General features: G+C 59.3%; 49 protein-coding genes and 2 pseudogenes (1 of these 51 running past the window's edge). 35 read left to right on the top strand and 16 right to left on the bottom strand.

From position 1 onward, the window contains the following. From AS026_RS03570 to AS026_RS03625, 13 genes are all read left to right on the top strand, one after another. Positions 1–7, top strand: the end of a protein-coding gene (locus AS026_RS03570; protein ID WP_007539704.1) for a carbohydrate kinase family protein. The gene continues 986 nt to the left of window position 1, outside the view; the window shows 7 of its 993 coding nt (coding positions 987–993); the start codon falls outside the window, past its left edge; the stop codon is at positions 5–7. Between the two features lie 212 nt (positions 8–219). Then, positions 220–1,062: a sugar phosphate isomerase/epimerase family protein gene (locus AS026_RS03575; RefSeq protein WP_100248116.1), complete on the top strand. Its 843-nt coding sequence runs from the start codon at positions 220–222 to the stop codon at positions 1,060–1,062. After that, a complete protein-coding gene (locus AS026_RS03580) occupies positions 1,062–1,883 on the top strand; it encodes a PIG-L deacetylase family protein (RefSeq protein WP_007539700.1) in 822 nt (273 codons plus the stop codon). The genes AS026_RS03575 and AS026_RS03580 overlap by 1 nt, the downstream gene beginning before the upstream one ends. Beyond that, positions 1,876–2,985 (top strand): Gfo/Idh/MocA family protein, encoded by a 1,110-nt coding sequence (locus tag AS026_RS03585; protein WP_007539698.1) that lies wholly within the window; start codon positions 1,876–1,878, stop codon positions 2,983–2,985. Before AS026_RS03580 ends, AS026_RS03585 begins: the two co-directional genes overlap by 8 nt. Before the next feature lie 19 nt (positions 2,986–3,004). After that, on the top strand, positions 3,005–3,874 hold the full coding sequence (locus AS026_RS03590; RefSeq protein WP_157224565.1) for an alpha/beta fold hydrolase: 870 nt from the start codon (positions 3,005–3,007) through the stop codon (positions 3,872–3,874). A 96-nt stretch (positions 3,875–3,970) separates the two neighbouring features. Next, positions 3,971–4,774, top strand: coding sequence for a BtpA/SgcQ family protein (locus AS026_RS03595; RefSeq protein WP_007539694.1), 804 nt, complete (start codon positions 3,971–3,973; stop codon positions 4,772–4,774). Between the two features lie 157 nt (positions 4,775–4,931). Further along, positions 4,932–5,660, top strand: coding sequence for an SDR family oxidoreductase (locus AS026_RS03600; RefSeq protein WP_007539692.1), 729 nt, complete (start codon positions 4,932–4,934; stop codon positions 5,658–5,660). A gap of 769 nt (positions 5,661–6,429) precedes the next feature. Beyond that, positions 6,430–7,719 carry an ABC transporter substrate-binding protein gene (locus AS026_RS03605; protein WP_007539690.1) on the top strand — a complete coding sequence of 430 codons (1,290 nt, stop codon included), beginning with the start codon at positions 6,430–6,432 and terminating at the stop codon, positions 7,717–7,719. A 20-nt stretch (positions 7,720–7,739) separates the two neighbouring features. Beyond that, positions 7,740–8,642, top strand: coding sequence for a carbohydrate ABC transporter permease (locus AS026_RS03610; RefSeq protein ID WP_007539688.1), 903 nt, complete (start codon positions 7,740–7,742; stop codon positions 8,640–8,642). Continuing rightward, positions 8,639–9,487, top strand: a complete 849-nt coding sequence (locus AS026_RS03615) for a carbohydrate ABC transporter permease (RefSeq protein WP_007539685.1) — start codon at positions 8,639–8,641, stop codon at positions 9,485–9,487. The genes AS026_RS03610 and AS026_RS03615 overlap by 4 nt, the downstream gene beginning before the upstream one ends. Before the next feature lie 3 nt (positions 9,488–9,490). Continuing rightward, positions 9,491–10,555 carry an ABC transporter ATP-binding protein gene (locus AS026_RS03620; RefSeq protein WP_007539684.1) on the top strand — a complete coding sequence of 355 codons (1,065 nt, stop codon included), beginning with the start codon at positions 9,491–9,493 and terminating at the stop codon, positions 10,553–10,555. 70 nt (positions 10,556–10,625) lie between these two features. Further along, positions 10,626–10,913 (top strand): MFS transporter, encoded by a 288-nt coding sequence (locus AS026_RS39165; RefSeq protein WP_028747006.1) that lies wholly within the window; start codon positions 10,626–10,628, stop codon positions 10,911–10,913. A 407-nt stretch (positions 10,914–11,320) separates the two neighbouring features. Next, positions 11,321–11,524 carry a hypothetical protein gene (locus tag AS026_RS03625; protein WP_062368635.1) on the top strand — a complete coding sequence of 68 codons (204 nt, stop codon included), beginning with the start codon at positions 11,321–11,323 and terminating at the stop codon, positions 11,522–11,524. A gap of 536 nt (positions 11,525–12,060) precedes the next feature. Here AS026_RS03625 and AS026_RS03630 read toward each other — a convergent pair. The 4 genes and pseudogenes from AS026_RS03630 to AS026_RS03635 all read right to left on the bottom strand — a co-directional run bounded on the left by AS026_RS03630 (position 12,061) and on the right by AS026_RS03635 (position 14,830). After that, positions 12,061–12,732 (bottom strand): calcium-binding protein, encoded by a 672-nt coding sequence (locus tag AS026_RS03630; RefSeq protein WP_007539680.1) that lies wholly within the window; start codon positions 12,730–12,732, stop codon positions 12,061–12,063. Then, a complete protein-coding gene (locus tag AS026_RS44130) occupies positions 12,729–12,869 on the bottom strand; it encodes a hypothetical protein (protein WP_328285769.1) in 141 nt (46 codons plus the stop codon). Before AS026_RS44130 ends, AS026_RS03630 begins: the two co-directional genes overlap by 4 nt. A gap of 684 nt (positions 12,870–13,553) precedes the next feature. After that, positions 13,554–13,819: pseudogene (locus tag AS026_RS39175) on the bottom strand (transposase); the annotation flags it as partial. A 291-nt stretch (positions 13,820–14,110) separates the two neighbouring features. Next, positions 14,111–14,830: a hypothetical protein gene (locus AS026_RS03635; protein WP_007539676.1), complete on the bottom strand. Its 720-nt coding sequence runs from the start codon at positions 14,828–14,830 to the stop codon at positions 14,111–14,113. Positions 14,831–15,275: 445 nt separating this feature from the next. On the opposite strand from AS026_RS03635, the gene glmS reads away from it, so the two are divergent. The 5 genes from glmS (at position 15,276) to AS026_RS42970 (ending at position 22,415) form a co-directional block, all read left to right on the top strand. Further along, the gene (glmS, locus tag AS026_RS03640) at positions 15,276–17,102 is read left to right on the top strand and encodes a glutamine--fructose-6-phosphate transaminase (isomerizing) (protein WP_007539674.1); all 1,827 of its coding nucleotides are present in this window, start codon (positions 15,276–15,278) and stop codon (positions 17,100–17,102) included. A 71-nt stretch (positions 17,103–17,173) separates the two neighbouring features. Further along, positions 17,174–17,704, top strand: a complete 531-nt coding sequence (gene msuE / locus AS026_RS03645) for an FMN reductase (RefSeq protein WP_007539672.1) — start codon at positions 17,174–17,176, stop codon at positions 17,702–17,704. 273 nt (positions 17,705–17,977) lie between these two features. Then, positions 17,978–19,051, top strand: coding sequence for an efflux RND transporter periplasmic adaptor subunit (locus tag AS026_RS03650; RefSeq protein WP_007539669.1), 1,074 nt, complete (start codon positions 17,978–17,980; stop codon positions 19,049–19,051). Then, the gene (locus AS026_RS03655) at positions 19,051–22,221 is read left to right on the top strand and encodes an efflux RND transporter permease subunit (RefSeq protein WP_028747008.1); all 3,171 of its coding nucleotides are present in this window, start codon (positions 19,051–19,053) and stop codon (positions 22,219–22,221) included. The genes AS026_RS03650 and AS026_RS03655 overlap by 1 nt, the downstream gene beginning before the upstream one ends. Further along, the gene (locus AS026_RS42970; protein ID WP_081593648.1) at positions 22,170–22,415 is read left to right on the top strand and encodes a type II toxin-antitoxin system RelE/ParE family toxin; all 246 of its coding nucleotides are present in this window, start codon (positions 22,170–22,172) and stop codon (positions 22,413–22,415) included. Before AS026_RS03655 ends, AS026_RS42970 begins: the two co-directional genes overlap by 52 nt. 48 nt (positions 22,416–22,463) lie before the next feature. Here AS026_RS42970 and AS026_RS44395 read toward each other — a convergent pair whose 3' ends face one another. The 3 genes and pseudogenes from AS026_RS44395 to AS026_RS39195 all read right to left on the bottom strand — a co-directional run. Further along, on the bottom strand, positions 22,464–22,613 hold the full coding sequence (locus AS026_RS44395) for a hypothetical protein (protein ID WP_412770328.1): 150 nt from the start codon (positions 22,611–22,613) through the stop codon (positions 22,464–22,466). Positions 22,614–22,636: 23 nt separating this feature from the next. After that, positions 22,637–22,936, bottom strand: coding sequence for a hypothetical protein (locus AS026_RS03665; protein WP_028747009.1), 300 nt, complete (start codon positions 22,934–22,936; stop codon positions 22,637–22,639). 315 nt (positions 22,937–23,251) lie between these two features. Further along, positions 23,252–23,483 (bottom strand): annotated as a pseudogene (locus AS026_RS39195) (IS110 family transposase); the annotation flags it as partial. A 290-nt stretch (positions 23,484–23,773) separates the two neighbouring features. Here AS026_RS39195 and AS026_RS03670 point away from each other — a divergent pair. The 8 genes from AS026_RS03670 (at position 23,774) to pmtA (ending at position 31,554) form a co-directional block, all read left to right on the top strand. After that, the gene (locus AS026_RS03670; protein ID WP_007539659.1) at positions 23,774–24,595 is read left to right on the top strand and encodes a MurR/RpiR family transcriptional regulator; all 822 of its coding nucleotides are present in this window, start codon (positions 23,774–23,776) and stop codon (positions 24,593–24,595) included. A 346-nt stretch (positions 24,596–24,941) separates the two neighbouring features. Beyond that, entirely contained in the window at positions 24,942–26,090 is a 1,149-nt protein-coding gene (locus tag AS026_RS03675) for an ABC transporter ATP-binding protein (RefSeq protein ID WP_007539657.1), read from the top strand. Further along, entirely contained in the window at positions 26,091–27,041 is a 951-nt protein-coding gene (locus tag AS026_RS03680; RefSeq protein ID WP_007539655.1) for a carbohydrate ABC transporter permease, read from the top strand. Then, positions 27,038–27,871 carry a carbohydrate ABC transporter permease gene (locus AS026_RS03685; RefSeq protein ID WP_007539654.1) on the top strand — a complete coding sequence of 278 codons (834 nt, stop codon included), beginning with the start codon at positions 27,038–27,040 and terminating at the stop codon, positions 27,869–27,871. The genes AS026_RS03680 and AS026_RS03685 overlap by 4 nt, the downstream gene beginning before the upstream one ends. A 45-nt stretch (positions 27,872–27,916) precedes the next feature. Next, positions 27,917–29,173 (top strand): ABC transporter substrate-binding protein, encoded by a 1,257-nt coding sequence (locus AS026_RS03690; protein WP_028747010.1) that lies wholly within the window; start codon positions 27,917–27,919, stop codon positions 29,171–29,173. A 57-nt stretch (positions 29,174–29,230) separates the two neighbouring features. After that, entirely contained in the window at positions 29,231–30,040 is an 810-nt protein-coding gene (locus tag AS026_RS03695) for a phosphodiesterase (protein ID WP_007539652.1), read from the top strand. Beyond that, the gene (locus AS026_RS03700) at positions 30,037–30,732 is read left to right on the top strand and encodes an HAD family hydrolase (RefSeq protein ID WP_007539651.1); all 696 of its coding nucleotides are present in this window, start codon (positions 30,037–30,039) and stop codon (positions 30,730–30,732) included. The genes AS026_RS03695 and AS026_RS03700 overlap by 4 nt, the downstream gene beginning before the upstream one ends. A 231-nt stretch (positions 30,733–30,963) precedes the next feature. Beyond that, positions 30,964–31,554: a phospholipid N-methyltransferase PmtA gene (gene pmtA / locus AS026_RS03705; RefSeq protein ID WP_007539650.1), complete on the top strand. Its 591-nt coding sequence runs from the start codon at positions 30,964–30,966 to the stop codon at positions 31,552–31,554. A 264-nt stretch (positions 31,555–31,818) separates the two neighbouring features. Here the strand turns inward: pmtA and AS026_RS03710 are convergent, their stop codons facing one another. Further along, positions 31,819–32,022, bottom strand: coding sequence for a cold-shock protein (locus AS026_RS03710; RefSeq protein ID WP_007539649.1), 204 nt, complete (start codon positions 32,020–32,022; stop codon positions 31,819–31,821). Between the two features lie 690 nt (positions 32,023–32,712). After that, positions 32,713–33,012, bottom strand: coding sequence for a hypothetical protein (locus AS026_RS03715; protein ID WP_007539648.1), 300 nt, complete (start codon positions 33,010–33,012; stop codon positions 32,713–32,715). A 351-nt stretch (positions 33,013–33,363) separates the two neighbouring features. Here AS026_RS03715 and AS026_RS42215 point away from each other — a divergent pair, with 351 nt between their 5' ends. From AS026_RS42215 to AS026_RS03750, 6 genes are all read left to right on the top strand, one after another. Further along, a complete protein-coding gene (locus AS026_RS42215; protein ID WP_007539647.1) occupies positions 33,364–33,534 on the top strand; it encodes a hypothetical protein in 171 nt (56 codons plus the stop codon). A 137-nt stretch (positions 33,535–33,671) separates the two neighbouring features. Next, the gene (locus AS026_RS03730; protein ID WP_007539646.1) at positions 33,672–34,853 is read left to right on the top strand and encodes a DUF3991 and toprim domain-containing protein; all 1,182 of its coding nucleotides are present in this window, start codon (positions 33,672–33,674) and stop codon (positions 34,851–34,853) included. Positions 34,854–34,915: 62 nt separating this feature from the next. Next, positions 34,916–35,152, top strand: coding sequence for a hypothetical protein (locus tag AS026_RS03735; RefSeq protein WP_051177341.1), 237 nt, complete (start codon positions 34,916–34,918; stop codon positions 35,150–35,152). Positions 35,153–35,205: 53 nt separating this feature from the next. Further along, entirely contained in the window at positions 35,206–35,424 is a 219-nt protein-coding gene (locus AS026_RS42975; protein WP_007539644.1) for a hypothetical protein, read from the top strand. A gap of 555 nt (positions 35,425–35,979) precedes the next feature. Further along, positions 35,980–36,567 (top strand): hypothetical protein, encoded by a 588-nt coding sequence (locus tag AS026_RS03745; RefSeq protein ID WP_007539642.1) that lies wholly within the window; start codon positions 35,980–35,982, stop codon positions 36,565–36,567. 302 nt (positions 36,568–36,869) lie between these two features. Further along, entirely contained in the window at positions 36,870–37,793 is a 924-nt protein-coding gene (locus AS026_RS03750; RefSeq protein WP_007539640.1) for an ArdC family protein, read from the top strand. A 7-nt stretch (positions 37,794–37,800) separates the two neighbouring features. On the opposite strand, the gene AS026_RS42625 is transcribed toward AS026_RS03750, so the two are convergent. Beyond that, positions 37,801–37,977 carry a hypothetical protein gene (locus AS026_RS42625; protein WP_202902590.1) on the bottom strand — a complete coding sequence of 59 codons (177 nt, stop codon included), beginning with the start codon at positions 37,975–37,977 and terminating at the stop codon, positions 37,801–37,803. Between the two features lie 441 nt (positions 37,978–38,418). Between AS026_RS42625 and AS026_RS03755 the strand changes: the two genes are divergently transcribed. Next, on the top strand, positions 38,419–38,730 hold the full coding sequence (locus AS026_RS03755; protein ID WP_007539638.1) for a DUF736 domain-containing protein: 312 nt from the start codon (positions 38,419–38,421) through the stop codon (positions 38,728–38,730). Positions 38,731–39,027: 297 nt separating this feature from the next. Here AS026_RS03755 and AS026_RS41935 read toward each other — a convergent pair whose 3' ends face one another. The 3 genes from AS026_RS41935 to AS026_RS44140 form a co-directional block, all read right to left on the bottom strand. Next, positions 39,028–39,345, bottom strand: coding sequence for a hypothetical protein (locus AS026_RS41935; RefSeq protein WP_007539635.1), 318 nt, complete (start codon positions 39,343–39,345; stop codon positions 39,028–39,030). A 206-nt stretch (positions 39,346–39,551) separates the two neighbouring features. After that, entirely contained in the window at positions 39,552–39,809 is a 258-nt protein-coding gene (locus AS026_RS03765; protein ID WP_037075330.1) for a WGR domain-containing protein, read from the bottom strand. A gap of 735 nt (positions 39,810–40,544) precedes the next feature. After that, positions 40,545–40,772, bottom strand: a complete 228-nt coding sequence (locus AS026_RS44140; RefSeq protein ID WP_328285770.1) for a thermonuclease family protein — start codon at positions 40,770–40,772, stop codon at positions 40,545–40,547. 605 nt (positions 40,773–41,377) lie between these two features. On the opposite strand from AS026_RS44140, the gene AS026_RS03775 reads away from it, so the two are divergent. After that, positions 41,378–41,605, top strand: coding sequence for a hypothetical protein (locus tag AS026_RS03775; RefSeq protein WP_028747014.1), 228 nt, complete (start codon positions 41,378–41,380; stop codon positions 41,603–41,605). 6 nt (positions 41,606–41,611) lie between these two features. Here the strand turns inward: AS026_RS03775 and traG are convergent, their stop codons facing one another. The 3 genes from traG to traC are packed head-to-tail and all read right to left on the bottom strand — an operon-like array spanning position 41,612 to position 44,043. Beyond that, positions 41,612–43,534 carry a Ti-type conjugative transfer system protein TraG gene (gene traG / locus AS026_RS03780; RefSeq protein WP_062368636.1) on the bottom strand — a complete coding sequence of 641 codons (1,923 nt, stop codon included), beginning with the start codon at positions 43,532–43,534 and terminating at the stop codon, positions 41,612–41,614. Beyond that, positions 43,527–43,742, bottom strand: a complete 216-nt coding sequence (gene traD / locus AS026_RS03785) for a type IV conjugative transfer system coupling protein TraD (RefSeq protein ID WP_028749705.1) — start codon at positions 43,740–43,742, stop codon at positions 43,527–43,529. The genes traG and traD overlap by 8 nt, the downstream gene beginning before the upstream one ends. A gap of 4 nt (positions 43,743–43,746) precedes the next feature. Beyond that, positions 43,747–44,043, bottom strand: a complete 297-nt coding sequence (gene traC / locus AS026_RS03790) for a conjugal transfer protein TraC (RefSeq protein ID WP_028749704.1) — start codon at positions 44,041–44,043, stop codon at positions 43,747–43,749. A 257-nt stretch (positions 44,044–44,300) separates the two neighbouring features. Here traC and traA point away from each other — a divergent pair. Further along, a partial coding sequence (gene traA, locus AS026_RS03795) for a Ti-type conjugative transfer relaxase TraA (protein ID WP_063805895.1) occupies positions 44,301–45,928 on the top strand: 1,628 nt, incomplete at its 3' end.

A 45,928-nucleotide genomic window follows, 5' to 3' on the forward strand; every position in this document is an offset into this window, starting at 1 on the left:
GTTGTAGGATCCCTAACGCGGGCTGTACCAGCAGCTCGCCCTCCCGGGGGGATGGCGCGTCACCCGGCTCGCCATCCCTCTTCGCAAACATCGAAATATTGAACCTAGCAGGGTGACCCGAAACTTGAACACCGCCTTGACTCACCAAGCATGGTTATCGGCTGCCGCTCATCGCATCGGACGACGCCTACGGGCACCTTTAGAAAATGGACTGACAAATTGATCCACCTTGGAATCTTCGCCAAAACCTTCGATCGCAAGACAAGCGCCAGTCTTGCCGATGCAATCGCGCTTGCCGGCTATGAGTGCACGCAGTTCAACATGGCGAGCATAGGCCTCGATACCTTGCCGTCGGTCGTGGACGATGGTCACCTCGAAACCGTGCGGCGTGACTTCGCCGCGAGCAACGTGACCATTCCGGTTATCTCTGGCACCTACAATATGATCGCCCCCAACCCGAAGGTTGTCGAAGAAGGAAGACAGGGTTTCCGCGTGCTCGCCGAAGCAAGCAAAGCACTTGGCTACTCGACGATCACCCTTTGCACCGGGACCCGCCATGCCATGGACAAATGGAAAATTCATCCCGACAACGCCGGTGAAGAAGCTTGGAGCGCGTTCCGCGGCGAACTCGACCGGCTGATCGAAATTGCCGAGGCGCACGATGTTGTCCTTGGTGTTGAACCTGAGCCATCGAATGTCATTTCCTCGCCGACGAGTGCGCGGCGCCTCCTCGACGAAGTTGGGAGCAACCGCGTCAAGATCGTGTTCGACCCTTTCAACCTCGTTGAATGGAGCAAACGCGATTATGCGTCCGACACCCTGCTTCGGGCCTACGATCTCCTGGCAGATTCGACGTCTATCATTCATGCACAGGATATGCGCATCGACGGCAGGCCTTGCGCGCCCGGGACAGGCTTCATCGACTTTCCCAGGCTCCTCAACCTGTTTGTCCGAGGCGGCTTCTCGGGTCCAGTCATCGCCCATGGTTTCGATGAGAGCGAAGCCGCGTCGACCGCCGCATTTCTCTCCGATCTTCTTCCGTCAAAGGAGCCGGTCCGCTGATGGGAAAGGGCGCCACGCGTCACCTCTTTCTGTCGCCGCATCTCGACGATGCGCCATTCAGCTGTGCCGGGCTTATCAGAAAGCTGACGAGCGGTGGCGACGACGTCATTACCTCGACCTTCATCACCGCCGACGCCATTGGCGCGCTTACGCCACTCGCGCGCCGGTTTCATGGCGTCTGGAACCGCGGCGACCGTCCCTACGCGATCCGCCGGCAGGAGGATCGGCAGGCCGCAAATTTCCTTCGAGCGCGGTGCCGTCATGAGGGGTTTCCGGATGCGATCTACCGCACGGATGACAATGGGCAGCCGATATACAGCGATATTCCGCAGCTATTTGCCGGACTGAAGCTCGCCGACCAAAAACATGTCGAGGCGGCCAAAGCCAGGCTTGGCCAGATCATCGCTGAGGAACGTCCCGACATTGTTTATGCGCCGATTGGTATCGGCCGTCATGCAGATCATCTCATGGTGGTTGCGGCGGCCAAAGATGTCTGCCTCGGCCGTCAGACGCTCAGGCTTTACGAGGAATTCCCTTATCTGCTCGGGGAATTCCCGGCCGAACACCCGATAACAGTCGAACGCGGCCTCGAGCTCTCGGGTTGGCAACAGTCAGTCCCTGAATTCATCGACGTGGAGCTTGCGGCTCGGATCGAGGCCGCGCTGCTCTATCCGAGCCAGATCTCCGAAATCTTCGGCAACGATGCTGGTCTCGTCGAAGCGATGCGACGACATGCCGAGCGATACGAAGCGCGCTCCGGCAGGGAGAGACTGTGGACACCAGGATACCCAGCACCTTTTGAAGGAGGGTTTGATGCCTGACGATCGTGACAATGAAAGCGCACTTCGCGTTCTCGCGGTCGGGCTTGGCCATATGGGCATTTCGCACGCTGCGGCTATCACTCGCATCGACGGCTTTGAACTGGTCGGCATTTGCAGCCGCTCGGTGCTTTCCATGGAAGTGCCACCTGCCTTGTCATCCGTCGATCGCTTCAATGATTTCGACGAGGCCCTGAAAGGGCTTAAGCCAGACGCGGTCATCATCAGTACTTATCCCGACACCCATGCCGATTTCGCGATCAAGGCAATGCGGGCCGGAGCCCATGTCTTCGTGGAAAAGCCGATGGCGCGGAGTGTTCAAGAGGGTGAACACATGGTCGCCGTCGCCAAGGAAACACAGCGCACTCTCTATATCGGCTACATTCTGCGCGTCCATCCCTCGTGGCGCGAGCTCATTAGGCGCGGCAAAGAACTCGGCAAACCGCTGGTCATGCGGATGAACATCAATCAGCAATCAATTGGGCATTCCTGGACCTGGCATAAAAACCTGATGAAGTCCCTGCCCCCGCTGGTCGACTGCGGCGTGCACTATATCGACGTTATGTGCGAACTGACGGGAGCCAAGCCCGTTCGCGTCCATGGCATCGGCGCGCGGCTCACAGATGAGATCGCCGAGGACCAGTACAATTATGGTCAGTTGCAGGTGGCCTTCGATGATGGCTCGATCGGCTGGTACGAGGTCGGCTGGGGCCCGATGATGAGCGAAGTGGCCTACTTCGTGAAAGACATCGTCGGGCCAAAAGGTGCGGTCAGTATCACGATGAGTGAACAGGGTGACGCCGCCAATGAAGGGGCATCGACGACCGCGTCTTCGGACATCCTGAACCATGTGAAAACGAGCGCGCTGCGGATCCACCATTCTGCGCTCAATCCGGACAATTCCCTGAAACACGCCGACGAAATCATCAGGATGGCCGACGAGCCTGATCATGACGCACTTTGCGAACTTGAGCAGCGCGCGTTTCTCGGCGCCATCCGAACAGGCGCGATCGACACGCCGGACCTCACAGCTGCGGTGGACAGTCTCCGGGTCGTTCTTGCCGCCGACGAGAGTATCCGCACCCGGCGTCACATCGACCTCTAGGCAGAGAAGGTTGCCCGACTTGACGAACGATAGTTTCATCCGATCTCTCAGCGGTGCATCCCTGAATGTCGTCAGTCGCGGCAATCATGGGCTCCCCGTGTTGTTCCAGCACGGCCTCGGCGGTGACGCGCACCAGGTAGCGCGCATTTTCCCCGACGATGAACGGTTCGCTCTGACCACGATCGAATGCGCCGGGCATGGTGGCTCGTCCTGCCCGCAGCCGCGGGCCTTTTCGATAGAGGCCTTCTATCAGGACATGGAAGCATACTCAGCTGGGCGGTTCCCGCACGGCTTTGTTGTGGGCGGCATCTCGATGGGCGCGGCGCTTGCGCTTGCGCTTGCGATCCGGAACCCTTCGCGTGTGCACGGCCTGATCCTGGTGCGCCCCGCATGGTTTCTGGACAAATCTCCTGACAATCTCGAGCCGATCCGGGCAGTCGGCGAATTGCTGCGGAGATACCCGCGCAAGAAGGCTCTCGAGATCTTTGTTTCGAGCGATCTTGCGGCTCGGATAAGGCGATCAAGCCCAGACAACTACAGCACGTTGACCGATTACCTCGGAGAACACCAGCCTGAATGGCTTGGGAAACTGCTGTCGGACATCGCAGGAGACGGTGTGGAATTGTCTACCGAGCAACTTGCGGCCATCAAGGTTCCGACGCTCGTCATCGGCGTCGACGCGGACGACATCCATCCCTTCACGCTCGCCGAGAAACTCCATCGGTTGATCCCTGGCTCCCGGTTTGAAAAGGCGCCGCGGAAAGACGACGTTCACGCCAAACCCAGCTACGCCGAGCGGACAGCCGAGCTCATCCTAGGGTTTCTTGGCGAGATCGAAGAGCCAACGCCAGACAGGCGCGACAGCACCGCGGCCCTGACGAGAAATTAGCGTTGAACTGAATTCCTGCGGGGGCGGCCCGTTCGGCAGACACGACTCGTCATTTTACTGAAGACCATCAATCAGCAACACAAAGAGGAAAATCCGATGCAATGGCTCAAAGAAATCTTCCACGTTGATAAACCAATCATCGCCATGTGCCACCTCCAGGCACTGCCTGGCGATCCGGCCTACGATACGGCCGGGGGCATGAAAATGGTTATCGACAAAGCTCTTGCCGACCTTACGCACCTTCAGGACGGTGGCGTCGATGCGGTCATGTTCTCAAACGAATTCAGCCTTCCCTATCTGACGAAAGTGCGCCCGGAGACCACTGCCGCCATGGCGCGTGTGATTGGCGAGGTGATGCCATCGATCACGATCCCGTTTGGCGTCAACGTCCTTTGGGACCCCATCGCCTCGATCGATCTGGCCGCCGCGACCGGTGCACTGTTCATCCGCGAAATCATCAGCGGCGTCTATGCGAGTGATTTCGGCCTTTGGAATACCAATGTCGGCGATACCATACGCCACAAGATGCGTCTCGCCCCGGACTTGAAGTTGCTTTACAACATTGTTCCCGAGGCCGCCTCCTATCTCGGCAACCGAAACATCGTCGATATTGCAAAGTCCACGGTGTTCAACAATCGTCCGGACGCGCTTTGTGTCTCAGGTCTGACCGCTGGCGCCGAAACCGATACGCAGATCTTGTCGAGCGTCAAAGCCGCAGTTCCCGGTACCGTCGTGCTGTGCAACACCGGTTGCAGGCTCGAGAACGTGGAGCGCCAGCTATCGGTCTCCGATGGCGCGGTTGTAGGATCCACGTTCAAGATTGATGGTGTGTTCGAAAACGCCGTCGATCCGGCCCGTGTGAAGGCGTTCATGGATAAGGTGAAGTCAATTCGACATTAGGCCCCGGTCCCCGGTTTGAATGCACCCCGGGCTTGGGTCCCTACGCTCTCCCCTTGATCGGGTGAGCGAACCTGGGTCGACGCTTAGCGGTGACATGCAGGGGGCTCGCTCTTTTGCATGTTGCCGACCACAAGTTCCATCATTCTGGAGGATTGAGATGGTTTACCCCTTGAAAGACAAAGTCGCTCTGATCACTGGAGCAAGCTCCGGCATCGGACTGGCGACAGCGCGTGCATTGGCTGCGCAGGGCGCTCAGCTTGCCCTGACCGCTCGCCTGGACACTGAGTATTCGAAGCTCGTTGAAGAGTTTTCGGGCCGGGCCTCGATCGTGGCCGCCGACCTGTGTGAAGACGGAATGGTCGAAAAGGTGGTCGACGATCACCTTAGGACTTTTGGCCGAATTGATGTTTTAGTGGCCAGCGCCGGGATGTTCCATCAGGGCTATGTACCGGACGATGATCCCGAAATATGGGACAGACTTATCGGACTGAACGTCAACAGCGTCTTTCGGACAATCCGCCGCGTGCTCCCAAGCATGGTGGCACAACAGGCCGGTGATATTGTCGCACTTAGCTCCGTTTCAGGACATACGGCGATCCACCACGAGCCAGTTTACAGTGCGTCGAAGCACGCCATTCAGGCTTTCATACACGGCCTGCGCCGGCAAGTTGGGCAGCAAAACATTCGTGTGGGGGCTGTTGCTCCAGGTATCGTTTTGACAAAACTTACGGGCTACACGGACGAAGAACAAATAGCAGAAAAGGTCCGACTGGGTGAAGGCGTGCGAGCAGAAGACGTCGCTGACGCGATTACGTTCATGTTGTCGCGCCCTCGACACGTCACCATTCGCGACATGGTGCTGCTCCCGAGCAACCAGCCGATCTGACATTCGCCACGTCGAATGTGTGCTGTACGAATACTAGCCCTCCAGCTAATCACCGCAAACGACAAGACGTCTTCCTCGGGGGGCAGTTGGGGGGCGGATCACGCACCGCGTGCGCTCAGGGCGCGGAAACGAATACCTTGTCTTTCGAGTATGGTGCATGTTGAGACCGGCTGCACGATCTCGTGCAACAGTTATGACAACCTGCAGCAGATCGGCACATCATCCTCTTTTGGATCGCCTGGCAATCTTGTTCGCCGCTGGCATAACTATTCCCCGACGAGAGGCGTTCGAGGGGCCAAACTCACGGCGATGGCCAGCCGGCATACGAGAATCGTTGACCCGGTGTTTGCTTCCCGCGAGCGGAGCTTATCAAAGTATATCGGACGTTACGCGACCTACGGCATTTCGGCTAAATGTCCCTAGTCTGATCTAGGTCCACGCGCTCGCAGTAACGCCAAGCATGAAGGTCCTACATCCATCAATCCATTTGTGCGAGTGCGCGCGTAGATAAGATCCTATAAAGTTGCATCGCACGATATCGCGCATTTTTAGACTTGACTGCACGCGAACGTGCATATCATATGTTGGCAACTGGGGAGGCCAGTGATGGTGGAGCGGAGCATGAAACTGTCCAGGAGAGTCTGTGGGCTGTCACTGCCTGCGCGTAAGGTGTTCAGTCAGCCTTAGGGCGCGCTCAATACCAAAAGATTCTCTTCACCAAAAGATTCTCTTCCCGGCCCGAAATTCAACAAGAAAAGGGGTTCAACCAATGCAATCGATCATTTCTCGTCGTCACCTTCTGAAGACTACCGGAGCCGCTGTTGCTGCGGCGACGGCCAGTAGTCTTTTCGGCCGCTACGCGCAGGCGCAAGACGCCGAACTGTCTGTGTTCGGCCCGCTACCGCCAGATCCCGCTCCTCCCGGAGCGGCGAAGTTTGCTGAGGCGGCATTCGAAGCGTGGAAAGCGGCAAATGCGACGTCCGTAAACTATGAGATGCTGGCGTGGCCGCAACTTCATGACCGCATGGCAACTGCCTTCGCATCGGGATCCGCACCTTGGGATATCATGTACATGTGCGCGTGGGTCCCCGAGTTCGAAAGCTTCCTCTATCCTTTCGTCGACGATCTCCCGGCCGAATTGATCGCCGACCTTCCGGAGTCCAGTTTTAAGACGGTCACGTGGAAGGGCAAGCGCTATGGAACCGTCTTCACGCTCTCGCTGCTCAATCTCTTCTATAACAAAGAGCATCTTGAACAGGCGGGTATCAAGGAGCCCCCAAAAAATTGGGACGACTTCAAGCGATTTACGAAAGAGTTGACCCGCGACGGACGTTTTGGCTACGTCTCGAACTATGCGGAGGCGGCCGGCATCGGCGGGGCCGCGAGCTACTGGATGGCATTTCTGCAGCAGGCTGGCGGTACGATGTACGGCGAAGACGGCATGCCGGTCTTTAAAGGTGATGCCGGCGTCGATGCTCTCCAGATGATGCTCGATCTGAAGGCGGCCGGAACCGAGCCGGGTTCGATCTCCTACGCCGGGATCAATGACGCCACCAACGTCTTCTCATCCGGTCGCGCGTCGATGATGATGAACTGGCCATTTATGTGGGCGACGGCGCAGGATCCCAAACAGTCGAACATCGTCGGAAAGATGGGCGCTACGATACTTCCTGCGGGCCCTGCAGGTTCCGCCTCGATCGACGGCACGGACGCCTGGACGATTAGCAATGCCAGCCAACATCCTGACAAGGCCCGAAAGCTGGTTGAGTTCTTTATGTCAAAAGAAATTCAGAAGCGTCAGGCACTCGATACCGGGTGGTTGCCGTCTCGACTGTCTGTCCTGGGTGATCCGGAGGTCCAGGCGGCACTGCCGATCGCAAAGGTGGTGCTTGAGCAGGCGCAACACCCCTATGAGAGTTTTGTCACGCCAGACTTTACCGAGGTAACGCAGGCGATTGGCACTGAAGTTCAGAAGGCGCTGCAAGGACAGAAGACGGCTATGGAGGCCATTGCTGAAGCGCACGATCTGGTGACGGCGATCGTCAAACGTCGCGGATGATGTCCCCAGAGGTGATATAGATGGCCACAACATTCGAGAAACGCCGACAGATGGTCGGCGTTGTTCTTATCGCGCCTGCACTAATCGTCATAGCCGGGATCCTTGGTTATCCGATCGTAAGGTCGGCATTGCTCGCGCTCCATGACGTCAAGCTCAGAGCCGGCAAACTCGATCAGGTCTGGGTTGGACTGGCGAACTTTAGGCAGATGTTTTCTGACCAAGGTCTGCAGCACGCCGCATTAAACACGCTTTACTTTTCCGCAATGGAGGTCATCCTCGTTGTCGGGATCGGTTTGGGCGTTGCGCTGCTTTTGAACCAGCCACAGGGCAGAAGTGGGTTTCTAAAGATATTGCTTGTTGTCCCTTGGGCAATCGCCCCGGTGGCCAACGCCGTGCTGTGGAAGTGGATTCTCAACTCCAACTACGGGGTTTTGAATGCCCTGCTAAAGACACTTGGGCTGATTGATGGCTACCAGGTCTGGCTGGGGACGCCGTTCAGTGCATTGAATTTCCTGCTTCTCGTCGACGTATGGAAGTCTATACCTTTTGTCACACTCCTGATGCTGGCGGGTCTCCAGCGGGTGCCTGTCGCCCTGCACAAGGCAGCGTACATGGATGGCGCAAACAGCTTCCAAAGCTTTCGCTATATCACACTGCCAGCCATCAAGGACGCTATCGGGATTGCAGTGATCCTCCAGACGATCTGGTCGCTACGGGTATTTGACATCATTTTCGTTCTCACGCGTGGGGGCCCCGCTGACGGAACAGTGCTTCTGAATTTCCTGGCCTACCGGGTCACGTTCAATTTCCTTGATATCGGCTACGGCGCGGCAATCGCGAACGTCATCTTCATCCTGACGTTCATGCTTGCCATTGGCTATCTGTGGCTCCTCAAACCCAAGCCCACGGCAGGTGCAAAATGAGCTTTCAGGCCTATCGCAACGGCGGGCCAGTCAAAAGGGTCGCTGTCTATTTCGGGTTGACGGTGTTTGTTGTCTGGTCAATTGCACCGATCGTATGGCTTATTGTGTCGAGCCTGCTGGAACAAAGTGCGTTGATCGCCCAGCCACCGGATCTTTCGCCATCCAACTTTACGGTCGACAACTTCGTCACCGTGGCGGCATCTGCAGCTGCGCTCGGGCGTGGCGTGGTAAACTCGCTCATCGTCTCGCTGTTCTCCACGGCACTCGCCCTGGCTTTGGGAGCACCGGCAGCCTACGCGCTCGCTCGCCTGTCCGTTCCCTTTTCGAATGCGCTCGGGTTTATCATTCTTGCAACACAGATGCTGCCGGGGATCGCGATTGCAATACCGCTGTTTCTGATCATCAGCTATTTGGGCCTGATCGACAGCGTGCTGACCTTGGGCGTCGTTTATCTGTCGTTCAACCTCCCGATCGTCATCTGGATTTTGCGCGGATTTTTCCTCAGCATTCCCGTCGGGATCGAAAAGGCAGCAGCCGTCGACGGCGCGGGTGTACTGCGAACGTTCTGGTACATCATCTTGCCGATTTCGATCCCCCCTATGGGAGCAGCCGCCGTGTTCGCGTTCATTGAGGCGTGGAACGAATTCTTCTTCGCTTTGATACTGACACGACAGAGCGCGCAAACAGTGCCGCTCGCGATCGCCCAGTTTGCGGGACAATATCAAACAGTGTTCGGGCAGATGATGGCGGCTGCCGTGATCAGCGTCGCGCCCGTCATCGTGATCGCAACAATCTTCCGGGACCAGATCATCCGCGGTTTCGCCGACGGCATGATGAAAGGATAGACAGTGACTGACGTAAGGTTGAAAGAGGTTTCCAAACGCTTCGGTAGCTTCCAAGTCTGCCACAATATCGATCTTGATATAAAGGCAGGCGAATTCATCACGCTTCTGGGCTCGTCCGGTTGCGGCAAAACCACCACCCTCAACATGGTCGCGGGCCTTGAAGACAGCACCTCCGGTGACATTCTGATTGGCGGAAGACGTGTCAATGACTTGTCGCCGGTCGAGCGCGACGTGGCGATGGTGTTCCAGAACTATGCGCTCTATCCGCATATGACAGTTGCGCAGAATATCGGGTTTACGCTGAAGATGCGCGGCGTCGCCGCATCAGTGATCCGGGAGAAGGTCCAGAAACTTGCAGCCTCTCTGGAACTCGACCATGTACTTGAGAGATTTCCAGCGCAGCTCTCCGGGGGGCAGCAACAAAGAGTAGCGATCGGCCGCGCCCTCATTCGAGAGCCGCGTATCTTCTTGTTCGATGAGCCATTCTCGAACCTTGATGCTTCGCTCCGAGTAAAGATGCGCACGGAAGTCAAGCAACTACATGTGCAGCAGAACGTGACTTCGATTTTCGTGACCCATGACCAGGAAGAGGCGATGTCGATATCGGACAGGATCGCCGTCATGTATCGCGGGCGCGTTGAGCAGTTTGGCACCCCCGAGGAAATCTATGCACGACCGGCCACCCGTTACGTCGCTTCGTTTATCGGGAGCCCGCAGATCGAGCTCCTCGATGGGGTTTTAGCCGAAGCAAACGGATCTATGTTCATTCGTGCCGGCGAGCAGACGCTTCCGGTGAACGTTGCTCCACGCAATTTCAAGGTCGGCAGACCAGTGGAGTTCGGCGTTCGGCCGGAGCACGTTCGCCTCGGTGAAACCGGACTTGAAGGCCGGGTGCATATGCTTCAGCCGGTCGGGCCGGCGACCCATGTAAACATCGATACAGCGGCTGGCAAGTTCACTGCAAGCGTGCCGGGCTTCCTCCAGGCTAAAACAGGTGATGCAGTCAAAATCGATATTCAGGCGCCGCATGTGCATGTATTCGACAAGGAAACAGGTGTTCGACTTTGAAGGTCCGTTAGTTATAGATGGCGGTGGTGTCTGCGTTTCCTCGTTAACAGGAGGCCACCGGTTCTGCCCTATGTATACGCAGGCAACCGGTTGCCGCATCGGATCGTGCCGCACGCACGACTGGCCACCCCGGCGAGATCTTCGAAAGGCTTCCCGTTGGACGGAAACGTTCCGCACGCCAACGTCGATGGATTTCCTGCGTCTGCATCATCGTCGCTCACCGTCCGATCAGGAGGTCATCCAGCTTATCTCCGCTTTGCATATCAGTGACAAGCCTCCGGAAATCAATCGTGTGATTGTGGGCATGACAGGCGCCCGACGGATCGGAGCTAACGCGCCTTTCGCGTTCGTGAGGTGATCTTGCGATGATGCCAGCTATCGAGCAGCATCAACGGTTCTATAATGGAACCAGCCGGAAACGAAATCTCACCGCCATTCGGACCCCGGAGAATAGCCGAAAGTCCAACGTGGCTCCTGGCCTGGGAGGGGCATCAACGCCTGCCATTAGGTTCACTCGGCTGTTGTCGATCCCTGCTCGACGACGGCCGTTTCCCTCTCGGCTTTCTATACCGGTCGTGCCGCAGCTCGGCTTAGCGCCCATCCTCCTCGCCGGCCACGGGGTAAATCTCTAGTGGCCATTCTTCATCCCAACGCTTCGCGCGCCATAGCGAAAGTCATGAACATGCGCAGCCGCGGTCGAGAGCGAGGCCACGTGGTAGCGGCGCGAGACCTCCATGAATTCTTATAAATTGCTTGGAGAGGATGATGGCGAACACATTGCCCCTTTGCCCCCTGCAAATGAACTCGCTTCGGCGGCTGAAACAGGGCCGCACGCTTGAAGAGGTTGCCATAATCGAGGGCCGAAGTATCGGTGACATAGAGCGTTGTTTGGCCGATGCATTGGTGCTGCTCGGCGTGGCGTCGATCGAGGAAGCCATTCTCAAGATCGAACACGCTCAATCGGAGTAAGCATAATGATGCAGCTCCTAACCTGCTAAGGCTCCTGCATCACCTGCAAGAGGCTTGAACCTGCCAACGTTCGGAGGCTAATCAAACGTTCGTTCGAGGCAACTCACAGTATTGCCGTGACCGCCTGGGATTCTCAGTTGCGGCCGGAGCCACTTGCTGGCAGCCCCGGCGATGACGCATGGCTACTGGCCCGCCCCGCTTTGATCAAACGCGACCGCCTCCCCACGGCAACGTGACATCGCCTATGCACCGGCCGCTGGACGATTACGAGAACCTCAATGGTGCCATGTGCCGCAAGGAAGCCCGTACCCTGTCGCAGTCATTGACGCTGCGACAGGTGCGTCGGCTGCTGAAGCGGATACGAGCTGGAGGCGCAGCGTCAACCCGGCACAAGGCGATAGGCCGACCGTCGAACACCGGATCATGCAAAGGATTTTCGCGGCCTAACCGCGGTTTCCCGACGCGGGAACCTGAACAAGCGGAAGCGACGCAGCAACTGGAGGCTTGGCGCGCGAACCCGCCCAAGCATCCTGCGATCAGACAAAGGTGAAGTCGGAGGGGGTAAGGTGCATGTTAGCCAGGTCTGAGACGCTACCTACTTCCGACAAGTGGGCGAAGACATCCACGTGATTAGGCGAAGTAACATACGCTAAATCGACGGTCCTGGTATCGGCGTTGTGGTAGACGATGATGTCGCCGGCGCTCTCTCCGGATATAGCGCTCGTTGCGTCAGACCCGCTGGCGAAACTCTGGTCTGTGATTACCACGACGTGTTCACCGCTCGCACCCGAGGCCTTGCCCTCATAGAAGGTATCAACGGTGGAACCCGCCTGAAGGTCGGCGTGATTGATAAAGTTCGCACCACTATTATCGTTGCCCAATCCCTTCACATCGAAAGCGAAAGTATCTTGAGCCGGGTTAAAATCCAGGATCGTCGATACCGGTTCCGGGATTGGCCCAAAATAAAGCCCCGGCTCTGGAGTGCCCGGCGTCGGATTGTGGAACTGGAAAACGAACGTGTCGGAGCCTTCGCCTCCTGCCAACGAATCCCTACCGTCCCCCACGAAGAGTGTGTCATTGCCTCTTCCACCATCGATATAGTCGTCGTCGTGACTAATGATGCGCGGCTGGTCGTGCCCATTGTCGCCGGAGAGAATGTCGTTACCGTCATCGCCATGGATTTGATCGCCGCCCGGACCACCGATCACATGGTCGTCCCCCCTCCACTGAACACGCGGTCGGCGCCCGCACGAGCGTAGATCTTGTCATCGCCACCTTTGCCAACGATCATATCGTTACCATTGCTGCCCTCGATGATATCATTGGATTCTGTTCCCAAATACATGCTTCTAAAGCTCCTAATGTTACTAGGTTTGGTTATTACGGGACTCCCTATAACCGCGACCACCCACTCTGTGAAATTCTCTGTTTGAATACAAAGCATCGACGGAACGGATGATTAAGCGCACATCAAGAACAACGTTGGCCTCCCGTGGTGCCGATTAAAAAGCTCGATCCGATTCTACGGCTGGTTCTCAAATCGGGTTTGTCACGTTGGCACGATTTGTGGTCAGGTCGTGAATTGGCTCTTTGAATGCGAATGATTGTTAAGCGTCTTTTGCTCCACGCCCGGTTACTGTCTTTCCGAGGCCGTTAAGTGTGCGGCCGGGCACCCACTGGTCGACTGACAAGGTTACGGCAAATCACCGTCCGTCACTGGGACATCGGGGACTGTATTGATGGGGTTGTCTTCTCTGTTCGGCGTGGTGAGGTCAAACACCTTCTGACTGTCCGTAGCTACGGTTATTGATGTCTTCGCAGTATCGCGCTTCTCTCCGGGATCCACTGTGCGGCCCTCACACTATGGGACCAGAAGAATGAGGCGGAACAATTTAATCGGCGACCTGATCGCAAAAAACGACCGTACTAAACAACCACGCGAACTCACCATCCGTCGTCCTGCGAAGGACATCTTTCCACCGGCGGCGAAATCTTCTTGTCTCCTTTTTCTCGTTACCCTGATTGCTAACTACGCAGCAACAGGCAGCCTCTCCTGTGTCCAGCAGAATTCGGTTCCGTCACTCCACAATGCAATGCATGATCACCGCAAGCCGTCGGGCCAAGGCTACAACCGCCTTTTGCCTACCGCGGCGTTTGGCGATATTCATCGCCCACGCTTTTTAGCCACGACAATTTCTTAATGGTTACAAGCAGGACTTGCGCTGCTTCGTACAGCAGGGATCGCATCATCGCGTCACCGCAACAAGATACCCGCCCGCCCCGTTTGCTTTCACCAACTCGTTCAGTCTCGGCGCTATTATGGACGCGTCGAACGGCGGCTGGCTTTGGGTCGCCAGGTTGATGAGAGTGAGGTCGCCGCAAGGTTCAAGAACGGTCCTTTTACGAAGACCGAGAAGGAGCGAACCAACGTCAAGCGCCCATCGACAACACCGAATAGGACCGACCCCTGCAAGCTCGCCGGGTACAAACGCCCCCGACGAGCTTCGGCAACGGCGACGCTGTCTTACGGTCGATCGAAAATACCGTCCCGGGCGCTGCGCTTTTGGTCGTAGCGCTAATGGGCAGCTAGTGGGCAAGCAGAGGTGGAGCAGGGAAGTCCAGTACATTGCTCGTATAGCTTTCGACCAGCGCACTGAACGGAGTGCCGTCCTGAAGCTTCAGCACTGCATGATGTTCGAGAAGAAAGGGCGGTAGTACAAGAGATGATCCCGTTGCGGGTGTCGGTAGCTCCTTTTCTACGTCCCATCCTTCTGGAAGAGGGGACCACAGCAAATTGGAAGATAGATTTGTGCGGGTGAAATTAAGAGATTGGACGGCTCTGCCAAAGGCGACGTCGCTCGTATTCAACGCTTTATTCATGTCCATTGTCAGCCTTGCCGGAACATACCAATTGTCGGCCTCAGAAAGGACGCGATTGCCGCAAACGAGGCGGACATGTCGGTAGGCGATGGGCTCGTCGGGGCCGACCGCCAGAAGTTCTCGGATGCGGCTATCGACGGGCTTGTCTCGGCCGCGAACCCGCTGTGCAACGATCTTAGAACCTAGCGGTGCGAGCTTGTGTCCGGCACACCAGCGATCGAGCGTCAAAGTGGCGCTAGCATTACTCAGGAGATTTGCATTCAAGGTCTGCAGAATCGCAAGTGCCTCAATCCGTGCCGTTGGCGTGTTAGGCCATTGCACCGTGGTGAACGAATCCTGCGCCGATATGCTATGCGCGGCCAGCATGATCGCAGCAGCAGGTGCAAATGCGATAACCCGTATAAACTTCCAACAGTAAATTGACACGAAAAGTCATCCTTTGTGGCGAGTTTGATGAGCGTTGAGACGATTTTTATTGCCAGGGAGGCTTTCCCACAAGCCCCGCTCGAAGGGGACTCCTAGAACGCGGTGTGAGCGGACGCTAGGATGATGGGGGCCGCCTCGGACATAAACCGGCCGGTTTCCAAAGGCAGGAGTAACGTCCGTCATAATGCCTCAGCAGCCATCACTGGTGCCATGACAATCCATGACGTAAATGGGTGCGATCCAAAGAATCGATTTTTCCAATAAGTCGAGTGCCGTTAGAACGCGTTGAATTTTACTTAGCGCGACAACATGACGGTTTTGCCACGAAGTTCCGACGGAATTTTAGCTGTCATGGCGATCAAAGACTGATTGTAGCTTCGCTCACTCCAGACTGACGGGACTAGGTGAGCGCGTTGTGGCCGATATGCGAAAACGCGGAGAGTGTATGTGCGGGATTGTGGGTATTGTCGGCCATCATCCGGTTTCGGACCGGCTGATAGACGCATTGAAACGCCTTGAATATCGTGGCTACGATTCGGCGGGCGTCGCGACGATCGACGGTGGAGCGCTCCATCGCCGGCGCTGTGAGGGCAAGCTCTTCAATCTTGAGGCAAAGCTGAAAGAACAGCCTCTGGCGGGCACAATCGGCATTGCCCATACGCGCTGGGCAACCCATGGCGCGCCGACGGAACGCAATGCCCACCCCCATTTTAGCGACGGCATCGCGGTCGTCCACAATGGGATAATCGAGAATTTCACCGAATTGAAGGATGAGCTGACCGCGGCCGGCGCCGAGTTCCAAACCGACACCGACACGGAGGTCATCGCGCATCTCGTGGCAAGACTTCGCCGGGACGGCATGGGCCGGCGCGAAGCTATGCATGCGATGCTGAAGCGCGTCCGAGGCGCTTACTCGCTGGCTCTGCTTTTCGAGGAAGACCCTTCGACTATCATGGCTGCCCGTAATGGCCCGCCGCTCGCGATCGGTCACGGAAGCGGCGAAATGTTCCTCGGGTCGGACGCGATTGCGCTGGCGCCCTTAACCAACGAGATCACCTACCTGATCGACGGAGATTGGGCGGTCATCGACAAGACTGGCGTCCGTATCTTCGATATCGACGGCGAGGTCACCACCCGACCGCGGCAGATCTCGCTGGTGACGGCCCCTATGATCGACAAGGGCAACTATCGCCATTTCATGGAGAAGGAAATTTACGACCAGCCGGAGGCCATCTCCGATACCCTCAGCCATTACATCAACTTCAGCGACAATAAGGTAGTCGCGGTTTGGCGCGACACGGTCTTCGCCAACGTGCAAAGCTTGGCGATCTCCGCCTGCGGCACTGCGTACTTTGCCGGGCTGATCGGCAAATACTGGTTCGAGCACTACGCACGTCTGCCGGTCGAAATCGATGTCGCGTCAGAATTTCGGTACCGCGAAATCCCGTTCTCGCCACAGGTGGCAGCTCTCTTCATCTCACAATCGGGCGAGACGGCCGATACACTTGCTTGCCTACGCTATTGCAAGGAGCACGGCTTGAAGACCGGTGCAGTCGTCAACGCGCCCGAATCGACGATAGCACGGGAGTCCGACACTGTGTTCCCGATCTTCGCCGGTCCTGAGATTGGCGTTGCGTCTACGAAGGCCTTTACATGCCAGCTCGCCGTTTTGGCTGCGCTCGCGGTTGCTGCTGGCAGGGCGCGTGGCACCCTTACGGAGAAGGAGGAACAGACACTGGTCGGCCGGCTTGCCGAGGTGCCGCGCGTCATGGGGCAGGTGCTCAACAGCATCCGACCAAGGATCGAGCTTCTGTCGCGTGAATTGGCAAAGTGCCGCGCCGTACTCTATCTTGGCCGCGGCACGAGCTTCCCTTTGGCCATGGAAGGCGCCCTGAAATTAAAGGAGATTTCCTATATTCACGCGCAAGGTTATGCTGCCGGCGAACTGAAACACGGTCCGATTGCTCTCATCGACGAGAACATGCCGGTTGTCGTGATCGCACCGCACGACCGCTTTTTCGATAAGACCGTTTCCAACATGCAGGAGGTTGCGGCCCGCGGCGGACGGATCATCTTGATCACCGATGAGAAGGGCGCTAGCGCCTTGAAGCTCGACACGATGCAAACAATCGTTCTTCCAAATGTGGACGAGATCATAGCGCCGATGATCTTCTCGCTGCCGATCCAATTGCTCGCCTATCATACCGCCGTGTTTGCGGGCACTGACGTCGATCAGCCGCGCAACCTGGCGAAATCAGTCACCGTCGAATAGGCCGTGGTTTCCGTAAGGGACGAATGACAGAGTGTAGATGACTTATATCTGCTGAGCATTTGGAGATCGACATGCCGCAAACGAAGATAATTGGCTTCTCGGGCAACATAACACGACCGTCCACGACGCGCACATTCGTCGACCATATCGTCGGGCAATTGGCAATCAAAACGCAAGCGGTGGCGCAGTCCTTCGATGTCGATGACCTTGGACCTTCACTGTTGAAAGCCAAACGGATAGACGACCTCAGCGCTAAAGCGCGCGGGGTCGTAGACCAGATGCTAGAGGCAGACGTCCTGGTCGTAGGCTCACCCACCTACAAGGGCAGTTACACCGGCCTATTCAAGCACTATTTCGATTTGCTCGATCCAACATCGCTGAGGGGCAAGCCTATCATCATCGCTGCGACGGGCGGGGGCGAGCGTCATTCGCTTGTCGTCGAGCATCAGTTGCGTCCTCTGTTCGGGTTCTTTGAAGCGCTTGCGATGCCGACCGCAATCTATGCCACGCGTAATGACTTCGCCCACGGAGAGGTGATTTCCGAGACCATCCGCATGCGTGTAGGCCGGGCTGTCGAGGAAGCAGCATACGCAATAGGATGAGCAGACTCAGCAAACGGCGGCGCAACAGGCACTATTGTCCCACGCGAACCTTACGATGCGATTTAGCCGTATTCACCGCCTCGCAGCCGACGAAAAACTGCTGCCTTGGATGGCGCAATAGCCCGACATCACTGGTGTCCCGCTAAGATGTTTTGAATAGTTGAGTTTTGTCACCTTCGAGACCGTCAGGCATTTCAACTTTGCACCACAACAGCCGACATTTTTGACGCCACGGTTGAGCGCGGACACCCGTGAACTGCGAGGAATTGCCATTTGAGAAAACCGTGTATTCTATTCGCTGCCGTTCTTGTCTGTGCAGCACTCCAGTTTCCCTCCGCTAATAGCATGGCTGAACAGGCGGCCGCGCCTGCTCTGACCGTTTCTCTGACGGCGCCGGCAATACGGGACTGGCTGGAAACCGTTCCCGCGAGCGGCTGGCTGAAACCGTGGCAGGAAGCAATCATTGCGTCCGAAACGAGCGGCCTGCGCATCACCGACGTCCTGGTCGATGTCGGCTCGGTGGTCACGAAAGGGCAGACGCTGGCCCGGCTTTCGCAGGACAGCGTGCTGGCAGACCTTCGCAAACAGGAGGCGGCTGTCGTCATCGCCAAGGCAAAGCTGACAAAGGCCAAGGCAAATGCGGATCGTGCACGCCAGCTTCGTTCATCCGGCGCTCTTTCCGACGAGAAGATCACCGAATATTTCGCCGACGAGCAGACGGCGACGGCAAACCTGGCATCCGAGGAGGCCGCGCTCGACAGCGAAAAGATCAAGTTTGCGCAGACGACCATCACCGCCGCCGACGATGGCCTCATAACCTCGCGTTCGGGCGATCTCGGCGAAGTAGTCTCCACCGGCACCGAGCTCTTCCGCATGGTGCGCCAGCAGCGTGTCGAATGGCAGGCGGAAGTATCGGCGCGTTATCTGCCGCGGATTTCGGAGGGTTTGAGCGTTGCGATCAACGGACCGGACGGTCACGCCATTTCCGGCAAGGTGCGGCTGGTCGGCCCCTCGGTCAGCACCGACACCAGCCGTGCGATCGTCTATGTTGCGCTTCCGTCCGAGGTTCGTCCGCGCACCGGCCTTTATGTCACTGGCAATATCGAGCTGCAGACCACACCGGCGCTCACCGTCCCCGAGACGGCGATCGTGTTCCGGGATGGCATCAGCTACGTCTTCACCGCCGGCGAGGACAAGCGGGTGCGACGGGTCCGCGTGGAAACCGGCCGCCGCAACGATGGCGAGGTCGAAATCATCTCCGGCATCGACCGGTCGGCAAAGGTCGTCACGTCGGGCGGTGCATTTCTGTCGGACAATGACCTCGTGAAAATTGCGGAGAAAAACTGATGAATTTCTCCGCCTTCTCGATCCGCAATCCCATACCAGCGATATTGCTGTTTGTGATGTTTGGATTTGGCGGGCTTTGGGCATTCAAACAGCTGGCGGTTCAGTACTTTCCGGACATGGACCTTCCGACCATCAGCGTTACCGCCACGCTCGATGGGGCTGCGCCGACGCAGCTCGAGACGGAGGTTGCCCGCACCATCGAGAATAGCCTCACCTCCTTGAGCCATCTCGATCATATTCTCACAACGATTACCGATGGCACCGTCTCGACCAAGGTATCCTTCAAGCTGCAGAAAGACAGCGAAACGGCCCTCAATGAGGTCCGCAATGCCGTTGATAGCGTCAAGGCCGATCTCCCGGCACAGATGGCGACGCCGATCGTTACGAAGGCCACCGTCCAAAGCTCCGCAGTTGTCACCTATGCCGTCCGCTCGACCGCTCTCAACGAGACCGAACTGTCCTGGTTTGTCGATAACGATCTGACCAAGGCGCTGCTATCGGTCCCGGGCGTCGGCCAGGTCAACCGCATCGGCGGGATCGATCGCGAGATCCACGTCGATCTCGATCCTTCGACGATGTCGTCGTTCGGCGTCACCGCCGCGACCGTATCAGCGCAGTTGAAGGCCGTGCAAGGCGACAAGTCCGGCGGGCTCGGCGAGATCGGCGGCACGCGTCAGACATTGCGCACGCTCGGCGCCGTAGAGTCGGTCGAGGCCCTGAGGGAGCTCACTATACCGCTCGCTAACGGGCAGCAGGCCCGGCTCGACGACATCGCCTCGGTCGAGGACAGCTTCGCCGAGCGCTCCTCGATGGCCTATCTCGACGGTAAGCCGGTGATCGCCGTCGAAATCAAGCGTTCGAACGGGTTTTCCGATAGCAGTGTTTCGGCTGACGTTGACACGGCAATGAAAAATTTTGCAGCGGCGCATTCGAATGTGCAGATCCATGCAGTCTACAGCCTGATCGGATCAATTCTCGGCAATTATGACGGCTCGATGCACATGTTGTATGAGGGGGCCATCCTGGCGATTGTGGTCGTCTGGCTCTTCCTTCGGGACTGGCGCGCGACGATCCTGTCTGCTGTGGCACTGCCCTTGTCGGTCATCCCGACCTTCCTGTTCATGTATCTCGCCGGCTTTAGCCTGAACGTCGTCACCTTGCTGGCGCTGTCGCTGGTGGTCGGAATTCTCGTCGACGACGCGATCGTCGAGATCGAGAACATCGCCCGCCACCTGCAGATGGGCAAGCGGCCCCTCGATGCTGCAATGGAAGCCGCCAACGAACTCGGGCTCGCCGTCATCGCCACCACCTTCACGCTGGTCGCGGTCTTCCTACCGACGGCGTTCATGAGCGGCATACCAGGCCTCCTATTTCGTCAGTTCGGCATCACCGCCGCTGTTGCCGTCGTTGCCTCGCTTGTCGTTGCCCGTCTGCTCACCCCCATGATGGCCGCCTATTTCATGAAGGCTCATCCGTCGGAGCAGAAGGATGGCCGATTTATGCGCGCCTATATGGCGATGGCCAAGGCTGCCCTCAATCACAGGAAGACAACAGTGGCCGTGACTGCCGTCGTCGTTGCGCTTTCGCTTTCCGTTATCCCTCTCTTAAGAACGGGATACCTGCCGGCCGCTGACGACTCGCGGACGCAGATCACGCTCACCCTGCAGCCCGGCGCCACTGTCGAGCAAACCGACGCCGTAACCAGGAAGGCCGCAGATATTCTCAGTGAGTTTCCCGACGTGACGCATGTGTTTGCTGCTGTCGGCTCGGCATCCTCAGGCGGTGGTGCGACGGTCGCAAGGAGCAGTGTCGGGTCTGCCGCGATCGTCGCCACGCTGACGCCGATTGATGGGCGCGACCGCAAGCAGTCGGAGATCGAAAACGATATTCGGCAGGCGCTTTCCGTCCTCCCCGGAGTGCGTGTGGCGGTCGGTATCGGCTACGGTACCAAGCTCGAGTTCACTCTGGCCAGCGACGATGCCAATGCGCTCGATTGCGCCAGCACGGCGCTCGAGGAGCAGCTTCGGACGCTACAGGGCATCGGCGCCGTGACATCGACGGCGGCGAGGCAAGCGCCGGAAATCCAGATCACGCCCGATTTTGCCCGCGCAGCAGCGCTTGGCGTGACGTCGAATGCGATCGCCAGCGCCGTGCGTGTGGCGACGAACGGAGAATATTCTTCCGACTTGCCGAAGCTCAACCTGCCGCAGCGGCAGATACCGATCGTCGTTCGCTTCTCGCCAGAGGCGCGCACCAATCTCGACGACATTAAGAACATGCGCGTGGCCGGCACCAACGGCAATGTCGATCTCGGATCGATTGCCGATATCCGCATCGGCGGCAGTCCTTCGGAAATCGACCGTATCGACCGCATGCGCAATGTCACCGTTTCCGTCGAACTCAACGGCCGCATTCTGGGCGACGTCAACCGCGAGGCGAAGGCGCTGCCGGCTCTCCAGCATCTGCCGCCGGGCGTTACGCTGGTGGAACACGGCGAGCTTCAGCGCAGCTCCGAGCTGTTCCAGAGCTTCGCGCTTGCGATGGCAATCGGTGTGTTCTGCATCTATGCGGTGCTCGTCCTGCTGTTCCAAGATTTCCTGCAGCCGCTCACGCTTCTGATGGCCCTGCCGCTCTCGCTCGGCGGCGCGCTGGTGCCGCTGGTGGTGACGGGGACCAGCTTCTCGATGCCTGCCGTCATAGGCCTTCTCATGCTGATGGGCGTGGTAACGAAGAACTCCATCCTTCTCATCGAATACGCGATCATGTCACGTCGCCGAGGCATGTCCCGGTTCGAGGCGCTCCTCGATGCCTGCCATAAGCGCGCGCGACCGATCGTCATGACCACCCTTGCCATGGCCGCGGGCATGCTGCCGGCTGCGCTCAGCCTGATGGGCGGAGATTCGAGTTTCCGGCAGCCGATGGCGATCGTGGTGATCGGCGGCGTGATGATATCAACGCTGCTCAGCCTCATCATTATCCCGGTCATCTTCACCTTCGTCGATGACCTGCAAAATTTGCTCAAATCGTTCGGTCGCCGAGCGCTTCGACGCCACGCGACCTGCGGGCGAGAGACGGAGTTCAGTAATTTGCCAGGCGATCTCGGCGGCGATGCGGGGAAATCCCTAGAAATGGCTTCATCTCAGCACAAGGTCATCGAACCCACACCTTGATCGGGACTGCAGGCGTTTTTGACGTATGCTTTTCTTTGTCGATCAATCCCACATTGCCGCCAACCCGCGAATGGCATGTGTTCAGAATTCATCCGTTCAAGGCCCATCTTATCGTCTACCGTGTCGAGGAGGACGGAGCAATTTTCGTGATCCTAATACGCCATGGACATGAAGACTGGGCCGGCGAGAAATGAAACCCCGAATTTCCGCCGAGAACCAGCTTCTCAGTGCAAATCAAAACCTCATCCATAGATCGCGGGCGACATCATTTCCTCAATGCCTGCCCCTCCCCTACCCCGCCGCTGGTGGCGCCCGAGCACAGAACCGACCGCCTTTGAATGTGTAAACCGACCAGGAATATCGATGGTTGCCGTATAGTTGAGAGCGACCACGGGGCCGACACCATGGATCGTCGTCAATCGGCGACAAACTTCATCCTCGCGACCAAATCCAAAACCTTCTTGTGCAACTTGGTAAATTCGTCGCGCAGCATTTTGCGTGCAGCCAACAATGGCTGCATGATTTCGTGTAGATCAGGCCTGTGTTCGACCAGCTCATTGATCCGCTCCTCGAATTTGATCTTGCCGACCAATCCGACTTTCAGACTGAAGTTGCGCAACAATCCGCGAATGTCATTCGCGATGGGATGGCTTTTTCCTGCGGTCCGTCTTATTCGGTTGGCTTTCAAAAATGCTTTGGCCTGGATGCGGATCACCGGCAATCTTGCCTTGGCAAGTCCTCTGAAGCCATTGCAACGATGGTCCCTTCAAGACCGATACATTCAGTGCACAATATGTTTCATGCTGCGCTTCTCCCGTTGATGTTTGAGGCCGTTGAAAGACATGACCTCGTTTTATCATTAGACGCTGCCGGGTGATGGTGTTTCGCGGTCGACATTAGCCGCCGCATGATGGAGCTTCGCGGAACGAGCCTTCCGACTCATTCAGCTGAGACAGCGAGGCAATCCCATCAATGGAATGGCTTGGCTCACGTCCCGGCAGGGACGATTCGGATTTTCAGACGTTGAACGCTATGCGGATTTAGGTTGCGGCTCCCGCATTCGGATCAAAAACTCACCAGTCTTCAGCATTGTGTGCATGATCACCGCAAGTTTGCGCGCCACAGCCACGGCGGCTCTTTTGAAGCCTGCGTTCCCGGAGCTGAAGCCCCTATGTCCGCAGGTAACTCTCCTTTGAGATACGTGTCAGAATGACTGACGCAGCTACGTAGAGAAGCCCACGTAAATGACGGTCGCCGCGGCGACGTCACGTTGTCGGCACCTTAACGGTTGGCGGATAATTCGGTTGAGATGAACGCATCGTCCATCAGCTACAAGAACCACCGCTTTCCACCTACATTCATCGGCTCCGCGCCATGGCCCAGTGGAAAGCCGTGATCCGGCGCAGTTGCCTGAGTTCACCGGCAAGGCCCTAGTCAGCGCGTTCGCGAAACGACGTGACATCGCCCGCATCTTGAATCCGGTAGCGTTCTAAGGCTAAGTTCGGGGCCGGTTTGTCGTCGCCCGAAGACACGAACTAGATGGAGCCGCGGGTTGGTAAGCATTGGGGACGAGAAGCGCAACAGGGATCGGCAGACGATCCTATCGCGGTTGCACGAGGAGATCGATCAGCTTCCAAACGCACTCGCTCGGATCGCGAAGTACATCCTGGAAAACCCGGAGAAAGTGCTGCGCCAGTCCGTGGCAGAACTTGGCGAATTTGCGGGCAGTGGCGAAGCTAGTATCCTGCGGCTTTGCCGTCAGATCGGGTTTACCGGGTTTCGCGACTTCAAGCTTGCGCTTGCAGCGGAAGTCGGCCGACCCCAACTCGCCGTTGTCAGTTCTTCAGGTGCTGATCCCGCAATCGACAAACTGCAGCGAACACTGATCGAGAACCTGGAGGTCGCCCACAGCCATGTCGATCTTACGAGCTTGGACAGGATCGCCGAAGCGCTTGCGACCGCCCGCCGCATCGACATCTATGGTGCGGGAATGTCCGGTTTTGTCGCGGAGATGCTGGCATATCGTCTGCTTCGCGTGGGCTTGACTGCGCTCGCCTTCCGGAACTCGCATATGGCGCATGAAGTTGCTAATGGGCTTGGCGAAGGTTGCGTTGCGGTGGCATTCTCAGTCTCGGGCTTGACCGTCGAAACCGTCCAGTTCCTCAAAGGTGCGCGCGCCACTGGCGCAACGACCGTCGCGGTTACCAACCGAACGCAAAGCCCTCTGAGCAAGGCCGCGCATTATAGCCTTCAAGCCTCAGGCCTGCATGACAATCCTTTCGGCGGAACGCTGACGCCAGTGGCTGGCAAGATTTTCGTCATCGAATGTCTGATGCTTGCGCTCGACAAGCACCTGAACCGGCCAATGAAATAAAACTCCATATGTCACATTGGTGAAATAAAGCGCCAATAGAACGATGGCGTCCGCTTCTTCTCGAGGATGGCAGAATGGCGACCGTAAGAAGCCCCTTGGCGTGGCCCGTAAGCCGCACGCTTTCTTTCGAGAACGTGCACTTACGCTGGCGTTCAGCATGCTGCACCGCAGTCGAACACCTACAACATTATCCATGTGGAACCACCACGAGCTTTTCCGGAGGGCGGACGCTCTTCCCCCAAAACTCTTCCAAATAACCAGTTGCAAAAAATGAAATAAAACTCCATGATGTCATCAATGTGAAATAAAGCACCATTAAGAAAACTGCTAACCATGTGGATAGGGAATGGCAGCTTTGGAACTTCACATAGACAAAATCAGCAAGAAATTCGGCGAAGTAAATGTTCTGCGCGACGTGTCGATCAGCGTTGCCGCCGGCGAATTTGTGACCCTTCTTGGGCCTTCAGGCTGCGGTAAATCTACGCTTCTACGTATAATTGCCGGGCTCGAGCGAGCGGACCAGGGCCATGTGTTCGCGGGCGAAAAAAAGCTCGACGACGTCGCGGCAAAGGACCGAGACTTGGCATTTGTTTTTCAAAGCTATGCGCTCTATCCGCACCTTAGCGTGTACGACAATATCGCCGCGCCATTGGTAATGCGCGAACTAAGCAGCTTGGAGCGGTTGCCGATCCTTGGTGCTGCCCTGCCAGGTGCCGCCGGACGCTATCGCTCGATCGACGAGCGGGTTCGTGAAACCTCGGCGATTCTAAAACTCGATGCCCTTCTCGACAGGCGTCCACCGGCGCTTTCGGGCGGCCAGCGTCAGCGTGTGGCACTAGGACGGGCGATGGTCCGTGCACCGAGGATATTCCTCATGGATGAGCCCTTGGCAAACCTGGATGCGGCGCTGCGAATTCACACACGAGGTGAAATCGCCCGACTCCACAAGAAAATGGGAGCGACGACGGTGTTCGTCACTCACGATCAGGCTGAGGCAGCAGCAATATCTGACCGGGTCGCGGTGATGTTCCGGGGGCACGTTCGTCAGATCGCCAAGCCAGCCGATCTCTATCGTGATCCGGTCGATCTTGAGGTCGCCCGTTTTCTCGCGCAGCCTTTCCTGAATGAGGTCCGTGTTTCCGCCACAGTGGGCGGGATGGTCGCCATCGGGGGTGGCAAAATAGCACTCCGTGACGCGATCGGCTCCACCGGCCCCGGCACCTTGGCGTTTCGCCCCGAGCACGCAAGCATTGCTGCGCATGATGTGCCCGGTACCCTCCGCGTCTGCCTTTCGCGTATCGAACATTCCGGAACGGACGCAAACCTTTTTGTCGAGGCTGAGGCGGGCGCCGAATTCGTCGTTCGAGTGTCGGCGGATCAAGCGCGCTCGGTCCATCCTGGTGAGCACCTCGCTCTGACGATAGACGCGGAGAATGCCTGGTTCTTCCCCGAAAGTCGGTCTCGGCGAGAACGTGTCGAACGCGAGGCTGCTTAGATGGCTGTGCTCGACGATGTTTCTCTCGCAGCAGCCCCTGAGCGGTCAATCTACAAGTCGGACCGCGCGCAAGCCCGTGCCGGGCTGGTTCTTGCGTTGCCAGCCTCGCTGCTCCTGCTTGCCCTTTTGATCGGCCCAGCGATCCTGGTTCTGTTCCTTTCGTTTACCGACGCATCTTTGGGCCTGGTCGGTATCCGCTTTGTCGGTCTTGGCAATTATGGTCGAATGCTGACCGACCCAGGTTTCTCGAACAGCCTCCGCAATACGGCGCTCTATGTCCTTGTGGTGGTCCCAATATCGATCGGGTGGGGTCTGCTTGTTGCCTTGCTGATTTCACGGTGCACCTTTTCCGCTTTTTACAGAACGGCCTATTTCCTCCCGGTCGCCGCAACCCTTGTGGCGCTCGCGACCGCCTGGGAGGCGATCCTCCATCCTAGTCTTGGCGCCGCCAACGCGTTCCTTCACCTGCTCGGCGCCTCGCCTATACGGTTTCTCTCCGACCCGTCCATGGCGGTCTATGCCCTTGCCTGCATCGGCATTTGGCAGCTGGTCGGCTTCAACATGATCCTCTTCCTGGCCGGACTTTCCACAATTCCAGAAGAGCTCTACGAGGCGGCTGCGATCGACGGTGCAGACGGTGGTTTCAAGCGCTTCCGGCTCGTAACCTGGCCGATGCTTGCTCCGGTGACGCTGTTCGTCACCGTCATGACAGTCATCCGCGCGTTCTCGGTGTTTGAGACAGTTGCTGTGCTCACCCAGGGCGGACCGATGAAGTCGACAATGGTCGTCCTTTATACATTCTACGAAGAGGGCTTCCGGTTCTTCCGCGTCGGCTATGCATCGGCGATCGCCGTGTCTTTCTTCGTGTTCGTGACGATGCTGTCTCTGATCCAGATGCGCCTGTCGGACCCTAGGGCGTCCGGTACGAAGAACTTGAGGGGAACGCCATGATCCTTGCGAAATCTCCCGTATCGCGCATTGCCTCACACGCCGTTCTGCTCTCGGGCGCAATCATCATGGTTTTCCCATTCATCTGGATGGTGCTGGCCTCAGGTACACCGGAGAGCGAAATCTTCAATGGCGGTCTTCTGCCTGTGCCGACACTGGCCGGCACCGCGCAGAATTACGGCGCAGCACTCACCGCAATCCCGCTCTTGCGCTTCATGGCCAATGGATTTGTGGTCTGTCTCGCGATCCTGACCCTGCAAATTGCCGTGGCGATCCCGTGCGGCTATGCGCTCGCCAAGCTGTCCTTTCCAGGCAGGCCGCTCCTGCTCGGCGCAGTGCTGCTCGGGCTTCTCGTGCCAGTGCAGATCCCGACAATTCCGATCTACGTTGCGCTCGCGAAATCGGGGCTGCTCGACACCTACCCAGCGCTCATTCTGCCCTGGATCATCTCGGTCTTCGCGATCTTCCTGTTTCGACAGTTTTTCGTCACCTTCCCTGACGAAGTGCTTGATGCGGCCCGGCTTGACGGTTTCAGCGAGCTCTCGATCGCCTGGCGCATCATGGTGCCCGCCGCATGGCCAGCAGTCGCCGCTTTCTCTATTTTCTCCATCGTGGCCCATTGGAACGACCTCTACTGGCCGCTGGTGGTGACAACCAATCCCGACATGATGATGCCCTCGCTTGGCATTGCCTATTTCCGGCAAGCAGGCGACGGCGGCGGTCAGGTCGGTGCGCTGATGGCCGGGGGCGTGATCGTCACAGCGCCCCTGGCCGCCCTCTTCCTCTCAATGCAGAGGCATTTCATCAGGGGTCTGGTGGTCGGCCGACACTAGGCATCCTCAACAACCCAACCCAACCACGAACGACAGGAGAGCATCGTGAAAACGATTGCCATGATGATCGCGGCTGGCCTTGCCATGGCAGGCCTGACCGCCCCCGCCCACGCGGAAACCAAGCTCGACGTCTATTACGCCTGGGCCGAGCACGAGCCTATTCACGCAGCCGTCGCCAAGAGCTTCGAAGCGAAGTATCCCGATATCAAGATCGGGTTCAGGGCAGCGGCCCCGAGCTACGACGAAGCCGTCCAGGCGCTCATCCGCCAAAGCATGGCCGGCCAGTTGCCTGATGTCCATTATGTCGGCTTCAACGTGCTGCGCCCGCTCGTCGCCCGCGGCCTGATCGAGCCGATTGACGATCTGGTTGCCAAGGATCACCTGACCGACAAGGGCTATACCGATCAGGTTCTGTCGCTCGCCAAGATAGATGGCAAGCTCTACGGCCTGCCGTTCGCTATGTCGACGCCGGTCGTCTATTTCAATGCCGACCTTATCAAGCGGGCCGGCGGCGATCCTGAAAAGATTCCGACTGACTGGGACGGTTTCGTGGCGCTAGCCGGCAAGATCGGAGCGCTCGGCGACGGGACATCGGGCATGTTCTACGATCTCGGTTCGGACGACTGGACGACACAGAACCTGGTGCGCAATTTCGGTGGCCAGATGATGAACGACAAGGAAACCGACATCGCTTTCGACGGTCCGACCGGTCAGTCTGCCGCCAAGCTCTTCAAGCGCTTCCATACGGAAGGCACGCAGCCGGCGATAGACAGCCGTGCAGCCCGTCAGCTCTTCACCTCAGGCAAGCTCGGCTTCTTCTTCGCATCGGCTGGCAGCGTCAGCGGCCTCGAAAAAGAAATCGGCACGCGCTTCAAGCTGACGACGGCAAAACAGCCGCTGGGCTCCGAGGCCGCAACGATGCCGACGGGCGGCATGGTCGCGGTCATCCTGTCCAAGGACGAAGCCAAGCGTGCCGCAGCCTGGGAATATGTGAAGTTTGCCACCAGCGCGGACGGCCAGAGCATTGTCGTTCCGAACACCGGTTATATGCCGACGAATACCGGTGCTCTCGACAAGGATCACCTTGCCGACTTCTACAAGCAGCACCCGAACTGGTACACAAGCGTGCAGCAGACGCCGCGCGCCCGTCCGTGGTTCTCCTGGCCCGGCGAAAACGGTGTCGAGATCTCGCAGGTCATTCGCGACGACATGTCCGCAATCGCGCTTGGCAGCATGGAGCCGGATGCAGCTCTCGCCGATATGGCAGAGAAGGTTCGCGCGCTTCTCCCGAAGACCAACTAAGCCACTCCTACCAAGAGCGCCGGACCCGCTTCGGCGCTCGCTTTCATGGATCAATCAATGAAACTCATCCACCTCACCGACCTGCATCTGGTGGCTCCGGGCAAGACCCTTTACGGTTTCGATCCCGCCGCCCGTCTCCGCACTGTGATCGCGACCATTAACAACGAGCATGCGGATGCTGATCTCTGCGTCATCACCGGCGATCTGACCGATGAAGGCGACGCCGCCGCCTACCAGCTTCTGCGCGACATCCTGCAGGACCTCCGGGTGCCGCATCGCCTCTTGCTCGGGAACCACGATCATCGGGCTAATTTCCGTCGGGTTTTCCCCGACGCCGCAATCGACGCAACAGGCTTCGTCCAATCGGTCCTGGATCTGCCGGCTGGCCGCTTGATTTTCCTCGACACGCTGGTGACCGACCACGGTCATGGCTCGCTCGGCTGCGGCCGGTTCGAATGGCTTCTAGAGCGCCTTGCTGAAGAGCCAATTCGGCCAAGCTATTTGTTTTGCCATCACCCGCTGCAATCGATCGGGCTGCCGCATTTTGCGCCGCACATCACCCTGGTTCCAAGAAACGCCGTGGGGCCGCTCGTCAAGACAGGTTCGGTCCGCCACATCTTCTGCGGCCATGTCCATGTCGACGTTGGCGGCACCTGGCAAGGCGTACCGTTTAGCGCGAGCCGGGGCGTTGCGCACCAGATCATTCCGCATCTCGAGCGGCGCGATGCGCGCTTCGTCAACGATGCGCCGGCCTTTAATGTCGCCTTAGTTCGCGACGACAGCGTCCTGATCAATCAGTTCGAGGTCAGCAGCAGGGTCGTGGTCGCAATCAGCCCCGAGGAATTCATGCCGGAGGGTTTCCAATGAGCCTGACCAAACCATTCGACCTTGTCATCTTCGACTGTGACGGTGTCCTCATCGACAGCGAAAAGCTCGCTACCCAGATCGACGCCGATGAACTGGCGCGCATTGGTTTTCCGACCTCTTACGAAGACGTTGTCCGCCGATATACCGGGCTGTCTGCCGCCACGATGCGACGCATGGTCGAGGAGGAGTGGGGAAGGCCTCTGCCTCCCGATTTCGAAGAAGTGGTCGCCGCAAAGATCAAGGAGAAGTATCTGACCGAGTTGGAGGCGATCGACGGCATCGCCGAGCTTCTTGGCCAAATTGCAGTGCCGCGTTGTGTCGCCTCCAGCAGCGCGCCTGAAAAACTGCGTCTCGGTCTTGAGAGGACCGGCCTTTGGCCGTTGCTCGAACCGCATGTCTTCAGCACCGTCATGGTATCGAAGGGCAAACCCGCACCTGATCTTTTTCTGTTCGCGGCCGACCGGATGGGGGCCGATCCTGCCCGTACGGTTGTCGTGGAAGACAGCATCGCCGGCGTCCAGGCCGGTGTCGCGGCCGGGATGACGGTTATCGGCTTCACAGCCGGCGGCCATTGCCTCAACGATCACGATGAGCGGCTCCTTTCCGTCGGGGCCTCGGTAGTTACGCGTTCTGCCGCGCAGCTCAAAGCTTTGCTGTGCACAGATCAGGTCCGGCTTCGAGGCGCCGGCTAGATTGTCAATCCCCAACTTCGCGCGAATAGAGCAAAAAAAGTCGCTCTGATTCCTCACGCCGAAAACCAACCGCATGGCAGCGCCTCCCGGGCCCCCCAGGTTCTCAAAGGCATCTTTTTATGCGCAAAATACAATAGGCGGACGGAAAATGGCGCTTGGGGGCTTGCCTTTGTCGCGTTTAAGCGATGTTTGTGGCGGCAATCATCGTGGGCATCGAAGCGGAGGCGAAGAATGGGCGTGCGACAGCGGGTGGGATCGAAGTTCAAGGATGAGATAGAATTCCTGAAAGGCTGGAAGCGCGACCGAACAGCCGTCGGCGCCATAACGCCGACCTCCGTCGTGACCGCCCGGAAGATGGCGAGCGTCATTGATTCATCCTCGGGGCTTCCGGTGCTTGAACTTGGCCCGGGAACCGGCGTCATCACAAAACAGATCCTGGCGCTGGGCGTTCGGCCGAAGGATCTGGTTTCCGTTGAATACTCGCCGGAGTTTTGCCGGCATCTCAGGCAGGAGTTTCCCGAAGTCGACGTTCGATGCGGAGACGCCTTCGCGCTCGATCTTGTTCTGGGTCCTGAGCGGGGCGCAAAGTTCGACTGCGTCATTTCCGCTGTACCTCTCCTGCACTTGCCTCCAGACAAGCGCCTGTCACTGATCCTCGACCTCCTGGAACGTGTGCCGAACGGAAGGCCCGTTGTTCAGATCACCTATGGGTTGCTGTCTCCGGTCGTCGCGCTTCCCGCCGGTTACGAAGTCCGCCACCTGGCTTTCATGATGCGCAACATTCCACCGGCGCAGCTCTGGACGTACAGAAAAAGGCGATGAGCTCTCTCATCGGTCAAGAACGACATAGGTGCTTCGTCGATGGAGCGACGTGGCGCTGTTGACTTACCGCTGACCGTCAAGTTGCTTTCGGGAAGCTCTCGGCGTTACCTTCCGACGAAATCGACGTCGACGATCTTGAGATCGTCCGTGAATACACGCTTCTGCATTGAGCCGGCGGCCATGGCTACGGCGTTCCGCTTGCGAGCGGCCGCAGCAACGGAGGCTTTGCTGCGGCCGAGGCGGCCGATCCCATGATCGCGGAAATCAAATAAGCCGTACGTTTTCAGCTTTCGACTTGCCGGTTTTGCGATCCTGGCCCACCTCGTAGCTCACCTTCTGTCCCTCGCTGAGAGAGCTTCCAGCCTGCAAGGCAGACACGTGCACAAATACGTCAGCCCCCCCATTATCCGGGGTGATGAAGCCAAATCCTTTGTCTCCATTGAAAAATTTAACCATACCAGTGGCCATGAACAAAATCCTCGACGCTTTCACGGCTGATTGCCGCTTCCGGAATCTTTAAGGCGACGGAGTTTTCTTCGCAATCGGTTGCCCTCATCTTATTCGTCACTGTCGCGGCAAAATTGGTTCGTCCCAAGGATTCGGGAAGAACCTCGCGATGGATTCAAATCTCTTGGCAGTCGATGATCATTGCCGTGCTGCTGTTCTATGGCTCCCGTTTTGAAACGTCCTCGTCTGTTACCGCATAGAGATTTCCCGGTCTATCTGCCGGGTCGGCAGCCGCACCCCGTGCGTGATCCCGGGGGCACAGCTGTCACGTGGGTCCCCAGTCCCCGCAGAGATGGCGCCGCCGAACTCCGACAGTTTCGCCTGAGGCCAAGATCTCTTCAATCACGGTATTACTGGGAGGCGCACGAGGCTGGGAAGGCCTTTGGCAGGCGGCGGAACGCGGCAGCGCAATTCGTGCGTTGCTCAATGGCTGATCCTGGTGTCGGCAGCCGGTGGGAAAATACGCGAGGGTAAACACCAGGCAGCCCTTCGCCGCGCGAGGCGCGCTGCCGCGACCTTTCGCCGGTTGATGACGGTGCGGGGTTGCGACTTCAGGCCTGCACCTGGCATCTCTCTTTATTCTCGGCATTCCCGCGCGAGGAAGCGCCGGTTGACAGGCGGGCGAAGGACTCGCTCTGTGCCCTGTTAAAGTCACCATTGCGCCGGCTGAACGAAGCCTTCCCGCTCATCCGGTTCGTCGTCTGGAATGGCAATGGATTGATGATCGACATCCGGCTCTTCGCCGGAGGGGTGCAGGTCAAGTGGGCTTGATCTGGACAGGGACCGCTCGCGCAGGAGCGCGGCATACCGGCGGCGCATTTCATCGGACTCGATCGTCCCTGCCGTCCAAAGTGCGACCAGTTCCATGAAACCGGGGTCTTCATCGATCCGGATCCCTCGCGCCTTCCAACGCGCGATGACCCGTTCGGCTATGTCCCTGCGTGAATCCATTGTCACTTCCCTATGCCGCCCTGCCACCTACCCGGTGAGATACCAAGATTCTTCGCCAGTTGAAATCGGCTAATGTCACGCCGGCCGCCCGCGATCTGTTTTCAGGACCTTGCCGGCTGGAGCTATCGAGATCGCAAGATCAGGATGCATTTGGCGCAATCCATCGGCGCAGTCCAATCCCGCTCTCATTTGATGGCGTCCTGGCCCGGTTCCGGATCTTCCACGATCAACCCGCAAGGAGTCCGTGCGCAAGCTTCGGCCGCTTCTGCTTCGCGTCGCGGTGATCGCGCCCCCCGGGCCTTCTGAGGAGCCATCGAGCGGGAATTGGCCCGCTCCGAAGGGGCCTCTCACATGTCGCACGACCTCTCACTCGCCCAGTTCCACGCATTCCAGCTCTCCCGCGACCTTGTGGTTCCGATCACCCTCTTCTCGGTCGACGGCAAATACGGCATCCCGCCGTCTGACGAAAACGACGCCGACGACGATCTTGAGATCGTCCATGAATACACGCCGTGGCATTGAGCCGGCGGCACCTTAGGCGTGCCGCTTGCGAGCGGCAGGCCGCAAGGGAGGCTCCGCCGCGGCCGACCTTGCATGATTCACCAAATTGCAAGCCGCGCCCTTGCGGCCTTTGCTCTTCACGCCCGGTGAAGTGGCCGATGAATAGAACCGACGAGCAGGAGGCGATCGCTTTCGCGATCGGAGGAAGGATGGAGAGAAGAGAGATAGAGGCGCTACGCGATGCCGTAAGCTGCGCAGCTGTGCTGGAACAGGCCGGATTTGCCATTGATGTCAAGGAAAGCACCCGCCGGGCGGTAAAGTTTCGACGCAGCAGTGAGATCGTCATCGTCACACATCAAGGGCGCGGATGGTTCGACCCGCTCAGCGAGGCGAAGGGTGATGTCTTCGGGCTCGTCGAGCACCTGGATCGCGCCAGCTTTCACGAGGCCATCGAAAAGGTCGCGGCTCTGGTGGGGTTCGAAATTTCCGCGCCCGAATGGAAATCTCTAAGCGCTGCAGACAAATCCGACCTTTCCCTTACCGATCGTTGGCGAGCACGCCGCCGCCCGTGGCCTGGCTCATTGACATGGCGCTACCTGCACGACGAGCGCTGCCTTCCAACATCCCTGCTCCGCACGGCGATCAAACGCGAACTCCTCCGGGAAGGGCCGCAGGGCAGCCTATGGGCCGCTCATACGAACCATGCGGGCGACATCACAGGCTGGGAGGCGCGCGGTCCGCAATATCGTGGCTTTGCCAGCGGGGGAGCGAAGGTTCTGTTCCGCCTCGGCCCTGACGCTGCAATGCGCTTGGCCGTGACGGAAGCTGCGATCGACGCCATGAGCCTGGCGGCAATCGAGGGGTTACGTGATGGTACACTTTATCTCAGCACCGGCGGCGGCTGGTCTCCGATCACGGCCGCAGCCCTTGGCGCGCTGGCTTCACGCCCCACCGTTCAGCTTGTCGCCGCCACCGACGCCAATCCCCAAGGCGATCTGTTTGCCGAGCGATTGCGCGCGCTTGCCCATGGGGCCGGCTGCGATTGGATGCGGCTCCGCCCACCGCAAGAAGACTGGAACGAGGCCCTGAAGGCTCGCGCGAAGCGAAGGAATGAGAACAGGAAAAGCGAGGGTGGGAGGAAAGAAGAGGAGGCGTGCCGCATGCGCTCCGGCCGCGTCAACGGAGGCTTTGCCCGTGAGCCGGCCCTGGACCCCGCCGGCCGCGATGTCGGCGGCATGACCCAGGTGATCGCGGCGGTCGGCGGCAAGCGCGGCGACCACGTAGACGCGCCGCTTCCTTGTGCCGAGCCAAGAATATTCCGTCGGTTTCGTCATCAATGAGACGAAGCATGCCGCCTAGACGGCCCCTCCAGCTGCGCCGGTTGGCGCGGGAGGGCGGCGTAATGGCCAATTCCGAACGACAGCTCGGCGAGCTTGCCAGAATGGAAGCGGCACGGCGAAAGACGCAGCACCAGCTCGATCTCATCGACCGGCTAACCGCGCTCATTCCCCTGCTTGGACGGCGCCTTCCTCGAACGCTACCGCACCAATCTGGCAGTCTGACGGCCGAGCGACAGCCGGAAGTCGATGCGCTTACGCGGAATCTTGCTCGGCAGGACGCGACAATCGCCGCACTTTGAGCGCGAGCCGAATTGGATGGCCGCGTCGTCGCAACTGCGTGGAGGGCGTTGCCATGAGCACCATCGGCGACCTGGAGCGGAGAGCCGGCATCGGAGGATCGCCGGCCGAGCGAACCGCGTTCTGGCGGCAATTTCACCATTTCGAAGGCCAAGCCTTTCTGAGCGCCGGCCCGGCTGAGCTCAGGCGCCTGATTGCGGCCAGGGAAGCGGAGCCGGATGGCGGCCAAATACGCGTGTTGCCGGTTGTCGCCGTGAAGCATTGCCCGCCCTGACGGCGGAGCAGCAAGCGGCGCTTCCGGCCTACGCCGCAGGCATCGTCGACGCTGGAAATCAATCCTCAACAACGCCTGGTTGGGGCGGGCCCGCCTCATGACGGCAGCGGTCTGCTGCGCGGCCTTCGCAACTCGCACGGTCCGGCTGGCTGCAATCCTATCGCTTGCCTAAGCTGACCAAGCGATAGGCCGAGCGTTCATGTGCAGCGCGTGGGGAAGCCAGGGTTCCCCGGAAACGCCTGTTCGTTCATTCGAGGACGTCATCTTCCTCCCCACGCCGGATCGCCCTTCGGTTTTGCTGAGGTCTGAACCGGCGTCCGTGCGCTTCAAGGCCGCTGTCGCGCCGCGGCGCGGCCGGACCCCGCCGTCGTTCTCGGAGCAGGCTCGCGTGCTCCGTCGAGGGCAGCTTGCCCTCGTCGCAAGCAAACCGGCTCCGCTCGTCCAGGTGGGGCCGGACCCTGAAGCGCCCGTCTTTCCGCCGGTTCGAGGTGACCGCACCGAAGGGCAAGCCGGCATGGGCCGGAGCCGCTCCGGACGACTTCGAAAGGAAACGACATGGCCAAGCCTACACCCTCCTCCCGCCAATCCACACGCGTCGTGCAACTGCGCAAGGGCGCAACCATCGAAATGGTCCGGCTCACCTGCCCCGACGTCAGCCAGGCACTTAAGATCACCGAGAGTTTCGGAACCGCCGTCATCGACAGCGACGGCATCCGCGACTTGCACGAGCGGCTGGTCACGGAGACAGCCGATGCGCTCGGCGACGGCCTTGGCGACAAGGCCATGCAGATCCACCTGCAGCGGATCGTCGGTGCCTACGTCGGCTCGGCCCACGGCGCCGGCCAGTTCTACAGCCGCGCGGTCACCGAGGGGCGCGATGCCACGGCCAAAGCCGCCAACGATGCCCGCGACGAGGACCTGGACGGCCCCGTCGGCTTTGACAGCGCCGCTCAGCGCAAGCGCGAATTCGCCGCCGACATGGGCATACAGGTCCATGCGCTCAGAATGGCGGCCGAAGGCGCCGTCGCCGCCTATGTCCAGGTGATCGGCGAGACCTGGAAACCGTTCGACCGTCCCGTCGAACAGCCCGGCCACGCGCTCTACCGCAAGGCTACCGAAACGCAGATCTCCGCCTTCGACTGACCACTTTCGGCGGGGGCTTCGGCCCCGCCTTTCCATCAACTCGAGCCGGCCGCTTCCGTGGCGGGACCGGCCTGTTTCGTGTCGCTGACCCCGCCAGCAAGAAAAAGGAAATGAAGTCGATGGCACGCCCGTCGTGGCCCGTTCCTTCGTAGGGTCTGCAGGAGCCGCCGACGGACGCAACGCCTTCGCCGTCCTCCACTGCGTTGCGGCCGTTCCGGTGCATCCGCCGGCTAACCTGCTCCTGCTTTCGCCCTTCGTAACGGGCCGCGAGGGGCGCGGCCTTGAAACGGGGAAGTTTGAATATGAGCAACACAGAAAATCAGCGGGTCGATCTCTACAGCCGGATCACCGACAAGATCATCGAAGACCTGGCAAAGGGCGTGCGGCCTTGGATGAAACCATGGAATTCAGCGAACGCGGCAGGTCGCATTACCCGGCCGCTGCGTTACAATGGGCAACCCTATTCTGGCGTCAACGTGCTGCTTTTGTGGTCGGAGGGTGTCGCGCGAGGTTACGCGTCATCCACGTGGATGACGTTCAAGCAGTCCCTCGAATTGGGCGCCGCGGTCCGCAAAGGCGAGACGGGCACGACCGTCGTCTTCGCCAGCCGTTTCACTAAGTCCGAAACCGACGGGAACGGCGGCGAGGTCGAGCGGGAAATCCCCTTCTTAAAGGCATACAGCGTCTTCAACGTCGAACAGATCGAGGGACTCCCCGATCAGTATCATCACCGGCCGGTGTCCGTTCCGGATCCTGTCGAGCGCATCGGGCACGCGGATCGGTTCTTCCGCAACACCGGTGCTTCAATTCGTCATGGCGGCAACCAGGCCTTCTTTGCGCCAGCCGCCGATGTCGTCCAGATGCCACCATTTGAGAGCTTCAAGGATGCGGCAAGCTACTACGCGACCTTGAGTCATGAGGTCACGCATTGGACGGCGCCGGCCCATCGCCTCGGTCGCGACCTCAGCCGCTATGCCAAGGACAAATCTGAACGAGCCCGCGAGGAACTGATCGCCGAGCTCGGCAGCTGCTTCCTGTGCGCCGATCTCGGGATTGTTCCCGAGCTCGAGCCCCGCCCCGATCACGCGTCCTACCTCGATTCCTGGCTCAAGGTCCTGGCCGATGACAGACGGGCGATCTTCCAGGCGGCGGCGCATGCGCAGCGGGCCGTGACTTTCCTGCATTCGCTGCAGCCGGACGCGGCCGACAAGCGGCTCGCTGCGTAACGACTTGTCAGCGCCGGTCGTCGGCCTCGCCGGCGGCCGACAACTCTCGGCCGTCGGTCGCGGTGGGCGTGTCACGATCCGTCGCAAGGTGCAGTTTGCCGCAGATCGAGTTTTCCCGGTCTATCGGCTTGAGCTTCCGGGACGGCTTGATTTCGACGATAAAGGGCTTTGTCTGCTGATGCATGGATCCTCCAGGCGACGGCTTGCGAGGCGCGACGACAGCGCGGAGCGGGCAATGCAACGCCCCCTGCTCGTTGGTTCTGCGAGGTTTCGGTTTCGCACGTGGACAGGACCGCGGAGCGATCGTTGCAGCGTTCGGGAGCAGTCGAGGGACGAACCGCCATTGCCATATTCCTTCGACCACTGCGCCAGGCCACGACCGTCGCGGGCTCGATGAGGCATGTCTGATCGAAGACCGGCTTTGCCTCGATCGTCTTACCGCAACGGCCCTCCGAAACTTTATTCCCCTGAGCGCTGCGCGCCCATTCCTCGCGGAACAACAAAATTTCTCGTGGCCGCCCTCCATTTCATTTTGGCCTTTCAGGTGCGGTCCGATCGTCCCCGATCTTGCGACAGCCATCGAGGCCGCGATGGGCGCGGCCCGAAACAGCAAAGGAATACGACAATGGCAACCATCGGCACCTTCACCACTTCCGAAACCGGCTTCAACGGCTCGATCCGCACCCTTGCCCTCAACGTCAAGGCCCGCATCGCTCGCATCGACAATCACTCCGACAAGGGCCCGCACTTCCGCATCTACGCAGGCAACGTCGAGCTGGGTGCGGCCTGGCAGAAGCGCTCCGCCGAGACGGATCGGGACTATCTCTCGGTCAAGCTCGATGACCCGAGCTTCCCCGCTCCGATCTACGCGACGCTGACCGAGGTCGAGGGCGAGGACGGCTACCAGTTGATCTGGTCCCGCCCCCACCGCGACTGAGACCCGGACAGGGCCCCGCCGCCAAGGCGGGGCTGAACTGAATAGAGACAAGCCGGCGGCGGGCATCGAGCCTGCCGCCGGCTTTCTCGGTGCGATACGGAACCGGAATATTGTCTGCTCAGATGGAGCGATTGTGCCGGGCAGAAATGCCGGCGTCAGAGGACGCGCGGTTCCCCCAATTTTGCCTCCGCTTCGAACCTCAGCTCCAACAAAATCGGCTCCCCCATGCGCTTGCTCCGCCGGTGGCTGCCGCGCTCCCTGACCCCGTCATCTCCTCCCGCCCAGCGGTCTCGTCTTTCACGAACTCAAGGAGATGAGATGATGACGATCGGACAGCACATCGAAAAACTTCGCCTCGAATTGAAGAACGCCTGCGATGCCGCCGAGCGCCGCCAGATCGGGGGCGAGCTTGAACTTGCCCAGGCTGATCTGGTCGTGACGCTTGCCGAACAGGACGGTGCGATCAATGCCGAGCCGCCCCTTTTGAGGCGGCTCTTTTGCAGCTGGACGGGGAGCCGGTGCGCCGGATCGGGCTTCCCGGCTGTCAGGGATTTCATCCCTCGACACTCCCGCCGGCAGACGGACACGGTTGCGGTCCTTGACCCCTCTTTGCAACAGAGTGGCCGATCTCCGTTAGCAACGAAAGAGATCACAATCAATTGCAACTCTCCTTGTCAACGAGCTGTCATCTCTCATCGGGGATATTGCAGCCCGCGCGTTCGGCTGTAACCTGGCGCCGCCAGAATTTTCCCCGCCGCATTCCGCGGCTCCTCTGGAACAGGTGCCGATAAGGCATAATGGCCCGTTTCGGCGGGCCATTCTCATGTTGGCACGGAGGTGCGCGGACGATAGCCGCGTTTTCGTTTCCGTCGAAGCAGATCGAGAAACAGTTCAACTGCTTCCTCTTCCCGCCCAAAATGGTGGACCATCATCTGACCCTTTGTCCCGATGCGGCCCCACTTCCTGAGCAGGCAGACATCCCCGAACAGGTTGGGCTCGATCGACATGGCGTAGTAGCGCGCCATGTTTCTGGCGGAGTCAACGCGTTCGACATAGAGATGGTAGGGTTGCGCGATCATGAGATCAGAATCGCCGATCAGCGGAATCGCGTCCAACGAGACTTATGAATCGGTCGGCAGGGATTGATTCATATCGCTGATGGCATGCCATCGGACACGACGGGCTTGCGCGAATTTACCTGGATGCCGGTCCGTGCGGCGGGCGACCATCAATAAGGAACTTAAAGGATCTGCGCGGGGTTTCCCTTCAAGACTGGGCTTGGCACAATGAGCGTCTGCGACTGCCGCCGAATCTCGAACATCCAATGAGAGAGGTCTATTTCCGGGAGCTTCGACTGTTTCAGGCGTGCGCTGGCGCAGGTTTTTCTCTTCGCCCGGATTTCACCTCCGAGAAGATTATGGATCTCGAAAACAGCATGAGGATGTCACATGAAAGGCTATCTGCCTATGTCATCGGCGCGTTGTTGGGCGCCATCTTTGCTATCGCCGTGTCCATTTTTTTCGGCCTCCATAGGATCTTCCATCTTGCGGTTTTGGCGCTGCTGCCGGTCCTGGGTGCTGCGCTGGTCGAGCGCTTCTATTATCGCGGGTCACGAACACGCGCTGATGTGACAATCCATCGATATATGTCGGGCCTCGGTCGATCGAACGTGCAAAGCCGAAAGTCTTTGGGCGAGACGCCTGCGGCGTACGGCCCTATTCGCGATGCTCACGGTGGCCGAAAACGGTCTCCGCCCATCCAGGTGACGATCCTCTCGCAGCTCCTTACTCGCACCATAAAAGTCTTGCGCAGTCCTAGCGCCGGGCAAGACCTTCATCGATGAGGTGGTCGCCGAGCGATCGTCCCTCCCGCGTGACGTTCCGGAGTTTTCGGCCATGCTCGTTCTCGTCCCGCAAACCTGATGACAGCGAGAACTTGCCCGCGTTCAAAAGCGTGAGCAGGCGTGCCTTCGCCGCCTCGCCCTTGATCCGCTCCCCCTCGCAGCGAGGAGGGCTGAGTTCCGGCGTGTCGATATCCGCCATGCGGTTTTTTCTCCCCCCAAACCAGAAAGTGTCGCCGTCGACGACGCAGTTCATTCGCACGCTCTCGCCGCACAACGAAAAACGGCCTGCGACGTATCCGTTGTCGGTATCTTGGCAAGAGCCAGCACGCCGGAGAGATCACCAGCGCCGCCGGAGGTAAGCCAACCACCCGCTCCAATGATGATGGCTGAGATGACCCATCAGCGACTTGCGCGGGCCGTTCTGTCCCGTTCGGAATTTTCGCTCCGGCCGATATCGATCGTTCCCGCTGCTGTTTTTGCGCCGTGGTCTCATCGGAACCACATTCGATTTCGCCACGTGCCCGTCCTCTGCTGTTTGCATCAATCTACGTCGAGCCCGGTTTCATCTGTCTTTATGAACAGGTCGGCCTCAGGTGGTGTTTAGGAGTGGGGCGCAGTCGGTCCCGCCTCCCTTCGGCCGATCGGATAGATTTCAAGCTGGCAAACGAAACGCATCTTGCCGTTTTCTCTTCCGAGGGTTCTGGAAGAGCGACGGAAGGCGGTATTCGGCGTTGCGCTATGGCTCATGTACTGTCATTTGTCGCAGCCGAGTGTATGGGCGCGAAAAATATCCAAAGGTTGATCATGGACGATACGGTTCAAATTGGAAGCCGCGGCGACTTCGGTCTCTGGGCAATCGAAGTCGCCAAACAGATTGTCGGCGAGCAGGGCTTCGAGCTTGCCCAGGCCGCGCGTGACGGCACGGAGGATGATCTCCGTACTGCAGGCAATGCTCTGGGGCAGGCGATTACCAACGCGCTGCTCGAAGTCTTCGATGGGCTGCTGGACGGGCCGCCCGCCGATGCGACTTGACCGATCTTACGGCTTGTCCGCAGTATCGCGGAAGAACGCGTTCGGCTTCACACATGCCTTCATGTCCTCACGCCTAAACCAGATTGCGCGCCCACACCGGAGCGGCGCGTTTCCGGCGGTGAAGACGATCTGCTCGTCGGCACGCATGCGCAGCACCTCATGCGGCTGGATCAGAGGTCTGGCGGCAAGTTGTTTCGATCGCGTGCGCGACGATCCTTTCGACTGGACACTGCGGCTGACCTGATCGATCTCTACGGTCGTCATGCCGCAGCGGCGCGAGATGTAGTCGGCCGTCTCGGGATCGTTGATGGCGGCGAATGAAATCCAGCTTGCGCTCTCGAACCACTTGCTTGCCGCGTCTCGGCCGCCATAGGTTTCACGCATCTGGCCGATCGACTGGTAGATTGTGGTGAGCGTGATTCCATATTTGCGGCCTGCGTCACGCGCGGTTTCCAGGATGCGCATGTATCCAAGGCGCGCCACCTCATCGAGAAGGAAGAGCGCCCTGCCCGGCATCTCGCCGTTGCGGTTGTAGATGGCGTTCAGAAACGAACCGATGATGACGCGCGCCAAGCCCGCATGCGTCTCCAATGCCTTGAGATCTACGTTGATGAACACGTCCGTTTTTCCATCTGCAAGATCACCCGTCGTAAAGGTCTTGCCCGAGACCAGGGCGGCGTAGTTCGGGTAGGACAGCCAGTGGGTTTCCTTGACCGCGTTGGCGTAAACGCCCGAGAATGTTTCCGGCGTCATGTTAACGAAGGCCGCGACATTCTCCTTTACGAAATCCGAACTTGAATTGTCATAGATTTCCTGCAGCCGCTGGCGCAGCTGGGGCTCCGGCTCGGACAAGTTCTTGCGCACTTGCCGGAGTGTCTGGTCGTTTTCCGGCGTGTGGCCGGAGAGGCAAGTGTCAGCAATCAGCGCAGTGAGTAATTGCAAGGCCGAGGCGCGAAAGAAGTCGTCACGGACGCCACGCGCGCCACCGCTATCGCTCATGATCCACGACGCGACGGAGGCGATATCCTCCTCTTTGGTTCCCCCGAACCGGCCGATCCAGTCGAGCGCGTTGAAGCCGATTTCTGAGTGTTTCGGATCGAGCACGAAGACGTCGCGGTTGGCGTCGCCACGGTGCTTCGATACCATTGGCGCAACCTCGTTCGAAGGATCGAGAACAACGAGGGCGCCACCCCATTTTAGCGCCGTCGGGATCGTGACTGATGTCGTCTTGAAACCACCGGATCCGGCGAACACGATGCCGTGCGATGAGCCGAACGAGCCATCGAAGCAAAGCAGCGGCGACTTACCACCCGCTCCCCAGGTCTCGGCGCTGTCAGCGCGAAACGAGTGTGCCGCGCTGCTATCCCGGTCGACCCGGTAGCGCTCGCCGATGACGATGCCGCCGCTCTCGGCAAAAAGCTTTTCTGCTTGCGATAATTTCATCCAGTCGGCCTCGCCATGCACCGCCCGTTTTCCAACGATGCGCTTGGGCTCGGGCCTTGCGAACGCGGCGTTGCCGGCAATCGCCACCCGCGTGCCCAACAGCGCCGACATCAGCACCGTGGCGGCGCCGATCGTCGTTGCTGGATCGAGATAGTTGAAGATGGATTTGCCGGCCGGGACTTGTCCGAGAAACGCGGAGAGCCTCGATGCCTCGCGCAGGACCGCGAGGACGAGCGTCGCTGTCGCGCCCGTGACAACGCCCCATCCTGCCGTCCTGATCCGCACCGAGCCGGCGCTCGCAAACAGAAAGACGATGCCGACGATCGACGCGGCGACATAGGGCAGAGCGATGCCCGCACGGCCGAGCATCTGCCGGGCGGCATCGCTCTTGCCGAAGTGGGATAGCCAGTGTTCGATCCTGGTCATGCCGATGGCCGTCAGCATCATCAACGCGCAGGGTGCAACGAGCAGCAGGATCCTAGTCATCTCTCTCTCCGAACGCTTCAGCACCGAGTGCGGCAAGCCGTGAGCGCTCCTGTGCGTCTCCCTTCAGCCGCGCGGCGGCATCGATGAGGAGCCCAAGCAGCAGCGCCCGCTTCTCGTAGCGCAGCCCCGCCTTGACGATCAGACCGCCGAGTTCGATCTTTTCGCGTGTGTCCTTCTTGCGGGCATCTGAAGTCGTCGATCTTCGCATCCGCTCAAGCCTCGCCAGTCCTGCCCTCAGCCGCGCCAGGCGGGTTCTGCGCGGTGGGCGTGCTGCCGTCGCCTGCGCCGCCTGCCCCCTTCCCTCCGGTCGTACGGGCCTTGCCCCCGCGAAAGCGTTTCACCAGATCCTCGAATGCTGCCTGCAGTTCACCCTCGTCGATCTCGATCTCACCGAGACCGGCTTTAAGCGCGATCCGGCCGATGCGTTCGGCCTCCCGGGTTTCGGCGAGCTTCAACTGCTCCTGGAGCCTGGCGATTTCGTCGCGGATTTTCGAGGATGGCTTCTTCATGTCCGGATAGCTCCTTGGGTGCGAAAACTTGTCTCTCGGACCCCATCTTCCGGACGTCGGTGTGGAACGCACTACTGTTAATCCTACAATCGCCAAGGGCGATGCTTTCGTGGATGATCCCGGCCGCTCGGCAAGAGCGGCATCCGAAGGGCGCAATTATACGTCGCTGGCGCGACGTTCTTTTGAGAGCGCCCCGGCGGGGCCGATCTCGCTGCCGAACATGTTGATTTTGCTTGCAATCGGGAAAGAACTCCGCCGTGGCCGTGCCTCATTTCTCCGTCAGCATCGTCGCCCGCGGCTCCGGCCGCAGCGCCGTGCTGTCGGCGGCCTACCGGCATTGCGCCAAGATGGAGTACGAGCGGGAGGCCCGCACGATCGACTACACACGCAAGCAAGGCTTGCTGCACGAAGAGTTCGTGATCCCGGCTGATGCACCGAAATGGCTCCGGGCGATGATTGCCGATCGCTCCGTCTCCGGGGCGTGCGAGGCCTTCTGGAATAGCGTCGAAACTTTCGAGAAGCGTGTCGATGCCCAGCTTGCCAAGGACGTGACCGTTGGGCTGCCGGTGGAACTCTCGACCGCGCAGAATATCGAACTCGTGAGGGATTTCGTCGAGCTGCACATCACATCGAAGGGGATGGTGGCGGACTGGGTCTATCACGATGCGCCAGGCAATCCGCATGTGCACCTGATGACGACGCTTCGGCCGCTGACCGAAGACGGGTTCGGCGCCAAGAAGGTCGCAGTGACCGGCCCTGACGGCACGCCGGTGCGCAACGATGCCGGCAAGATCGTCTACGAGCTCTGGGCCGGTAGCCTCGATGATTTCAATGTCTTTCGCGACGGCTGGTTTGCCTGTCAGAACCGACACCTGGCGCGTGCCGGACTCGATCTCCGCGTCGACGGCCGTTCCTTCGAGAAGCAGGGGATCGAACTCGAGCCGACCATTCACCTCGGCGTCGGCGTCAAGGCGATCGAAAGGAAGTCGGCGGAGGCCGAGCGGGACCCTTCGCTGGAGCGGATGGAGCTGCAGGAGGGGCGCCGGGCGGAAAACGCCCGCCGCATTCAGCGCCGTCCCGAACTGGTGCTCGACCTGATCACCCGGGAGAAGAGCGTCTTCGACGAACGTGACGTTGCCAAGATCCTCCACCGCTACATTGACGACGCCGACCTCTTCCAAAATCTGATGGCAAGGATCCTGCAGAGCCCCGAGACGCTCCGGCTTGAACGCGAGCGGATCGAATTTTCAAGCGGTCTACGCGTGCCGGCGAAATACACGACGCGCGACCTCATCCGGCTAGAAGCGGAAATGGCCAGTCGGTCGATTTGGTTGGATCAACGCTCCTCTCACAGCGTGGCGGACGCGGTGCGGGACGCGGTCTTCGCCCGTCACCTGCGCCTCTCGGACGAGCAGAAGGCGGCGATCGCACATGTTACCGGAGGCGAGCGCATCGCTGCTGTGATCGGACGTGCAGGCGCGGGCAAGACGACGATGATGAAAGCCGCGCGCGAGGCCTGGGAAGCCGCCGGTTATCGCGTCGTTGGCGGGGCGCTTGCGGGCAAGGCCGCTGAGGGCCTGGAGAAGGAAGCCGGTATCGTCTCCCGCACGCTGTCATCCTGGGAACTGCGCTGGAACCAAGGTCGCAATCAGCTGGACGACAAGACAGTATTCGTTCTTGATGAAGCGGGCATGGTGTCGTCGCGGCAGATGGCGCTGTTCGTCGAAGCAGCGACGAAGTCCGGCGCCAAACTCGTCCTTGTCGGAGATCCGGAACAGCTTCAGCCGATCGAAGCGGGTGCGGCCTTCCGCGCCATTGCCGACCGCATCGGCTATGGCGAACTCGAAACCATCTATCGCCAGCGCGAGCAGTGGATGCGCGACGC

The sequence above is a fragment of the Rhizobium altiplani genome (assembly GCF_001542405.1).
Lineage (GTDB): Bacteria > Pseudomonadota > Alphaproteobacteria > Rhizobiales > Rhizobiaceae > Rhizobium > Rhizobium altiplani.

Bases quoted from the DNA above. Each gene is read 5' to 3' on its own strand.
- AS026_RS03580 (WP_007539700.1), top strand. From the start codon at position 1,062: ATGGGAAAGGGCGCCACGCGTCACCTCTTTCTGTCGCCGCATCTCGAC.
- AS026_RS03745 (WP_007539642.1), top strand. From the start codon at position 35,980: ATGGCCAAGCCTACACCCTCCTCCCGCCAATCCACACGCGTCGTGCAA.
- AS026_RS42625 (WP_202902590.1), bottom strand. From the start codon at position 37,977: ATGCATCAGCAGACAAAGCCCTTTATCGTCGAAATCAAGCCGTCCCGG.
- AS026_RS03730 (WP_007539646.1), top strand. From the start codon at position 33,672: ATGAATAGAACCGACGAGCAGGAGGCGATCGCTTTCGCGATCGGAGGA.
- AS026_RS03685 (WP_007539654.1), top strand. From the start codon at position 27,038: ATGATCCTTGCGAAATCTCCCGTATCGCGCATTGCCTCACACGCCGTT.
- AS026_RS03680 (WP_007539655.1), top strand. From the start codon at position 26,091: ATGGCTGTGCTCGACGATGTTTCTCTCGCAGCAGCCCCTGAGCGGTCA.
- AS026_RS03655 (WP_028747008.1), top strand. From the start codon at position 19,051: ATGAATTTCTCCGCCTTCTCGATCCGCAATCCCATACCAGCGATATTG.
- AS026_RS03700 (WP_007539651.1), top strand. From the start codon at position 30,037: ATGAGCCTGACCAAACCATTCGACCTTGTCATCTTCGACTGTGACGGT.
- AS026_RS03600 (WP_007539692.1), top strand. From the start codon at position 4,932: ATGGTTTACCCCTTGAAAGACAAAGTCGCTCTGATCACTGGAGCAAGC.
- pmtA (WP_007539650.1), top strand. From the start codon at position 30,964: ATGGGCGTGCGACAGCGGGTGGGATCGAAGTTCAAGGATGAGATAGAA.
- AS026_RS03595 (WP_007539694.1), top strand. From the start codon at position 3,971: ATGCAATGGCTCAAAGAAATCTTCCACGTTGATAAACCAATCATCGCC.
- AS026_RS44140 (WP_328285770.1), bottom strand. From the start codon at position 40,772: ATGGCGGATATCGACACGCCGGAACTCAGCCCTCCTCGCTGCGAGGGG.
- AS026_RS03585 (WP_007539698.1), top strand. From the start codon at position 1,876: ATGCCTGACGATCGTGACAATGAAAGCGCACTTCGCGTTCTCGCGGTC.
- AS026_RS03765 (WP_037075330.1), bottom strand. From the start codon at position 39,809: ATGATCGCGCAACCCTACCATCTCTATGTCGAACGCGTTGACTCCGCC.
- AS026_RS03755 (WP_007539638.1), top strand. From the start codon at position 38,419: ATGGCAACCATCGGCACCTTCACCACTTCCGAAACCGGCTTCAACGGC.
- glmS (WP_007539674.1), top strand. From the start codon at position 15,276: ATGTGCGGGATTGTGGGTATTGTCGGCCATCATCCGGTTTCGGACCGG.
- AS026_RS42975 (WP_007539644.1), top strand. From the start codon at position 35,206: ATGAGCACCATCGGCGACCTGGAGCGGAGAGCCGGCATCGGAGGATCG.
- AS026_RS44130 (WP_328285769.1), bottom strand. From the start codon at position 12,869: ATGTATTTGGGAACAGAATCCAATGATATCATCGAGGGCAGCAATGGT.
- AS026_RS03715 (WP_007539648.1), bottom strand. From the start codon at position 33,012: ATGGATTCACGCAGGGACATAGCCGAACGGGTCATCGCGCGTTGGAAG.
- traC (WP_028749704.1), bottom strand. From the start codon at position 44,043: ATGAAGAAGCCATCCTCGAAAATCCGCGACGAAATCGCCAGGCTCCAG.
- AS026_RS39165 (WP_028747006.1), top strand. From the start codon at position 10,626: ATGTATACGCAGGCAACCGGTTGCCGCATCGGATCGTGCCGCACGCAC.
- AS026_RS03695 (WP_007539652.1), top strand. From the start codon at position 29,231: ATGAAACTCATCCACCTCACCGACCTGCATCTGGTGGCTCCGGGCAAG.
- AS026_RS03605 (WP_007539690.1), top strand. From the start codon at position 6,430: ATGCAATCGATCATTTCTCGTCGTCACCTTCTGAAGACTACCGGAGCC.
- traG (WP_062368636.1), bottom strand. From the start codon at position 43,534: ATGACTAGGATCCTGCTGCTCGTTGCACCCTGCGCGTTGATGATGCTG.
- AS026_RS03735 (WP_051177341.1), top strand. From the start codon at position 34,916: ATGGCCAATTCCGAACGACAGCTCGGCGAGCTTGCCAGAATGGAAGCG.
- traD (WP_028749705.1), bottom strand. From the start codon at position 43,742: ATGCGAAGATCGACGACTTCAGATGCCCGCAAGAAGGACACACGCGAA.
- AS026_RS03675 (WP_007539657.1), top strand. From the start codon at position 24,942: ATGGCAGCTTTGGAACTTCACATAGACAAAATCAGCAAGAAATTCGGC.
- AS026_RS03750 (WP_007539640.1), top strand. From the start codon at position 36,870: ATGAGCAACACAGAAAATCAGCGGGTCGATCTCTACAGCCGGATCACC.
- AS026_RS03775 (WP_028747014.1), top strand. From the start codon at position 41,378: ATGGACGATACGGTTCAAATTGGAAGCCGCGGCGACTTCGGTCTCTGG.
- msuE (WP_007539672.1), top strand. From the start codon at position 17,174: ATGCCGCAAACGAAGATAATTGGCTTCTCGGGCAACATAACACGACCG.
- AS026_RS03710 (WP_007539649.1), bottom strand. From the start codon at position 32,022: ATGGCCACTGGTATGGTTAAATTTTTCAATGGAGACAAAGGATTTGGC.
- AS026_RS03625 (WP_062368635.1), top strand. From the start codon at position 11,321: ATGGCGAACACATTGCCCCTTTGCCCCCTGCAAATGAACTCGCTTCGG.
- AS026_RS42215 (WP_007539647.1), top strand. From the start codon at position 33,364: ATGTCGCACGACCTCTCACTCGCCCAGTTCCACGCATTCCAGCTCTCC.
- AS026_RS03610 (WP_007539688.1), top strand. From the start codon at position 7,740: ATGGCCACAACATTCGAGAAACGCCGACAGATGGTCGGCGTTGTTCTT.
- AS026_RS03615 (WP_007539685.1), top strand. From the start codon at position 8,639: ATGAGCTTTCAGGCCTATCGCAACGGCGGGCCAGTCAAAAGGGTCGCT.